We start from the raw sequence: 54,806 nt of genomic DNA, 5'->3' as shown, positions 1-54,806 counted from the left end.
ATTCGTCATCCCGGGCTTGACCCGGGACCCGCCTTCCTTCTTCCCAACCGAGAAAAGACAAGGCAGGCCCCGGGTCAAGCCCGGGGTGACGAGAAGTTGGATGACTGCAACCGGTCGTTAGCGATCGTTCGTCACAGCATCGCGACCAGTCGCTCGACCTCCCCTGCTGCCGTTCGTGCCGCACGGATCAGGTTCGCCTGGAAATCGCCGCCGCTGGCATCATTCGCTTCGTCAGTCACCGCCTTGATCGCCGCCCACGGCTTCCCCAGCCGCGCCGCGGCCTGCGCGACCGCGCCGACCTCCATATCGACGAGCGTCGCCCCGAGCGATTGCAGGTCGGTTGCCGCGTCGGGGCAAGCAACGAAGCTGTCGCCGCTCGCGATGCGCGCATGCGGCAGGCCCAGCCCCGGATCGGGCATCGCGACAAAATGCGCTTCGCCCGGATCGCCCATCGGCCATTCGCCCGCGCGATAGCGGCGGAACAGGCCGGGATGGACCGCGCCATAATCATGCTGCACCGCCTCGGCGAGCCAATAAGCGCCCGGCGCCGCGCCGAGCGCGCCGCAGGTGCCGGTCATCAGCAGGACATCGGCATTCCCGCCAAGCAGGCCCGCCGCGAGCGCGGCGTTGACCTTGCCGAGCCCGGTGGTCGCGATGACGATGTCGTGGCCCGGCGTTTCGAGACGCCGGACCGCGAAGGACCTCGCCTCACAGATGCCGACGCCGGGAAACAGGGCATCCGCCTCTTCGGGCAGCGCGGCGAGAATCAGGATGTGGGCCATGGGGGCCCTCTCTATCGGATTTAGCGACCCAGCCAATCCTCCCTGTCGCGCAGCGATGGGGAGGGGGCGGGGGCCGTCCGCGAAGCGGATGGTGGAGGATCTCATGCTTGCCAAAGTGCCGCCGCCCCGCCATCGCTGCCCCAATGCTCGCCCGGATCTTCCCCGACCGTTTCGTCCCCATCCTGCTCGCAACGATCCTGCTCGCCAGCCTGCTGCCGGTTCGCGGGAACGCCGTTCCCATCGCACAAAGCCTCTCGACCGCCGCAATCGTCCTTCTCTTCTTCCTGAACGGCGTCCGTCTACCGCGCGACGAGGTTCTGCACGGTATCCGCAACTGGAAATTGCAGGGCGGCGCCTTCGTCTTCTGCTTCGGCGTGATGGCGCTCTTTGGCCTCGGTGCACAACTCTCAACCGCACCCTTCCTGCCCGCGACGCTCGCGCTCGGCTTCCTCTTCCTCGGCATTCTCCCTTCGACCGTCCAGTCGGCGACCGCGGCGAGCAGCCTCGCCGGCGGCAATGTGGCGGCAAGCGTCGTCGCAGCGGCGCTGCTCAACCTCAGCGGCGTGGTCGCCTCGCCGCTGCTCTTTGCGGCGCTCGCGGGCAGCGCGGGGGCGATTCATGGCGAGGCGGCGCTGCGCATCGTCGCCATATTGCTGCTGCCCTTCGTCGCCGGCCAGCTGGCGCAGCGCGGGCTGCGGCCGTGGGTGCTCGCGCATCGCGGCCTTGCGACGCTGATGGACCGCACCGCCATCGCGATCGCCGTCTATGTCGCCTTTTCCGCCGCCGTAGTGGCGGGCATCTGGCAATTGCTCGACGCACGCGAGATCGGCATCGTGTTCGCCGCGGTCGCCATCCTTCTCGCGCTGTCTTTCGGTGGCGCATGGAGCCTCGGCCGCCTCCTCGGTCTCGCCCGCCCCGACCGGATCACCCTGCTCTTTTCGGGCGCGCAAAAGAGTATCGCGGTCGGCGCCCCGCTCGCCGCGACGCTTTTCCCGCCCGCCATCGCCGGCATGGTGCTGGTCCCGATCCTCGTCTATCATATGGCGCAACTGATCCTGTCGGCATGGATCGCGCCGGTGTTGAATCGCCCTGCACGGGTGTAGTGCTTGAATAACACAGGTCCGCATGCCATATAGGCAGGCGGCCCGAGATTATAACTTCGGGGCTGGAAGGAAGACGAATGAGCGAACTGACCGCGACGGCGACCGCAACCGACGAGCTGAAGCTGACCCCGCCCGATCCGGTGCCCGCGGTCGCGCCCGAAAAGGCCGCCGGCCTGGTGCCGCTGTCGACCGAGCAGAAATCGAAGCTCGAGGAACGCGTCGACGGTTTCATCGACGACCTGGTCGCACAGGACGTCAATTCGCCTGCCTTCGGCCAAAAGGTCGACCAGATCACCAACATGGGCCGCAAGGAAATGCTGGAGGCGGCGAACCAGTCGAACCGCTTCCTCGACCGCCCGATCAAGGCGATGGACCGCGACACCGACATCGGCCAGAATCTGATCGAGCTGCGCACCACCGTCGAACGGCTCGATCCGTCGGCGAACGGCAAGCTGCTGACCAAGCGCGGCTTTCTCGACAAGATTTTCGGCGGCAAGATCAACAATTATTTCGCCCAATACCGCAGCGCGCAGACGCATATCGGCGGCATCCTGACCGCCTTGTCGAACGGCAAGGACGAGCTGTTGATGGACAATGCCGCGATCGATGTCGAACGGCGCAAGCTGTGGGAGGCGATGGGCAAGCTCGAGCAGATGGTCCACATCGCGGGCACGCTCGACGAAAAGCTCGAAGCCAAAGCCACCGAGCTCGACGGCGTCGATCCCGCCAAGGCGAAGGTGCTGCGCGAAAATGCGCTCTTCTATGCCCGCCAGCGCACGCAGGATCTGCTCACCCAAATGGCGGTGACGGTACAGGGCTATCTCGCGCTCGACCTCGTCAAAAAGAATAATGTCGAGCTGGTGAAGGGCGTCGACCGCGCCTCGACCACGACCGTCGGCGCCTTGAAGACCGCGATCACCGTCGCGCAGGCGATGACGAACCAGAAGCTGGTACTCGAACAGATCACCGCACTGAACACGACGACCGCGAACATCATCGACGGCACGTCGAAGATGCTGAAGGACAACACCGCGCGGATCCACGAACAGGCGGCGTCGAGCACGATCCCGATGGAAACGCTCCAGCGTGCGTTCCAGAATATCTATGACACGATGGATGCGATCGACACCTTCAAGCTCAAGGCGCTCGACAGCATGAAGACCACGGTGACGACGCTGGAGGGCGAGGTCGCCAAGTCGAAGGGCTATATCGCGCGCGCCGAAGGCGCGAGCCAGGCGCAGGCGAGCGTCGGCGGCGCCGACAGCCCGCTCGCGTCGCTCGAAGGTTAAAGGCCGACAATGACGATGAGCGAAGTCGACAAGATCCGGATTTCGGCGGCTTCCGCAATCGAAAGATCGCGCGAACGCCGCCGCCCGATCGGCACCAAGAGCGTCGCGCTGCGCCGCCAGCATCTCTACAAGAAGCTTGGCCGCGTGCTCGTCGCGGGCGGCATCGTGCTGATCGGCGCCGCGGTATTCGGCGCGCTGATCCAGCCGCTCGGTTTTATCGGCCTGCTCGCGCTGTTCATCCTCCTGATCGGGGTCGCGGTGCTGTTCGGCCGGTCACCCTTTCCCGAGCCGCGCCAGGCCGATCTACCCAAGGCCGACCTCAAACAGCTCGCCGGCCGCACCGAAATCTGGCTCGAGGCGCAGCGCCCCGCGCTCCCCGCCCCGGCGCGCCAGCTTGTCGACGGCATCGGCGTCCAGCTCGACCTGCTCGCACCGCAGCTCCAGACACTCGACGCATCGAGCCCGGCGGCGGCGAACATCCGCAAGCTCGTCGGCGAGGATCTGCCCGAACTCGTCGCGGGCTATCAGCGCATTCCCGCGGGACTGCGCACCGAAGCGCATGCCGGGCGCACCCCCGACGAGACGCTGGTCGGCGGATTGAAGATGCTCGAAAGCGAAATCGGCAACGCCGCGCGCAGCCTTGCCGCAGGCGAGCTCGACAAGCTCGCGACGCGCGAACGCTACCTCCAGCTCAAATATCAGGGCATCGACGGCGAGGACGTGCCCGCCAGCTAGAGTCGGGCGCGCTAGGCCTGTCGCCAGCGCTGCGTCCCGAACCAGAGCAGCAGGATGAGCAACAGCGGCGGGGCGAGACCCCAATGCCCCGCTCCCGCGAGCGGCGCCAACAGCGGTGCCGACGACAACAGCCACAGCGCAGCGAGCAGTGCGCCGACTGCCAGCGCCTCGAACATAAAGCTGCGCCAGAAACGCGAACGGGCGCGGGCATAGGCCGCCCGCGCATCGATCGCGCGCCCGACCTGGATCGCAAAGCCGCGGTCGCCCGCGCGCTCGGGCGGCGCCAGCATCGCGGCGAGCATCGCGTCGGTTTCGGATTCGTTCGGGGCCGTCATCCGTCCGCTCCTTCGCCGATCATCTTCTGCGCCTTGGCGCGGCCGCGCAAGACCAGCGATTTGAGCGTGCCGAGCGGCACCCCCATAATCTCCGCGGCCTCGCCGTGCGACCAGCCATGGCCGAAGCAGAGGGTGAGCGCCGCGCGTTCCTGCGGCGACAAGGCACCGAGCAGGCGGCCGGCGTCGATCGCCGCATCGCTCGCCGGGCGCGGGTCGGTGGAGGTGGGGGCGGCGTCACCCGCCGCGAGTCCTTCGCGTCGCCGCGCGGTCCGCCGCTGGTCGAGGAACAGCCGCCAGCCGATCCCCATGATCCACGCGGCATAACTCCCCTGCCCCCGATAATCGCCGGCGCGCTGCCACGCGCGAACAAAGGCTTCCTGCGCCAGATCGTCGGCATCGCATCCGGCGGCGCGGGCGAGGAAAGCGCGCAACCGCCCCTCGTGCCGCAGCACGAGGAGCTGGAAAGCGGCGCGATCTCCCCCGGCAACGCGCTGGCCCAGGGCCCGATCCGTATCGAAGGCGCCTTCATCGTCACGCAGCGGCGCGCTCCTCGGCAGCCGCGGCGCGCGCGAGGCGGCGGCGGACGAGGAGTGCGATACCGACAAAAGCGGGGAAGAGCGCGGCGCCCGCCGAGATCCGGATCAGCTGCTCATGCCCCTGGATCAGCCCGAAACCCGCCATCGCGAGCCCGATCGCGAGCAGCACCAGCGCGTTGCGATCGTCGCCGGGGGCATCGGGGCTTGCTCCGCTCAGATGCTCATAAGGCTTGTTGAGCTTGTCGATCAGCGGGCTGACCGCATCCGACTTCGCCTCGAGCGCGCGGCGGATCGAGCGGTGGAGCATCCAAGCGTGGAGCAACCGCGCGAGCAGGAAGAAGCCGACGATGAACAGCGCCACCATCGTGATATTTTCCATCAGGGAGAAGAAGCTGTCGCTGATCGCGACCAATTCGGTGGTCGGCGGCGGGGCGGGCACATAGGAAGCGACCTCGCGCGGGCTGATATAGGCCGCGACATCCTCTGCGCTGATCGTTTCCCCGGGCGCCACCGGGATCGTCGTTAGCGCGGGTGCCCCCGCGGCCGGGGCGGAAACGGTAGCGGCAGCCGCCGCCGCGGCAATCAGAAAATCCATCGTCTCTCTCCTTCATGCCGCTTTGGCACGGTGAAACCACAGGCGGCGGCTCCCGGCAAGGCGGGGATGATCTGCACCGGGGAGCACATATCAACCGCCGCGCGAAGCCGCCGCCCGGACCGGCGCAGCGGCCGATCATGGACTAGACGGCGCGAAGGCGGTCGATGGATGCAGAAGGCTGCGATTTTTTCGTTTGAGGGATGAACCTGCCGTCTGTGCAGATTTAGAGCCCCTCGCCGCCTGTCCAGTGCGCGTTGACGAGGCGGCGCGCGAGCGCGCTGACCTGGCTCCGAATATCGGGCACCGCGACGACTTCCCACAGGTCGCCGCGCGTCATCGGCCCGATCGCCAATATATGCTCCGACGCCTTGCCCGCGGCATCGATGACATGCCCGTCGCGGTCGATGTCGAGCCCGAGGCGCAGCGCATCGGGCCGGATCCGCCGCGCGCCGAGCAGGCGGCGGACCAGCGGGTCCGACGAGCGCAGCAGGTCGCCCTGCGGCCCGGTGCAATTGATCATCCGCGCCGCACGCGTCGTCACCAGCTCGTCTTCGCCGCGCGGCAGCCACGATACGGCGAGCGCATCGGGCTCGACCGCCACCCCGGCGATCTTGCCGGCGCGGAAGCGGAGCTGCCCCGACGCGACAAGCGCGTCGATGCGGTCGGCGACCTCGGGCGCCAGCCGGTGACGATGCACATCCCAGAAAGGACGAAGGTGGCGCAGGAACCGCGCGCGCTTGCCGGCATCGGCCGCCGCCCACATCATCTGGGTGATCGGGCGGATCGAATCGACGACGAGCCGCCAATCGCGCGCTCGCGATTCGTCGCGCGCCCAGCGCACCAGCTCGGAGAGATCGGGCGCGGGCTTCGCGAGCACCGGCTTCGGGCGCGGCAGGCCATCGACATGGCGATGCGGGCGGAGACCCCGGCGCGACAGCGCCGTGATCGGTCCTTCGTGGCCGTGCGCGACGAGCCGCAGGATCACATCGACCGCGGTCAGCCCGGTGCCGACGACCAGCACCGGCGCCGTCTTGTCGAGCCCATCCTCGAAGGCGCTGGCCCAGGGATCGGCGATATAGCGGTGCGACGGCAGGTGCGCGCGCGCGATCGCGGGCGGGTCGTGCGGCGGCAGATTGCCGATCGCGAGCACCGCGCGATCGGCCTCGATCAGCCCGCCGTTGACGAGACCGAGCGTCACCTGCCCGCCGCGCTCCTCGATGTCGAGCACCTCGTCGTCGACGAGCTTCAGCCGCCGCCCGTATCGCTCCATCGCCTGGCGAAGCGTTTCGCGCAGATACTGGCCATAGGTCGCGCGCGTGACGAACGCGGCCTCGCAACCGAGCCCGCGCGCGGCGAGCCATTCGCAAAAATGATCGGGCCGGTCGGCAAAGGCACTCATATTGCCCGCGCGGACGTTGAGCAGGTGCGAGGTTTCGGTGCTGCTGTACGCGACCCCGGCGCCCATGCGATGCCGGTCGCGCTCGATCAGCAGCACCTCGACATCGACCTGTTCGAGCAGGTTGATCGCGAGCAGCGTCCCCGAGAAACCCGCGCCGACGATCGCGACGCGCGTCGCGGTGCGAAAACGCGGGCGCGGCGAGTGGAGCTGTGCCTCGATCAACGCGTCACCACGTCGCCCGACACCGTGACCCGTTCGAGCACGCGGTGCTCGGGCCAATAATCGCCGACGGCATAATGCTGGGTCGAGCGATTGTCCCAGATGCCGATCGCGTTCGGGGTCCAGCGGAAACGTACCTGATATTCGGGCACCTTGATCCGGTCGAACAGCAGGCGCAGCAGGCTGTCGCTCTCCTCCTCGCTCACACCGATGATGCGGCTGGTGAAGGTGTAATTGACGTAAAGGATCTTCTCGCCCGTTTCAGGATGCGAGCGCACGACGGGATGACGCACCGGCGGGAAATCGCGCGCGAGCTGCGCCCGTTTTTCCTCGCTCACCCGGCCGCCGAAGCTGCGCACGATGTCATGCTCGGCCTCCAGCCCCTCAATCCGGTCCTTCACCGCCTGCGGCAGCCCGGCATAGGCGGCGGCGGTGTCGGCCCACATCGTGTCGCCGCCAAGCGGAGGCAGATGCCGCGCGCGCAGGATCGAGGCGATCGAAGGCCGCTGCCGGAAGGTCACGTCGGTATGCCATTTGTTATAGGCCTGGAAGGGCGCGAGCGTCTCCGCGGTCAGCTGGACGCCTTCGACCCCCTCGATGCGCAGGATTTCGGGATAGCCCTCGATATGCGGGATCACCGGATGGCCTTCAAGATCGCCGAAATATTCGCCAAGCCGGACATGGCTTTCGTGGGAAATATCCTGGTCGCGAAAAAAGACGACCTTGAAGCGCAGCCAGGCGGCGCGGAGCAGGTCGGCTTCTTCGGATGAAAGCGGGCGATTGAGGTCAAGCCCGCCGATCTCGGCACCGATGGCCGGGGTCGCGGGCAAAATCGAAACGCCTAGCGAACGCGCGGCATCGAACAGGTCGGGGGGCTGGGCCAGGCTGGCCATGCGCGGTCTCCTCTTGTCAAACAGACAGGTCGGCTCGGTCGACTCGGTATACGTCCCGAAACGCCAATTTAACTCAACTGATATGATTGACAAGTCAAGGGGCGCTAGACCGGACGAAAGGCGCGACTGGCCGCATCGCGCCGGTTGGGTTGGGTCCAAAGCCCGTCACAGGAACGATTGCCTTCATTCTTCGTTCAAAACGAGATGTTGGCGCGAGCTGGAGACTGGTTTGTCCGGATGAATCAGCGGGGCATCGCGTGAGACGCGGGCTTTGCCGCCCGATTTGGCTTGCGGTGTTGTTGACGGCGTTGCCGCCATCCCCGGTGGCCGCGCAGGCATCGCCGGCTCTGACCCCCGTTCTTCCCGCCACCTCCACGCCGACCAAGCCCCCGTCCGACTATAGCGAAGAGGAGATCAAGGCTCTCGTCGACACCGGGCGGCTTGCGGAGGCGGAAACGGTCCTGCGCGCGCGCCTGGCCGCGCACCGGGCGGCCGATCAAGCGGAGACCGCGCTCGCTGCAAGCGATGCCGAGTTGCTCGCATGGATCCTCGTCACCACGAAGCGCGCGGCAGAAGCCGAGCCCCTGATGCGCGCGGCACTCGGCGTGCGCGAGCGGATCGGCGACGCGGCGCCGACCGGCCGCGCGCTCAACCGGCTGGCATCGGTGATGCTGGAGCTTCGTCGCTATGACGAAGCGGAGGGGCTTGCACGGCGCGCAATCGACCTGCTGTTATCGCCGGGTGCCAAGGACGACAGGCTCGTCGCCGCGTGGGGCAATCTGGGCCGCAGTCTCGACGCACAGGACCGGCTTGGCGAAGCCGTGCGCGCCTTTGAACAAGGAACCAATCTTGGCCGGGCGACATTCGGCGCCGACCATCCCGTCGTGGGGACGCTCGCGACGCTTCTTGCCGAAGAAAAAGCGAAAGCGACCGCCTATGCCGAGCGCTCCGCGAAACAGCGCCAGAAGCTCGCGGCCGTGACCGGGACCAAGGGGCGCGAGACCCCCGACACCGCCCGCGAACTCTATCTTCTCTCGATCTATCTGAAGGCGGAGGGCGCCTTCGAAGAGGCCGAAACGGTCGCCGAACAGGCCTATGACATCCAGGCCGTGGCGCTCGGCCGCGACCATGCCGATACCCGCGCCGCGCTCTATCACCTCACCACCCTGCTGCGCCGCGATGCGGCCGCCCGTGCAGCGAGCGATCCGCAGGTGAGCGTTCCGCCACCCGCCATCGCAGCGCGTCGGCCCGATCCGGCCAAGGCGCCCGACGCCTATACCGAGGGCGAGATCCGGGCGCTGATCGACACGGGGCGGTTCGTCGATCTCGAACCCGTTGCCCGCGCACGCGTCGCGCGGCATGCCCGCCTGGGCGCGGCCGGCACCGCCGCCGCCGCGACCGACATGGAATTGCTCGCCAACATCCTCTACCTGACCGGCGCGACCACCGAAGCCGAAGCATCGATGCGCGATGCCATCGGCGTCCGCGAACGGATCGGCGATCGCAAGGCGCTCGCCACGGCGACACGGCGGCTTGCGCTCGTCCTGTCGCAGCGGGGCGACTATCGGACGGCGGAGCCGCTCGCGCGGCGCGCGATCGACCTGACGGCCGCGCTCGATGGCGAAACGCGGGCGCTGTCGGCTGCGTGGGGCACGCTCGGCGAGATATTGGCAGGCCAGCGCCGCCGCCCCGAAGCCTCGGCGGCGCTGCTGAAAGCGATCGAATTCGGAAAGGCCGCGCTCGGGGACGAAGACTCGTTCGTCATCGAGGAAGTTAACAGCTACGCCCTCAATCTCGAGGAAATGGGCAAGCTTGCCGAGGCCGAGGCGATCTATCGCCGCAACCTCGATGTGCTGACCCGGTCCAAGGGGCGCGGAAGCCTCGACGTCGCACGATCGCTGTCGCTGCTGTCGACCAATCTCGACCGCCAGAAACGCGATCTCGAAGCCGAAATGCGACTCCGCCAGGCCATCGCGATCCGCGAAAAGATCCTGGGTCCGAACAACCCCGACACGCTTCGTTCGTTCGGCAACCTCGTCGGCCTGCTGACCCGAGCGGGAAAATCGGACGATGCGGCGGCGCTGCAGGCGCGCGTGATCCGTCTGCGGGCGACCTTGCCCGATCGCAGCGTCGAGGAAAGCGTCGCCGACCTCGGCAGGATGGGCGCGATATTGATCGGGCAGGGAAAGCGCGAAGAGGCGATCGATTATCAGCGGCGCGCACTCGCCCTCGCGAAAGAAGGGCTCGATCCCGGCCATGCCTATGTCGCGGTCGCATCGGTGGCGCTGGCCAGGTCGCTGGCGCGGCACGACCCCGCATCGTCCGAATATGTGTCGCTGATGCGCAGCGCCGTCGACCGGGCGCGCAGCGAGCGGGCCCGCGTGCTGTCGGCTTCGGGGGTTTCCGGGTCGTCGCCCGGCGAGCGCGCCGTCGCGGCCGCCCTCAGCAATGACGACTGGTCCGACACCGCCGGGTCCGGCGTCTTCGCGCTCGCGCTCACCCTCTACGCCAACCATGCAACGCAGGTCCGCAGCGAAGAAGCAAAGCTCAGGGCCGAGTCCTTCATGATCGCGCAGGATGCGGTCTCGAGCGCCTCGACCCGTGCGCTGGCCGGGATCGCGGCGCGCGAGGCGCTGGGGGATACCCCGCTCGCGCGGCTGGTTCGCCGCCAGCAGGATCTCGCCAAGACGATACGCGACAAAGATCGCGCCCTGGCCGCGGCGATCGCCGGGACATCGCAAAGCGGACCGAGGTTGAAGCAGGAAATCGCGGAATTGGGGCGGGATCTCGCCGATGTCGGGCTGGAATTGCGCCGGGCCTATCCGGGCTATGCGCGATTGGTGGCGCCGCGTTCGCTAACCGAAAAGGAAGTGCGTGGCCGCCTGCGCCCCGGCGAGGCGCTGTTGCTCGTCGCCGAGGGCGAGCTTTACGACTTCACCTATGTCGTCACGAAGGAGGACGCCGGCTGGCACGCGGTCCCCAGATTGCAGTCCTTTCTGAAGGGCACGATCGAAGCCTTCCGCTGCGAAGTCGATCCGGCAACCTGCAGCGGCATCTGGACCGCCTCGCCGCTGTTCGAGCGCCGCTACGCGTGGGATCTCTATCGCTTCCTGGTCCAGCCGCACGAGGACCTGCTGAAGGACGTGAAGACGCTCTATGTCGCCACGTCGGGCCCGCTGTCCGACCTTCCCTTCACGGCCTTCATCACCGAAGAGCCGCAAGGCCCCGACACCGAAACCGCGCTGGCGGCGACGTCCTGGCTCAGCGACCGCTTCGCGATCGTCAACCTGCCGTCGGTCGCAACGCTGCGCGCGATCGATACAAAGCGACCCAAAAGACATGCGACGCCCTTCATCGGCTATGGCGCACCCCGCCTTGCATCCGCCGGAAAAGCCAGGGCGGTCACCGCCGGCCTTGCCCCGCGGGTGACCGGCGCCGAGCAGGAGTTCGCCGATCCCGAACGGCTGCGGGCGCTTCCGTCGCTTCCCGGCACCGCGGTCGAACTTAACGCGATGGCGCGGCTGTTAAAAGCCGATACAGGGGCCATCCGCCTGGGACCCGATGCGACGGAAGCCGCAGTCCGCGCCGATCCCCGTCTAAAGGACGCGCGCATCATCGCCTTTGCGACGCACGGGATTCTCCCCGGGGAAATCGAGGGGTTTGCCGAACCCGGGCTGATCTTCACGCCGCCCGTCAGCCCGAGCATGGCCGATGACGGGATTCTCGCCGCGTCCGAAGCGGCGGCGCTCGACCTGTCGGCATCGTGGCTGATCCTGTCCGCGTGCAACACGGCGACGGCCGAAGGGGCCGGCGGCGGCGATGCGCTCTCCGCGCTCGCGCAGGCTTTTCTCTACGCCGGCGCCGACGCCTTGTTTGCGACCCGTTGGCGGGTCGGCGACCGCGTAACGGCCGCACTCACCGTCGAGACGCTCGCCAATGCCGAACGCGATCCGAGGGCGGGGCGCGCGGCGGCGTTTCAATCGGCGATGCGGGCGATCCGCACGGGCAAACGCGATGACGGCACGGCGGTCGAGGGCTGGAACAGCGATTGGGCGCATCCCGCCGCCTGGGCCCCCTTTGCGCTGATCGCCAACGGCAACTGATAGGGGGCCTACCGAGCAATTGCGAGCGCGCGCGGTGCGCGTATCGCCTTCCCTCGCTCCATCCACGAGCAAGGGCGCGAACAACAATCTATCGGAAAATATGGATGCCCCGCGAGGATTCGAACCTCGATAGGCGGTATCAGAAACCGCAGTCTTACCATTAGACGACGGGGCACCAGAGGCGCGCGCAATATGATTGCACGGGCGCGCTGTCAAGGCCGCCGTGCCTACCCGCACAAGGCTGCTTGCCCTGCCGCATTTCGCCGCTAGCATCGCCGCATAACAAGATAGGGGGCCGCGCGCCCGCGCGGACACCCAAAGGAGTGGGTTGATGCGTCATGTCGCGATCGTCGGATCGGGTCCCGCGGGCTATTATACCGCCGAAACATTGCAAAAAGCCGGCGATATTGCGATCGACGTCATCGACCGCCTGCCCGTCCCCTATGGCCTGATCCGCACCGGCGTCGCCCCCGATCACCAGTCGATCAAGGCGGTGTCGCGCCGCTATGAGGGCGTCGCGCTGACCGAGAATGTCCGCTTCGTCGGGCATGTTTCGGTGGGCAGCGACGTCACCATCGACGAGCTGGTCACCCTCTACGACGCCGTCGTGCTGGCGACCGGCGCGCCGAACGACCGGCCGCTCGACATCCCCGGCGCCGACCTGCCCGGCGTGATCGGCAGCGCGGCCTTCGTCGGCTGGTACAACGGCCATCCCGATTTCGCTGGGCTCAATCCGCTGCTCGATGCCCCCGGCGTCGCGGTGATCGGCAACGGCAATGTCGCGCTCGACGTCGCGCGCATCCTCGCCAAGACGCCCGCCGAGTTTGGCGGCAGCGACATCGTCGCGCACGCGCGCGACGCGCTGGGGGCGAGCGCGGTGCGCCATATCCATATCCTCGGCCGCCGCGGCCCGCACCAGATTGCGATGACGCCGAAGGAGCTCGGCGAGCTCGGCCATCTCGAGCGCGCGAGCCCGCGCGTCGATCCCGCCGACCTACCCCCCGAGGGCGATGACGCGCTGCTCGAACCCGGGATGCGCAAATCGGTGACGCATTTGCGCGGCTTCGCCGCCAACCCCGTCGCCAAGCCGGTAACGATCGATTTCGATTTCTTCGCAATGCCCGTCGCGATCGAAGGGACCAACGAAAATGGGGGCCGCGTCGAGCGCATCATTGTCGAGCGCACCACGCTCGACGCCGACCTGCGCAGCCACGGCACCGGTGAAACCTATGCGATCGACGCCGGCCTCGTGATCAGCTGCATCGGCTATCAGACGCCGCCGATCCCCGGCGTGCCGTACGAACATGGCCGCGGCCGCTTCGCCAACGACGACGGGCGGATCCTGCCCGGCCTCTATTGCGTCGGCTGGGCGCGGCGCGGGCCGTCGGGGACGATCGGCACCAACAAGCCCGACGGCGCGCGCGTGGGGGAAATGGTCCTCGAGGACATCGGTCGTGGCGCGGGCAAGGCGGGGCGTCCCGGGCTCGACACTTTGCTCGCAAGCCGCGGCGTCGCCCCCGTCACCTTCCGCGACTGGCGCCGAATCGAGGAGGCCGAGGTCAGGGCCGCGCTCGACGGCAACCCGCGCGAGAAATTCGTGACGATCGAGGCGATGCTCGAAGCGCTTGGGCGGTGAGCCCATCGAAAGCGCGCACGGTGCTGCGCTGGCTGCTCGCGCTGGCATATGGCTATGCGGGCTGGGCGCATCTGGCGCGGCCCTCGCCCTTCCTCGCAATCATCCCGCCGGGGGCGCCGAACCCCGGACTGGTCGTCGCCGCGACCGGCCTGGCCGAGATTGCGGGCGCGATCGGGCTGATGATCCCGGCGACACGCAAGGCCGCGGGCTGGGGGCTCGCACTTTATGCGCTCTGCGTCTGGCCAGCGAACTTCCACCACGCGCTCGCCAATGTCGTGATCGGCGGCGAGACGCTGAGCTGGTGGTATCACGGCCCGCGCCTCGCCGCGCAGCCGCTGATCATCTGGTGGGCGCTGTGGGCGAGCGGCGCGGTGGAGTGGCCGTTTCGGCAGAAAGCTTAAGCCTGTGCTCCCGCGAAGGCGGGAGCCCAGAGCGTCGAAAACAGGCGTTGCGTATATCGCTCTGGATCCCCGCCTTCGCGGGGATACAAGGACATGGCAAGGCTCCTACTTCGCCACCGGCGTTTCGACCGGCGGCTGCCCCTTCTGGCTCGCGGCATAGGCCTCGACCGCCTTCAGCACGCGCAGCATATTGCCGCTCGAAATCTTCTCGAGATCGGCCTGGCTGTATCCGCGCTTGGCAAGCTCGACGAACAGCGCGGGATAGCCCGACACATCCTCCATGCCGACCGGCGCCGAATCCATCCCGTCATAATCGCCGCCCAGCCCGATATGATCGACCCCGATCGTCTTTTTCAGATGGTCGATATGGTCGGCGACCTTCCCGACGCTGGTCGTGGGAGCCGGGTTGGCGGCGTCCCAGCTCTTCAGCGCCGCCGCCTCGGCCGCCGGATCGCCCGGATAGAGCGATTTCAGCCGCGCCGCCTCGGCGGTGCGCGCGAGCCCTTGCGCGCGGACATTGGCGTCGAGGAAGGTCGGCAGCAGCACGATCATCACGATCCCGCCATTCGCCTTCACCGCGGGCAGCACGCTGTCGGGGACGTTGCGCGGATGCGGGTTCACCGCGCGCACCCCCGAATGGCTGAACATCACCGGCGCCTTCGCCGTTTCGAGCGCATCCTTCATCGTCGCTTCGCTGACGTGGCTCAGGTCGACGATCATCCCGATGCGGTTCATCTCGCGCACCACCTGCCGCCCGAAATCGGTGAGCCCGTCGTGCGCCGGTGCGTCGGTCGCGGAATCGGCCCAGCTCAAATTCTTCGAGTGCGTCAGCGTCATGTAGCGTGCGCCAAGGTCGTACATCTGGCGCAGAACGCCAAGCGACGAGCCGATCGACTGGCCGCCCTCCATGCCGAGCATCCCGGCGATCTTGCCCGCCTTCATCGCCTTTTCGAGCTCGGCCGACGTGGACGCAAGCGCAAGGTCGTTGGGATAACGCGCGACCAGCCGCTTCATCACGTCGATCTGCTCGAGCGTTTGCTGCACCGACTGCTGTTCGTTCGGGTTGGAGGGCACATAGACCGACCAGAATTGCGCGCCGACATGGCCCTTGCGCAGCCGGACGAGGTCGGTGTGCATCGCGATCTCGGGCGGGGTCGCGTCGGGTTTCGCGGTGTGGGTCGTATCCTCGAAATCGAAATTGTTGATCATATTGTCGGCGCGCCCGCGCAGCGCCCACGGCACGTCATTATGCCCGTCGAACACCGGCGCCTTTTTGAGCGCAGCCTCGGCGGTCGCCTCGGGCGATTTTTGCGCGGCGGCGGGGGTGGACAGGAGGGCGAATGCGGCGAGGCCGGCGAGCAGGTGCGACTTGTTCATGGCGCGCGACCTTAAGTGCTTGGACGCACGGCGCAAGCCTGCCGAATCCGCGACCGACAGGTCGCGCCATTTATTTTTCACACAAAGGCACAAAGATGGCAGTTCGCTCGCGCAAAGAAGGCGCCCTCTTGTGTCTTTGTGTGAGATTGTCTTGCAGCTTCGCTGCGGCAGAAACGCTGCTTGACGTTTACGTCAACCCCGCGCAGCATCCCGCCATGACAGCTTTCGACGACTGGCGCGCGCGCTCGCCCTATTATGACGAAACCCATGAGGCGCTGGCGCAAAGCGTCCGCCGTTTCGTCGCGCGCGAAATCGCGCCGCACATCGACCGCTGGGAAGCCGAGGGCGAATTGCCGCGCGACCTGCACAAGAAAGCAGCCGACGCCGGCATCCTCGGCCTCCGCTACCCCGAGCAATATGGCGGCCATAGCGAAGGTTTCGACAATTTCCACGGCCTCGTGCTGACCGAGGAACTCGCGGCGGTCGGCGCAGGCGGCCTTGGCGCGTCGCTGATGACCCACGGCATCAGCCTGCCGCCGATTCTCGCATTGGGGTCCGAAGAGTTGAAGCAGCGCATCGCGCCGCCGGTGCTCGCGGGCGACAGGATCATCGCGCTTGGGATCACCGAGGCGGGGGGCGGCAGCGACGTCGCCAACCTCAAGACGACGGCGGTGCGGGACAGCGATCACTACATCGTCAACGGCGGCAAGATGTTCATCACCAGCGGCATGCGCGCCGACTGGCTGACCTGCGCGGTGCGCACCGGCGGGCCGGGTGCTGCGGGCATCTCGCTGCTGCTGATCGAGATGGACGCGCCGGGGGTCGAGCGCACGCGGCTCGACAAGATGGGTTGGCGCTGCAGCGACACCGCCGCGATCCATTTCTCCGACGTCCGCGTCCCGACCGAAAACCTGATCGGGCAGGAAAACGCCGGCTTCATCGGCATCATGCGCAATTTCAACAGCGAACGGCTCGGCATGGCGATGGGCTGCTGCGCCTACGCCCGCGTCGCGATGGCCGAGGCCGCCGAATGGGCGCAGAACCGCGAGACCTTCGGCAAGCCGCTCGTCGGCCATCAGTCGATCCGTATCAAGCTCGCCGACATGGAACGCCAGATCGAGGCGACGCAGGCGTGGGTCGACCTTTGCGCGTGGCAGGTCAAGAACGGCAAGGACCGCCCCGCCGACTTCGCGATGCTGAAAGTGCAGGCGACGCGCATGCTGGAGGCGGTGGCGCGCGAGGCGGCGCAGGTGCTGGGTGGCGCGTCCTATATCACCGGCAGCAAGGTCGAGCGCATCTACCGCGAGGTGCGCGTCAATGCCATTGGGGGAGGCAGCGAGGAAATCATGCTCGATCTGGCGGGGCGGCAATTGTTCGGGGGGAAGCGCTAGGCCGCGAGGCGGCGCGCATAGCGGTCGAGCCGCGCGAGTTGCATCATCAGCCCACCCACCAATATCGCTTCGACCAACGCCGTGCCCGCGATCAACGCGAATGCGCCATCGCCGCTCCCGCCATCGAAAGCGCGCAGCAGGCTGGCGCCCACCGAGAGCGCGAAGCACCCGGCGGCCAGATGCAGCGCTTTGCGCACCAAAGCGATGCGTTGACGCAACGAAAACAACCAAGCCGCACCAATGCACAGCAGCGCGGCGACCAACCCGCCGCGATCGAGCCAGGTAAGCGCATCGCTTCCGCCGGGAATATCGAGCGCCACCGTCCGCAGCCGCATCAGCAGCAAGGTCGCACCGCCAAGCAGCGCGGCGGCGACACAAGACCGGCGCAACCGGTCGGGCAAGGCCGCCTCGGCATAGGCGCGCGCAATTTCGGCCGGGTGCCCGAAGCGCCGCACCGCGTCGGCCTCACCCACATGCTCGGCGGTATCGAAAAGATGCGATTCGATTTCGTCGTGAACACGCCGCGACAGCCGGGCATCGAAGGCGAGGACCCGGTCGAGCTCGTCGAGATAGGCGGCGATCAGGCCGGTCATGCGCGCGCGTCCAGCAGCATGTCGATGCCGCCTGCAAAGCTGCGCCACCCCGCGCGGCGTTCGGTGAGCGACTGGCGCCCCGTGTCGGTCAGCGCATAGACCCGGCGTTTGCGCCCACTCTCGGGCTGCACCCAGCGGCTCGCGAGCAGGCCCGCGAGTTCGAGCCGGTGAAGCGCCGGATAGATTGTCCCTTCGGGCAGGTCGAAATGCCCGCCGCTGCGTGTCCGGATCGCCTCGATGATCGCATAGCCGTGCAGCGCCGCATCGCCGATGGTCGCGAGCAGCACCGCGTCGAGATGCCCTTTGAGCATTTCCGAAGACATGCCCATCAATTTAGCTTTGCAATGCTAGGTATGCAAGCTATACCTAGCAACACTAGGCTTGAATGGAGCGCGCGATGACAAAGGCAAAATGGACCGAAGGCTGGGGCCTCTTCTGGCTGCTGACGCTGGCGCTCGCCGCGATGACGCTCGGATTGCTGTTCGCCGCCGGCTGGGGCACCGACGGCTACCGCTTGGTGATCCGCGCGACGGCGCGCACCTCGCTGATCCTCTTCCTCGCGGCCTTTGCCGCATCGGCGGCGGCGCGGCTCTGGCCGGGCACCGTCACGCACTGGCTGCGCCGCAACCGGCGCCAGCTGGGTCTGGGTTTCGCCATGTCGCACTTCATCCATGCGCTGGCGATCATCGCGCTGTGGCAGACCGACCCGGGCACCTTCTGGACGCTGACGAACCGCGGCGCGATCGTCACCGGCGGCACCGCCTATCTGTTCATCGCGTTGCTCGCGGCGACCTCGTTCGACCGCGCTGTGAAAGCCATCGGGCCGAAAGCATGGGGATGGCTGCACTGGCTCGGTGTGTGGTTCATCGCCGTCAGCTTCATCTTCACCAACGGCAAGCGCATCCCCGTCAGCGGCTGGTACGCGCTCCCGGTCGCACTGGTCCTCGCCGCGATCATATTGCGGATCGCGGCGAATCGCCCGCGTATATCGATCGCGGCCTGAACCTCGGTCCTATTCGGCGGGCGGAGGCTCGTCTGCGGCGCCCGCTTCGGCGGGTTTGCCTTTTTGCCGGTCGGCCAATGCACGCGATTCGGCTTTCAGCGGACGCGATACCGGGCAGACTTCCTGCACATAGCCGTTGAGCACATTGGTCAGCGCGTCGGGCAGCAGGCGATAGAAGACGAACTGACCGCGCTTTTCGCTTTCGATCAGCCCGGCGTTTTCGAGCACCGACAGATGCTGCGACACCGCGGGCTTGCTCATTTCGAAGCGCGCGGCGATGTCGCCCGCGCTCAGTTCGGCGTGCGCCAGATAAGCGAGAATCTTGCGCCGCGGCGTTGACGCCAATGCCTGAAAAACCCGTTCCATGAGTCCCGAAATGGGCATCCTCGGCGGCCTTGACAAGTGATAATTTATTTAAGTAATTACTTATATTCTTTTGAACGAGGAGTTGGGCCATGCGCAGCGATCACGATCCCCATGCCGTCAATTTCCTGATCGACGAGATCGGCCCCGATCCGCGCAGCGGCCGCGTCCGCGTCGACGCGCCCAGCATCGTCTGGAACGGCGGCATGATGGCGGTGACACTGATTGCCGGCCCCTTCTTCATCACACCGTCGGCGATCGCGCTCTTCTTCGTCACGACGGGCGCCGCGCTGCTGCTCGGGCATAGCGTCGGCTATCACCGGATGATGATCCACGGCAGCTTTGCGGCACCGCGCTGGCTGACCCGCACGCTCGTCTGGTTCGGCGCCTTTGTCGGCATGGCGGGACCCTATGGCATCGTCCGCGCGCACGACACGCGCGACTGGGCGCAGCGGCAGGCCGACTGCCACCCATTCCTTGCGCACAAGACCCACATCGTTCGCGACGCCTGGTGGCAGATCTATTGCCGCCTCGATCTCGACCGGCCGCCGCGCTTCGATTTCGCCGAACTCGACCGCGACCCCTTCTATCGCTGGCTCGAGACGACGTGGCGCTGGCAGCAACTGCCCGTCGCGCTGCTTTTCTTCGCCATTGGCGGCTGGAGCTGGGTCATCTGGGGCGTCGCCGCGCGCGTTGCGGTCGCCAACCACGGCCACTGGCTCGTCGGCCACCTCGCGCACAATCGCGGGCCGCAGCATTGGACCGTCGACGCGCACGGTGTGCAAGCGTTCGACGTGCCCTGGGCCGCGATCCCGACGATGGGCGAGGCGTGGCACAACAATCATCACGCCTATCCCGGTTCGGCGCGCATCGGCCTCCATCCGGGGCAGAGCGATTGGGGCTATGCCGTCATCCGCCTGTGCGAGCGGCTTGGGTTGATGTGGGACGTGCGGACGCCCGACACGCTGGGCAAGCGCCCCGGTCTCTCCGAGGTCTCTCGACACGGGACGGGCTTGGCGGCACAGTCGCCACATGGACACCGCAATTCACAGCTGGCCCGCTGAGGCCGAAACCCTCTTGGACGACCTCGTCGACCTCCGCCGCGCGATCCACCGCGAGCCCGAACTGGGCCTCCAGAACCCGAAGACGCTCGCGAAGATCAAGGAGGCGCTCACCGGCCTGCCGCTCGAATTTCGCGAGGGGCCCTCGACCACCGGCCTGATCGCGATCCTGCGCGGTCCCGCCAACGGGCGCACCGTTCTGCTGCGCGGCGACATGGATGCGCTGCCGCTGCTCGAGGACACGGGCCTCGATTTCTCGTCAGAGACCACCGGCGCGATGCACGCGTGCGGGCACGACACGCATGTCGCGATGCTCGTCGGCGCGGCGAAGCTGCTGTGCGCGGCGCGCGACCGCCTGCCCGGCACCGTGATGTTCATGTTCCAGCCGGGCGAGGAAGGCCATCATGGCGCGCGCTTCATGCTGAACGATGGCATCATCGATCCGCTGCCCGACGCCGCCTTCGCGCTCCACATCATGCCCAACGCGCCGCATGGCATCTTCGCGGGGCGTGCGGGGCCGTTGCTCGCTTCGTCCGACGTGCTGTCGATCACCGTGAAGGGCGCGGGCGGCCACGCCTCGATGCCCCACGATGCCGTCGACCCGATCCCGGTTGCTTGTTCTATCGTAACCGCGATCCAGACGATGGTGACGCGCCGCATCTCGGTCTTCGACCCCGCCGTCGTCACGATCGCCAAGATCGCGGCGGGAACGACGAACAATATCATCCCCGAGACCGCCGAGATGCTCGGCACGATCCGCACCCTTTCCCCGGAAAGGCGCGCGATGGTCGCGCGCGAGCTGAAGCGCCTCGCCCCCGCGATCGCCGAGGCGCATGGCTGCACCGCCGAGGTGCAGATCGAGGAGGGTTTCCCCGTCACCATCTGCGACAGCCGCGCGGTCGCGTTCGGGCAGTCGGTTGTCGAAGAGACGTTCGGCGAGCAGGCCTGGCTGACGATGGACAATCCGGTGATGGGCGCCGAGGATTTCTCCTACGTGCTCGAAAAGGTCCCCGGCGCAATGTTCTGGCTCGGCGCGAGCGCCGAAGGCAGCGACTGGCGCGCCTGCTGCGGGCTGCACTCGAACCGCATGGTCCTCGACGAAAAGGTGATGGCACGCGGTGCCGCGCTGCATGCCGCGCTCGCCGAGCGGTTCCTGAACGAGGGGTTCGCGTAAACGATTCTCACGCAAAGGTTTCTTTGTGTCTTCGCGCCTTTGCGTGAAACTCAAATAGGACGACGCTTGCGGTCAAACGTAACGCTTCCTAGATTTGCCCGGGGGTGCCTCCATCCAAAAGGACCACATATGATCAATATCATCGGCGCCATCCTTTCGGGCCTGATCATCGGGGCGCTCGCGCGCTTCTTCTACCCCGGCGCGGTGCAGATGGGGTGGGTCGCGACCATCCTGCTCGGCATCGGCGGGTCACTGCTCGCCGGGCTCGTCACTTCACGCGGGCGGGCGGATTTTCACCGCGCGGGCTGCCTCGCCTCGGTGATCGGCGCAGTCGTGCTGATCCTCGTCGGGAGGCTGCTCAGCGTCGGCGGGTAGGCAGAAGGTAATCCCCGGCTGTCAAAGGCGGGGCCGACGACCAAAGTGGGGAACAATAGCCATGGCGAATGCCATCGGACATCTCGCGGCATGGGCCAGCCGCACCTATCCGTTCGAGAAGGGCCAGTGGCGTCTCGGCAGCCTCGCCTACCGCCTGCTGCCCGAAGCCGCGGTGCGGTCGCAGATCCGCACCGCCCAAACGCGTCACGGCTTTGCGATGCGGCTCGACCTCGGCCAGTTCGTCAACCGCACCATCTATTGCACCGGCGGCTGGGAGCCGCTCGAGACGATGGTCATATCGGCGGCGCTGAAACCCGGCGACAGCTTCGTCGATGTCGGCGCGAATATCGGCTTTTTCTCTCGCTGCTCGCCCACCGGCTCGTCGGACCCGAAGGCCGCATCCACGCCATCGAGGCCACCCCCTCGACCGCCGACCTGCTTGACGACAATATCGCGCGCAACGATGCGGGCGCGATCCGCGTCCACCGCTGCGCGGCCAGCGACCGCGAAGGCATGGCGAACATGGTGGTGCACGATGCCGGCAATATCGGCAGCAACCATTTGTCCTTTGACCGCGAAGGCGCGGGCGCAGGAATCCCGCTGCGCCGCCTCGACAGCCTGCTCGCCGGCGAGGCGATCCGCCTGATCAAACTCGACATCGAGGGCGCCGAGGCGATGGCGCTGCGCGGTGCGGGCGCGCTGCTCGACGGCGACACGACGCCCGCACTCTTGTTCGAATTCTCGCCGAACATGCTGCGCGGAATGGGCGACGACCCCGCGGCGTTGCTCGCCCACCTGGAGGGCAAGGGCTACACGATCTACGAAATCCACCCTAACCGGCTGACCCCTCGGGACGATAGCATATTGGCACGGACGCAGACCTATCTGCTCGCACTCAAACCCGGCGACCCGCTCCACGCCGCGCTCGGCGGCTGATTGCGCATCATTCGATCATCGCCTCGACCGTCTCGTGCGGGTACAGGAGGAATTCGCGATACAGTTTGTAGTGCGCGGTGTCTTCGAGCCGCACCGGCTCGATGCCGAAGGGGCTGATTTGCCACAGATCGGCGTCGGGCAGCGCCATCAGGATCGGCGAATGCGTCGCCATGATCACCTGACTGTTGTTCGCCCGCTGAATCCGCCGAAGCAGCTTGAGGAAATCGAACTGGCGCGACGGCGAGAGCGCCGATTCGGGTTCGTCGAAAATATAGATGCCCTGCCGATCGGCGCGCTCCTCGAAAAACCCCAGAAAGCCTTCGCCGTGCGACCAGGACAGGTAATCGGGTGGAGAAAAACCCGCGTCGTAGGCGGCCTGATCGACGTAGCGGGCGAGCGAGAAGAAGGTTTCGGCGCGAAAAAAGAATCCGTTGCCGATCTTGGGCAGCCAGGCCGCGCGAAGCGCATCCGCCAGCACGCCGCCGTCGGTTCCCGAGATCGTCGAGCGATCGACGGCTCTATGGCCATAACCGCCCCCGCCCTCGCTGAAACCGGCCAACACCGCGATGGCTTCGAGCAGGGTCGATTTGCCCGATCCATTTTCACCCACCAGGATCGTGACGGGTTTCTCGAACCGGATCTCGAACGCCGGGTCGCCGAACAACGGGATATTGAAGGGGTATAGGTCGCGATCGACGACTGGCTTGTCGGCATCCCCCGCCGATTCCGGCATCCACACCCGCCGCAGATAGGGCGGCGGAAGCTTTATCCGCGACCCGCCCCTAGCCATCGGTCACGGCACCAGCACCGTGTCGACCGCCTGCGGCAACAGGTCGGGATAGTCGAGCGTATAATGCAGCCCGCGGCTTTCCTTGCGGTGGAGCGCGCTGCGCACGATCAGCTCGGCGCATTGCAGCAGGTTGCGCAGCTCGATCAGGTCGGTCGTGACGCGGAAATGGCCGTAATAATCCTCGACCTCGTGCGTCATCATGTCGATGCGATGCCGCGCGCGCTCGAGCCTTTTGGTCGTGCGCACGATGCCGACATAATTCCACATGAAGCGGCGGATCTCGGTCCAGTTCTGCTTGATCACGACCTCTTCGTCGGAGTCCGTCACGCGGCTCGCGTCCCACGGGCGGATCGCGGGCGGCGCGTCGAGCTGGTCCCAGCTCTGGATGATATGCTTCGCCGCCGCCTCGCCGAAGACGAAGCATTCGAGCAGCGAGTTCGACGCCAACCGATTGGCGCCATGGAGCCCGCTCTCGGTGCACTCGCCCGCGGCATAGAGGCCGGGCAGGTCGGTGCGCCCGTCGAGGTCGATCAGGATGCCGCCGCAGGTATAATGCTGCGCCGGCACCACCGGGATCGGCTGCTTCGTCATATCGATGCCGAGCGTCAGCAGCTTTTCATAGATGTTCGGGAAATGCCCCGCGACGAAATCGGGGTCCTGGTGACTGATGTCGAGGTGGACATAGTCGAGCCCCGACCGCTTGATCTGGTCGTCGTTCGCGCGCGCAACGACATCGCGCGGCGCGAGTTCGGCGCGCGCGTCATAATCGGGCATATAGCGGTGCCCGGTGACGGGGTGCTTCAACAGACCGCCCTCGCCGCGCACCGCCTCGGTGATCAGGAAATTCTTGACGTCGAGATTATAGAGGCAGGTCGGGTGGAACTGCATCATCTCCATATTCGAGACGCGCGCGCCCGCGCGCCATGCCATCGCAATGCCGTCGCCGGTCGCGCCGCGCGGTGCAGTCGAGAATTGATAGACGCGCCCCGCGCCCCCGCTCGCGAGGATCGTCGCGCGGCCGACATGCGCGTGAACCTTGCCGCTCTTTTCGTCGAGCGCATAGACGCCCCACACGCGCCCCGATCCCGAATAGCGCGCCTCGTGGCGGCCGGTGATCAGGTCGATGCACGCCTGCCCCGGCAGCAAAGTAATGTTCGGATGCGCCTCGGCCGTCTTGAGGAGCGCCGCCTGCACCGCCCAGCCGGTCGCGTCATCGACATGGACGATGCGGCGGTGCGAATGCCCGCCCTCGCGCGTCAGGTGCAGCGCCTCGGCATCCTTGTTGAACGGCACGCCCATTTCGACGAGGCGCTCGATCGCGTTCGGGGCGTTCTCGACGACGAACTCGACCGTCTCGCGGCGGTTGAGCCCCGCGCCCGCGACCATCGTATCCTCGATATGATTTTCGAACGTGTCGCCCGCATCGAGCACCGCCGCGATCCCGCCCTGCGCCCACGCGGTCGACCCGCCGTTGAGGTCGCCCTTCGCGAGCACGAGCACGCGGCAATGGCCGGCGAGCGCGATCGCCGCGGTCAGTCCGGCGGCACCGGAACCGACGATGATGATATCGTATTCACTCATTGCGCCTCTGTTGCATAGCCTGAAGGCGCATGACAGGGGGGATTCGACGTCGACGGCAAAGGGAAATCTTCGCGATGCGCAAAGCGGAATTTGGCCGGCGCGCGATGCTGGCCGGAATGGCGGCGCTTCCGCTTACCGGCTGCGCAGACCGTCTCGCGACTAGGGCTTCCGGCCGGGCGAGCAGCCTTGGCCTCGCGACGTTCAACATCTGGCACGACGCCGGCGGACATTGGCCGGTGCGGTTTCGGCTGCTGGCCGCCGCGCTGCGCGCCGTCGATGCCGATGTCGTCGCGCTGCAGGAAGTGCTCGAAGATGCACGCAAGGGCCTGCCCAACCAGGCCGACACGATCGCGCGCGAACTTGGTTACGCGCAAGTCCACTTCGTCGCGGTCGAGCCCGAAGGGGCGCCCCGGCGGTACGGCAACGCCATCCTCACCCGCCTGCCGGTAATCGAGGTCGCGCGCCGCAAGCTCGAACCGCTGTCGGACTATCGCACCGCGATCCGCGTGCGCGTGCGGACCGGCGCCGGGCCGATCGACATCGTCGCCACACATCTTGCGTGGCAGACCGAGGCGAGCGCGGTCCGCGCGGAGCAGCTGGCCGACCTGCTCGCCTGGCTGCCCGATGACGGGGTGCCGCTCGTCGTGATGGGCGATTTCAACGCGCCGCAGGGCGATCCGGGGCTGCAAGCAATGGGACCGCCGCGGTTCGAATCGGCGCTCCCGCGCGGCGCGGCCGAAACCACGCTCAACCCCGCGCGCGGCCACAAGCCCCGCGTGATCGACCATATCTTCGTCGAGCGGGCAGTCTTTGCCGTCCGCGATGCCCATGTCATCGGAGACAAGCCGGTGGATGGCGAATATCCGTCCGATCATTTCGGCGTCGCCGCGCGCCTGACACGGCGCTGACGCTCAGGCGGCGCGGCGCGTCAAATTCAGGAACACATCTTCCAGGTCGGCCTCGCGCGTCGAAACATCGACGATGCCAAGCCCCATCGCGTTGACCGCGGCGAGCACCTCGCCCGCGTTCATGCGGTCCTTGTTGTAGCTGATCGCGAGGCCGCGCTCGCCCTCGCGTTCGATCTTGTCGAAGGCGGGATGCGTCGGCAGGTCGGTGACATCGGCGTCGAGCGTCACGACGACGATCTTCTCGCGCGCCATGTCGACCAGCTCGCGCGTCGGCTTGTTCGCGATCAGCTTGCCGTGGTTGATGATCGCGATCCGGTCGCACAGTTCCTCGGCCTCTTCGAGATAATGCGTCGTGAGCACCACGGTGACGCCGCGGTCGTTCAAGGACTGGACATAGGACCAGAGCTGCTGGCGCAGTTCGATGTCGACCCCCGCGGTCGGCTCGTCGAGGACGATGATCGGCGGCGAATGGACCATGGCTTTTGCCACCAGCAGGCGCCGCTTCATCCCCCCGGACAGCGTGCGCGCATAAGCGTCGCGTTTGTCCGAGAGATGCACCGCGGCGAGCAACTCGTCCGAAATGCGCTTGCCCTTGGCCACGCCATAAAGCCCCGCCTGATTCTCAAGCGTCTCATAGGGCGTAAAAAACGGATCGAAGACGATTTCCTGCGGCACGATGCCGATCGAATATTTGGCGTTGCGGGGATCGGCGTCGATGTCGAAGCCCCAGATGCTCGCCGACCCGCTCGTCTTGTTGACCAGCCCCGCGAGGATATTGATCAGCGTCGATTTGCCCGCGCCGTTCGGCCCTAGCAGCCCGAAAATCTGGCCGCGCGGCACGTCGAAACTGACATTGTCGAGCGCCTGCTTGCCGCCGGCATAGATTTTGGAGACGGCGTCGATGCGGATGGCGGCTTCACTCATGGCCGCTTCCATAGCCGCGCACCTGCGCGCGCGAAAGACTTCATCGTCAGCCTGTTTTTGCTGAGCAGTGCATTAACGCTAAATTCGAAAATCCCCGCTAGGTCGGGCTGCGTGAGGACCAGACACACCATTCGCCCGCGGCCCGTGCTGCGTGGCCTAGCCGCCTTTGCGCTCGTCATCGCACCCGCCGCCGCTTCGCCGGCGCTGGCGCAGGCGGGCGCGCAGAGCGAGGCCGAAGCCATCGTGCTGCGCCCGCTTTCCTTCTTCAAGGTCAACGACCTCGACTTCGGCGACATCATCGCGTCGGGCACCGCGGGCACGGTCACGCTCGAACCCGACGGGTCGCGCAGCCGCACCGGCGGTGTCACGCTGGCGGGGGGCGGCGGCGAGCCCGCGCGTTTCGCTGGACTCGGCAGCCTCAATCGCCAGGTCAATATCTCGCTCGGATCGAACAGTATCTGGATCACCGGACCGGGCACGCGGATGCGCGTGCGCAATTTCGAGATCGGCAGCACGCCGACCGCGATCCTGTCGACCTCGCCGACGCGTTTCCGTATCACCTCGCCGCTCGGCAATTATAATTTCCCGGTCGGCGCGACGCTGGAGGTCGGCGCCAACCAGGCGCCGGGCGATTACAGCGGCACCTTCACCATCACATTAAACTATCTCTGACTTCGGCTGTGGGGGAGACGGCGCCGGGGGACCACCTGTATCCGCAAGGATGCTTGCCGGCGCCGTCATGGCCCCATGCTCTCCAGCTTCCGTTCGCCTCGAGGAGGGACTGAGCCCCGGCGAAGGCCCGTCTCGAAGGGCCCTTCGAGACATCGCTTCGACAAGCTCAGCGATTCCTCAGGGCAAACGGTGTGAGAGCTGGGAAGATCTCAACACCCGATTGCGGGCTACCGCCACGCTTGCTATGGGCGCGGTCGATGACCCAGCCCGCTCCCGAAACCATCCGCACGCCCAAGACCCGTATCGCCTGCGACGGCACCGGCGACGGCCTCGCCGACGCGGCGCTCGGCCACCCGCGCGTGTGGCTCGAAATCGATACCGACGAAGGCTTCGCCGATTGCGGCTATTGCGACCGGCGCTTCATCCTCATCGGCGGGATCGCCGATAAAAGTTAGGCAACGGCGGGATCGCCAACAAAGGTTGAGCCCCGCTGCGTCACCGATCCGCCTGACCGGCCGCCAGACGTAAACAGCCTCTTTACCAAGCCCGTGCATCATCGATGAATGTCCGTCCGGCATAACTGTGCCAGACAGGAGCAGAATCTGTGGGGATTCGAGGGACCAGAAACGGTCGGGGCGCTGTTCGCACCCTGACCATCGCTGCTGCGGCGGCGAGCGTGGCGCTATGCGTCCCGGTTTATGCCGCCGACACCAATGTCACCGCCAACGCCGCGATCGTTCGCCCGAGCTCGCTCATCAAGACCGATGACCTTGATTTCGGTACCCTCATCAGCGGGCCGACCGGCGGCACCATGACGATCAATCCCGTCACCAATGCGCGCACCACCAGCGGCGGCGCGACCCCCGTCGGCAATGATGGCCAACGCGCCGTCTTTCAGGGCACCGGCGGCATCCTGCTCATCACCGTGTCGGGGAGCACCTCGGTCACGCTGGCGCGTGTCGGCGGCGGCGCGCCGACAATGACCGCGACCCTCGTGCGCGCCGCCAGCACGGGTGGCGGCGGCATCGCCCTGCTCGGCTCGACCCTGCTGCCCAGCGGCGTCCAGACCTATTATATCGGCGGGACGCTGACCGTGCCTGCGAACCAGCCCGAGGGCGACTACAACGGCACCTTCACCCTCACCGTCAACTATCTCTGATGCGGGCGTTTGCGCGTAGCGACGCGCGTGCCTATATCGGCGCCATGACAAGCCCCACCGATCCCCGCCGCTTCCTCTATCGCGCCGACGCGCTCGATCCCGATCTGGCGCAGGCGCTCGCGCGCGAAGCGCTCGCCAAGGCCGACGACGGCGAGCTCTATCTGCAATATCGCGCGACCGAGAGCTTCGGCTTCGACGACGGGCGGCTCAAGACCGCCGACTATTCGACCGACGCGGGCTTTGGCCTGCGCGCCGTGTCGGGCGAGATGACGGGCTTTGCCCACGCGAGCGACATCAGCGCCGGTGCAATCCGCCGCGCCGCCGAAACGCTCGCTTTGCTCGATCCCGCGAGCCAACCCCACGCCGCACCGCCGCCGCGCACCAACCGCCACCTCTATGACGAGGCAAACCCGCTCGACCTCATCCCCTTCGCGAAGAAGGTCGCGCTCTGCCAAGAAATCGACGCCGCGGCGCGCGCGCGCGATCCGCGCATCGTCCAGGTGTCGGTCGCGCTCGCGGGCAGCTGGTCGGTGGTCGAGATCGTCCGCGCCGACGGCTTCCTCGCGACCGACATCCGCCCGCTCGTCCGCCTCAACGTCTCGATCGTGGTCGAGGAAAATGGCCGCCGCGAAACCGGCACTTTCGGCCTCGGCGGTCGCTACATGTACGATCATCTGTTCGAGCCCGAACAGTGGAACCGCGCGATCGACGAGGCGCTGGCGCAGGCGCTCGTCAATTTGCGCGCGGTCGATGCCCCCGCGGGCGAATTCACCGTGCTGCTCGGCCCCGGCTGGCCCGGCGTGCTGCTCCACGAAGCCGTCGGCCACGGGCTCGAGGGCGATTTCAACCGCAAGGGCACCAGCGCCTTTTCGGGCCGCATCGGCGAACGCGTCGCCGCGCCCGGCGTCACCGTGGTCGACGACGGCGCGATGGACAGCCCGGTCGGCGGCGGCCGTCGCGGCTCGCTTTCGATCGACGACGAAGGCACGCCCACGGGCGAGACGGTGCTGATCGAGGACGGCATCCTCAAGGGCTATATGCAGGACCGCCTCAACGCCCGCCTCATGGGGGTCGAACCCACGGGCAACGGCCGCCGCGAGAGTTTCGCGCACGCACCGATGCCGCGGATGACCAACACCTTCATGAAGGGTGGCAACGACAACCCCGCCGAACTGCTCAGTCGCGTCAAGAATGGCATTTTCGCCAAAAGCTTCGGTGGCGGACAGGTCGACATCGTATCGGGCAAGTTCGTCTTCAGCTGCACCGAGGCGTACAAGATCGAGAATGGCAAGCTTGGCGATTCGATCAAGGGCGCGACCTTGATCGGCGACGGGCCGAGCGTGCTGACCAAGGTCACCGGCATCGGCAACGACATGGCGATCGACGAAGGCATCGGCATCTGCGGCAAGGGCGGCCAGAGCGTCCCTGCGGGCGTCGGCCAGCCGACGTTGCTGGTCAGCGGGCTGACGGTCGGCGGCACGGCGTAGTTAGTCCTCCCTTTCGTCATGCCGGACTTGATCCGGCACCCATGGCTCGACCCGTCCGCATGGAACCCGGATCAAGTCCGGGGTGACGAATATGGTTTTAGCCCTGTGACCACGTTCACTTGGCGTTCGCCCCTCCCGCGCATATAGCTCACCCAAACAGAAAAGAATCGGGTCGCATCATCCGTGGGGGCATCCCTCACAACAGGGAGGGATTTATGCGTTCGAATCTGCGATTCGTTTCCATCACCGCCGTTGCCGCGATGCTCGCCGCCGTTCCCGGATCGGCGCAAAAATCGACCGGCCCCAAGGAACGTTATGAAATGGACGTCGCGACGATGTCGGGCTTCGCCGCGATGGCAGGCGGCGGGCGCGGCGGCCTCGGCGGCGCGATGGGGATGATGTTCGGCGGCGATCCGTCGAGCAAGGTCGCCTACACGCTCAACCTCCGCCTCGGCTCCGACCAGAACCCGACCGCGCCGCCGCCGAAGGGCGATCATTTCTTCCAGCCGCAGGCCAAGCTCGGCAAATCGGTGCCGCTGATCAGCCCCGAGCGAAAGACCGGCGACTATCCCGCCCAATTCGAGCGACCGAAGGGCCGCCTGCTGCTTTACTGGGGCTGCGGCGCCAAGCCTGGCCCCGGACAGCCGGTCGTGATCGATTTCGCCAAGGTCGCCGCGGGCCAGGTCCCGCCGGGCCTGTTTTCGAGCGCGGTGCCGGTGATCCGCGAAGTCAGCCAGATGAACAGCCGCTCCTATGCCGACTGGCCGAACAGCAAGGGCGGCAAGCAGCCCGGATCGGGGTCGTCGCTGATCGGGGCGCATCGCGTCGCGAGCAACTATGGCCCCGACATCAACTTCACCCTCGCGCAGGATTATATGCCGGGCCTGTCGGCGTCGACCGCGATCCAGACCGACGGGTCGGTGATGGTCCGCTGGAACCCGATCCAGCCCGCGACGGGCTATGTCGCGTGGACGATCGGCGGCATGGACCGGCAGGACAAGGGCGGCGACATGATCTGGTGGACGAGCAGCGCGTCGAAGGAATTCGGTGGCGGGCTGTGGGACTGGCTGCCCCCCGCGACCGTCGCGAAGCTGGTGACGCAAAAGATCGTGATGCCGCCTGCCCAAACGAGCTGCCAGATCCCCGCCGCGGTCAAGCAGGCATCGGGCGAGATGATGATCGGCAATTTGAACGCCTTCGGTCCCGAGGCGAATTTCTCTTATCCGCCCAAGCCCGCGGGCAATGCGGTGTGGAACATCGACTGGACCGCCAAGGCACGCTTCCGTTCGCACACGATGCTGCTGATCGGTGCCGATTTCGGCGGCATGGGCGGATCAACTACGGGCGGCAGCACCCCCGTCGAGCAGCCCAAGAAGAAGAAATGCAAAGGCCCGCTCGGCATCCCGCTGCCCGACGGAGCGTGCTGACGGCAAGGCGAACGACCATGAGTCAGCCCTTGTTCACACGGGCTGGGGCATGATCCGCGCCGGGTAGGGTTATGATGAAGACAGGAGTCGAACCATGCGCCCATTGATTGCAACACTCGTTGCCGCGGCGGCGATCGCGGTCATTCCCGGGGTATCGACCGCAAAGGAGCGGCTCGCCCCCGAAGACCAGCTCGCCAAGCTGCTCGAAGGCCGCGTCGCCGGTGAGCCGCAAAACTGCATCCCGCTGTCGAGCGTCAACGGCTCGCAGATCATCGAAAAGACCGCGATCGTCTATCGCGTCGGCAGCACGATGTGGGTCAACCGTCCGAAAGGCGGCGCCGAATCGCTCGACGACGACGATATTCTCGTGACCAAGACGACGGGCAGCCAGCTGTGCAGCATCGACCCCGTCGAACTGCGCGACCGCACCAGCCGGATGTACAGCGGCTTTGTGTCGCTCGGCGAATTCGTCCCCTATCGGCGCGCCAAGAAGGCCGAGTGATCGGGGCTCTCGCGCCCCAGCCCAACCGGTCTTAATCCGTCATCCCGGCGAAGGCCGGGATCTCAACGTGGCGAGCGATCGTTATGTCGAGATCCCGGCCTTCAGCCTTTGGCTGAAGTTTATCCTGAGCGCCTGCCAAGGCAGTCGAAGGGCCGGGATGACGACTGAATGGGAAGGATTATTTTGCTCGACCAAAAAACCAATCCGCCCCCCGCCGACTGGGCGGCGCAATTGCTCGCCTTCTGGTTCGACGCGCACGGCATGGACGACTGGTACGGCGGCGGGCCCGAATTCGACGAGGCGGTTCGCAGCCTTGCCGGCGACTGGCACGCGATGCTGCGGTCGCAGCCCGCGGAAACCTTCCTGACCGACCCCGACACCGCACTCGCCGCGGCGATCCTGTTCGACCAGGTGCCGCGCAATATCTTCCGGGGCTCCGCCGACGCCTTTGCGACCGATAGCCTCGCGCGCGCGATCGCCCAGAGCATCGTCGAACGCGGCTGGGACAAGGATTTTCCCGACGACCGCCGCCAGTTCGCGTGCCTGCCCTTCCAGCACAGCGAGGATATTGCCGACCAGCGCGAATCGCTGCGCCTGTTCGGCCAGTTCAGCGACCCGATGTTCCACGATTATGCGAGGGCGCATTTCGACATCGTCGACCGCTTCGGGCGCTTCCCGCACCGCAACGCGGTGCTCGGCCGCGCCACCCGCCCCGACGAAGAAGCGGCGGTGGAGGAAGGCAAGAATTGGTGATAGGGCTGGCCCACTATCCGGACGGAGCCCGATCATGGCCGAATTCACCGACACGCTGACCGACAAGCATATCGCCTTCATCGAAAAACAGCCGGTCTATTTCACCGCGACCGCTGCCGCTGACGCGCGCATCAACCTGTCGCCCAAGGGCTATGCCGACAGCTTCCGGATCCTCTCCGAAAGCCGGGTCGCCTATCTCGACCTCGGCGGATCGGGAAACGAGACCCACGCGCATCTCGCCGCCGACGGGCGCATCACCATCATGTTCTGCGCCTTCGACCGCAGCGCGCTGATCCTGCGCATCTACGGCCGCGGCCGCCCCCTGCTGCCACAGGACGCCGAGTGGGACGAGACTGCCGCGCATTTCACGCTACTTCCCGGCACGCGCCAGATCTTCGTCATCGACGTCGACAGCGTGCAGACAAGCTGCGGCTGGGGGGTGCCGATGATGGAATTGCAACACGAACGCGACACGCTGCAGAAATATCACCGCCAGGCCGACCGCGACCTGTGGGTCGAAAAATTCAAGGAGCGTGACCGAAGCATCGATGGCCTGCCGACGCGCCCGACCGACCGCTTCATCGCCGGCGATGCCTGATGCCATTGGTCGAATTGGTGCGCCTTCCCAATGGCGCCGAGGCCGAACTGCTCCGCGGGCGGCTCGAGAGCGCCGGGGTCCACGCGGTCTGTTTCGACGCGGGCATGAATATTGCCGAAAGCGTCGGGTTGCTGATCCCGGTGCGCATCATGGTGCTCGACGAGGACCTGGACGAGGCGAGCGCGTTGCTGGCCGAATTCGGAACCAGTTAGGCGCAACTCCACCCCTCTTCCGTTCGTCCTGAGCTTGTCGAAGGACCGTTTTTCCTTTTCAAGGATAGGGAGAAGGACGGTGCTTCGACAAGCTCAGCACGAACGGCAGTTAGGTCAGTTACAAACACTCCCATGATCAAGGTCGCCAGTTACAATATGCGCAAGGGCATCGGGCTCGACCGGCGCCGCGACCCCGGGCGGGTGTTGTCGGTGCTCGGCGAGCTCGACGCCGACATCGTTGCGCTGCAGGAGGCCGATCGCCGTTTCGGCACCCGCGCCAGCGCGATCCCGCCGCATATGTTCGACGAGCATAGCGATTATGTCCCCGTCGGGCTCGACAACCGCCCGCACAGCATCGGCTGGCACGGCAATGCGCTGCTCGTCCGGAAGGGCGCCGAGGTCGAGGAAAGCCATGCGCTGCACCTTCCGACACTCGAACCGCGCGGCGCCGTCGCGGCGACGATCCGGATCGGCGACACAAGATTGCGCGTGGTCGGCATGCACCTCGATATTTCGGGCCTGCGCCGCCGCCAGCAGGCGCGCGCGATCCTGAAGCATGTCGCCGAGGGCGAGGATTTGCCGACAATCCTGATGGGCGACTGCAACGAATGGCGCGCGTCCGGCGGCTGCCTCGCCGATTTCGGCGAGCGCCACCACATGGTCGACACCGGCCACAGCTTTCACAGCCGCCGCCCGGTGGCCAAGCTGGACCGCATCTTTGCGACCCCCGACCTTCAGACGGTCGACGCGGGCGTGCACCAGAGCGCGCTAGCGGCGCGGGCTTCGGATCATTTGCCGATCTGGGCGCGGTTCAGGGCGGCTGACTAGAAACCTGAAATCCCTCCCGCAGGCGGGAGGGGAACAATACTGCCCAAAATTTAGGCAAACCCCTGCCTCGCCTGCCCATCGAACGAACGATTGCGTCGTGATGGCCGCCCCATAATGTCACAAAATGTTAACTTTCGCTTCGCCCGCGCAATCTGGCACGGCTGTTGCAGTGCAACATGGTGCCATTAGCAAAAGGGGGCGTCATGAAGCTGATCTTGGCCATCATCAAACCATTCAAGCTCGACGAGGTGCGCGAAGCGCTCACCGGTCTGGGCATCGCCGGCATGACCGTGACCGAGGTCAAGGGTTTCGGCCGGCAAAAGGGGCAGACCGAAATTTACCGCGGCGCCGAATATGCGACCAACATGGTGCCGAAGGTGAAGATCGAGCTCGTCTGCGACGACGCGCTTGCACCGCGCGTCGTCGAAACGCTGCAGCAAAGCGCCGGCACCGGTTCGATCGGCGACGGCAAGATTTTCGTCCTCGACGTGGGTCAGGCGGTGCGCATCCGCACCGGCGAGACCGGCGAGGCGGCACTGTAATGACGAAGGGGGATACTATGACGTTCGCAAACAAGTTTGCGGCGGGCGCCGGGGCTGTCGGCCTCACGCTGTTCGCCGCGCTGCCCGCCTGGGCACAGGAAGCGGCGACCGCGGTCGCGGCGCCGGCCGCACCCGCCGCCGAGGCCGCGGCTCCCGCCGCTTTCACGCCAACGGCCGAGATGGTCAACAAAGGCGACGTGGCATGGATGCTCGTCGCCTCGGCTTTGGTCCTGATGATGTCGGTGCCCGCGCTGGCGCTTTTTTATGGCGGCCTTGTCCGCGCCAAGAATATGCTGTCGGTGCTGATGCAGGTGCTGACGATCGTCTGCGTCGCGGCGCTGGTCTGGTTCAGCTGGGGCTATTCGATGGCCTTCACCTCCACCGGTACGCCCTTCCCCTCGCTGTTCGGCGGCCTCGACAAGGCATTCCTCGCAGGCGTCGACGTGAACACCTTTGCCGCCACCTTCTCGAACGGGGTCTATCTGCCCGAATATGTCTTTGTGATCTTCCAGATGACCTTCGCCTGCATCACGCCGGCGCTGATCGTCGGGGCGTTTGCGGAGCGCGTGAAGTTCACACCGCTGATCATCTTCACGGTGCTGTGGCTGACCTTCGCTTATTTCCCGATCGCGCACATGGTGTGGTACTGGGCCGGGCCGGACTTCCTTCACGCCGCGCCGACCGACTACGGCTATCTGTGGGGCAAGGGCGCGCTCGACTTTGCCGGCGGCACCGTCGTCCATATCAATGCTGGCATCGCCGGTCTGGTCGGCTGCCTCGTGATCGGTCCGCGCCTCGGATACAATTCGGAACCGATGCCCCCGCACAATCTGGTCATGACGATGATCGGCGCCTCCTTGTTGTGGATCGGCTGGTTCGGCTTCAACGCCGGCTCGGGTCTCGAAGCCAACGCCTTTGGCGCGCTTGCCTTCATCAACACGCTGGTCGCGACGGCAGCCGCGGGTGCGACCTGGGCGATCATCGAACAGATCGTGCACAAGAAGCCGTCGTTGCTGGGCGGAGTTTCCGGCGTCGTCGCCGGTCTGGTCGCCATCACCCCGGCGGCGGGCTTCGCCCATCCCGGCACCGCGATCCTCCTCGGCGCCGTCGCCTCGCTGGTCTGCTTCTTCTTCGTCACCACGGTGAAGAAGAAACTGAAATATGACGACTCGCTCGACGTGTTCGGCATCCACGCGATCGGCGGCATCGTCGGCGCGATCGGCACCGGTTTCGTCGCCAACCCGGCCTGGGGCGGCCAGGGCTGGATCGATTACACCGGGCCCGTTGCCAAGGCTGGCGAGTTCGACCTGGCGGGCCAGCTGACGGCCCAGATCTGGGCGGTCGGCACCACCGTGCTGTGGACCGGCTTTGTCAGCGCGGTGTTGTTCCTCGGCCTCAAATACACCATCGGCCTGCGCCCGTCGAAGGACGTCGAGCAGGAAGGGCTCGACCTCGCCGAACATGGGGAGCGCGCCTACAACTATTAATCACGAGACAGGATACCCGCCGCCGCACGTCTCTCTCCTTTCAAACGGCGGCGGCGGGATCCTACCCAGGTTCCTCCTGCGAACCACTGGCCGGGGCTTGTCCCCGGCCATTTTTTTTGATTGTGGCCGGAACGGCCACGGGCCCGGGACTTGTCCCCGGCCATTTTTTTGCCCGGCATTTTTGCCCGCCGTTTTGGACTGTGGCCGCAACGCAACATGTCGCGGCCATTTTCTCGCGCAACAATCATGCGCCATTGCGAAATTGTGACAAAAGGCGCACCCCTCGCTTCGCGACGCAGCAACATAGCCGCGCGCTTTTACAGAGAGGAAATCACCATGCATGCTCGCTCTATGCTGCTGGCCGGGCTTTCGACGCTCGCGCTGGTCCCTATTGGCGCGCCCGCCTTCGCCCAGAACCCCGGTACCGCCGAAGACGACAGCAACATCATCATCGTCACCGCGACCAAGCGCGACGCCAATCTTCAGGACATCCCCTTTTCGATCAACGCCCAGACGGCCGAGGACATCCAGAAATCGGGCGCGGTGACACTCGAGGACCTGTCGCGCAACGTCGCGGGCCTCTCGGTCCAGAACCTCGGGCCCGGCCAAAGCCAGGTCTCGGTGCGCGGCGTCTCCGCGGGTCAGGTCGTGCGCGACCAGCCGGGGGTCAAGGAACAGGTCGGCGTCTATCTCGACGAAAGCGTGATCTCGCTCTCGCTCTTCACCCCCGACATCGACCTGTATGATCTGAACCGCGTCGAAACGCTGCGCGGGCCGCAGGGCACGCTGTTCGGCTCGGGTTCGGTCGGCGGCACGATCCGCTACATCACCAACCAGCCGAAGCTCGGCGTGATGGAAGGCAGCGTCGAGGCCAACCTCAACCTCGTCGATGGCGACGACATCGGCGGTCATCTGAAGGGCGCGATCAACGTGCCCATGGGCGATAAGGCGGCGATCCGCGCGGTCGGATATTACACCCGCTACGGCGGCTTCATCAACGCGATCGGCCCGGCGGGCAAGGAGGACGTCAACAGCGGCGAACGCTACGGCGGGCGCATCGCGCTGACCTTCGAGCCGACCGACAATCTCTCGATCACCCCGCGCGTCGTCTATCAAAAGGTCAAGGCCAACGGCTTCAACCGGCAGGACGTCTATAATCTCTACGCCAATCAGTTCACCACGACGCGGCCGCAGGTGACATTCGACGAGCGCGAGCAATATCTGCTGCTGCGCGAATCGTTCGAGGACGAGACGATGATCGCCGACCTCAAGATCGACGTCAAACTCGATGGGGTCAAGGTGACCGCGGTGACCAGCTATACCAACCGCGACATCCTGGTCAGCCGCGACGCAAGTGCGCTTACCGGTTCGGTGTCGGTCGACCTCGGCTTCCCCGCCGCGGGTGTGCTGTTACCGTCGAGCCTCGTCGACACGACCGATCTCAAGAGCTTCACCCAGGAAGTCCGGCTCGCGTCGGACTATGACAGCCCCTTCCAGTGGGTGTTCGGCGGCTTTTATTCCAGCACCGACCGCTTCTATCGCCAGCGGCTGCCGACCCCGGGCTATGACGCCTTCACCGACGCGACGCTCGGCGCGGGGACGTCGGCGGCGGTCGCCAATGGTTTCCCGGCCAACTCGCCCTATAATGCCGACCTGCCCTACGACATCAAGCAGCTCGCGATCTTCGGCGAAGGCACTTATTCGATCACCGATGCGTTCGACGTCACGCTCGGCGGCCGTTATTACGACTTCCTCGAGACACGCCGCTTCATCACCGGCGGACTGTTCGCCAACGGCGACCGCCGCCGCGACAAGACGCGATCGAACGGCATCAGCCCGCGCCTGCTGCTCAGCTATGACGTCGCCGACAATGTGTCGATCAACGCGCAGGCGTCGAAGGGCTTCCGCCTCGGCGGGGTCAATGATCCGCTGAACCTGCCACTCTGCTCGCCCGGCGACGCCGCGCTGTTCGGTGGTTTTCAGGATTATGACGACGAGACGCTGTGGAATTACGAGCTCGGCGTGAAGTCGCAGGGCCGCGGCTTCACCTTCAACGCCGCGGGTTTCTACAACGACATCAAGAACCTGCAGGTCACGCTCGACGCCGGAACCTGTTCGTCGCGTATCGTCTTCAACGTGCCCAAGGCGCATTCGATGGGGATCGAATTCGAACTCGGGCTGTCGCCGGTCGACGGGCTCGATCTCAACCTCTCGGGCAGCATCATCGAGGCCGAATTCGACACGACGCTACCCGGCGCGCTCACCGCCGCGACGGGGATTCGCGACGGCAACCGCCTGCCGTCGGTGCCGAAGTTCCAGCTGTCGGCTTCGGGCAGCTATGAATTCCCGGTGTCGGATACCGCGTCGGCCTATCTTTCCGCCTCGGTCCAGCATGTCGGCACGCGCTATACCCAGCCGGCGGATCAGGAAAACAACCCGCGCACCTTCGTCCACGGGCTGCCGTTCGGCGGCGCCCCGGCGAATGCGGCGACGACGATCGACCTGCAGCTTCCCGATTACCAGCTGGTCAATCTCAGCGCCGGGGTCGACTTCGACAATGGCTTGTCGCTGATCGCCTATGTCAACAATGTCTTCGACGAAAATGCCCTGCTCTCGTTCGATCGCGAACGCGGCGGACGGGCGCGCCTCGGTTACACGGTCGGCCAGCCGCGGACCTTTGGCATCACCGCGCGCAAGACATTCTGATCCGGAAAGAGGGGCCGGTTCGGGTGAACAACCGGCCCTTTTTGCTGCATGCTGCGCTGCACAATATCTAGGCAGCACTGCCGCGAATTTAGGCCTTCCCAACATGACATTAATATGGCATTCATTGCGTCAACAGTTTCAGGAGGGGAGAGCCTGAAAGGCTGGGCCGGGACGCAAGTCCCGGCCCTCTTTTTTTGTGCGCAGCATAAGAATTGCCAAAAAACCTTGGTTTTCAGCCATTGTTGCGGCGATAGCGCAGCACGGCAAAGGCCCGCCAGCTGCCGTCATCCTGCAACACCGAATCGCTGACGACGAGCAAATCCTTCGTCTCCAGCCGATAGGTCGACCGGCCGATTTCGACATCGGCGCTGCCCCAATTTGTCGACCACAAAACACCCTCGATGCGGCCCGAAACGGCCCGCGTCCGGCCCGTGCTGTCGGTCCAGTTTCCGCGGATGCGACCCTTGGCGTCGACCCGGTAATTCGCCTCGGCCGAATAGGCGACCGGCGGCTTTCCTTCGATCGCCCCCGCTATCGTCAGGCGATAGACGAGCCGTGTCGCCGGCGCGTCGGGCGCGGGCCCGATTTCGAGCGTCGCGGTCGCGGGCTTGCCGAACGTCTGCCCCTCGCCGCTCCACATCCCGTGCCACGCGGCGAGCGAAGGCGCCCCCAATCCAGGTACGGATGCCGGCGCCGGTGCCAGCAACGCCGCCACCGCCCACCAGATGGGCGTCATGCCGCCATCTCGGACTGCGAGAACATGAAGGCGTTGCCGTCGGGATCGTAGAAGGTAAGCAATTTCACCAACCCCGGAATATGCTGGATCTCGCCATCCTGCCGCACGCCTTCGGCATCGAGATGCGCTTTGGCGGCATCGATGTCGGCGACCTCGAACACATTCGTCGCACCCCCGCCCTGCACCACGCTCTCGACCTGGCTTAGCCCGATATTGACCCCCGTCATCGGGGTCGCGAGCTCGCACCAGCCAAGCTCGTCGGCGCGGTAGAGCAGCTTGCAGTGCATCACGCGCTCGTACCACGCGATCGACGCAGTCATGTCCTTGACCCCCATCGAACAGGTGAGTTCGGATCCGATTTCGAGTGCCATGCCCTTCCTCCGTCTGCCAACGCGCTTGCGTCTATAGTCCGGTTTGTATAGTTAGTTGCAAATGCCGTCAAGCCAACCCGATCCAATGCTCGTCCAGCTCGGCAGCCACCGCTGGCTGGTGCCGCTGCTCGCCGACCTTGCGGCGCACAAGGGCGCGCGCTTCGTCGAGCTGCTCCACCGGCTGGAGCTGCCGCGCGACAGCTGCAAGCGCACGCTCGACGCCGCGGCAGCGATCGGCTGGGTGCAGCGCAACCCCGGCCACGGCCACCCGCTGCGCCCCGAATATATCCTGACCGAAGCGGGCAAGGTCGCGGCAGCGCGCGCCGCGACGATCGCCGAGGCGCAGCAGGAAATCGGCCTGCCGCCCGGCGCCGCGACGCGCTGGGGACTGCCGCTGGTGGTGGGGATCGGCATGGGCCACGACCGCTTCAACGCGCTGTCGCGCCTGCTCGCGCCAGCAACGCCGCGCGCGTTGTCGCAGGGGCTCACCGCGCTCGGAAATCACGGACTGGTGGTGCGCGAGGTGCTCGATGCGAGGCCGCCGTCGAGCCGTTACGATCTGACGGGGAGCGGGAGGTTGCTGGCGGAGGCCTGTTTTTAACCTTCGTCATCCCGCGAAAGCCGGGATGACGAAAAAATCAGACGAACGCCGCCTTCACGAAATCGGCCGCGCGCTCGCCAATCATGATACTCGGCGCATTGGTATTCCCCGAAACCAGCCGCGGCATGATGCTCGCGTCGGCGACCCACAGCCCCTCGACACCGTTCAGCTTCAGCCCCGGATCGACCACCGCGTCGGCATCGCTCCCCATCCGGCACGTGCCGACCGGGTGATAGACGGTGTCGGCGCGGCTGCGGATCAGCGCGTCGAGCGCCGCATCGTCGCCCAGGTCCACCGGATGCCGGTCGGCACCCGCATAGTCCGAGAGCGGCGGCGCGGCGGCGATGCGGTGCATCATCCGGACGCCGGCCCGCAAGGTCGCCATATCGCGCGCGTCGGTCAAAAAGCCCGGATCGATCGCCGGCGCCGATGCGGCATCGCCCGACGCGAGCCGCACCATACCCCGGCTTTCGGGACGCAGCACGCACGCGTGGCACGAAAAGCCATGCCCCTTCACCTTGGTCCGCCCATGATCCTCGAGCATCGCGGGCACGAAATGATATTGGACATCGGGCGCGGGCAGATCGGGGCGCGATTTCCAGAAGCCGCCCGCCTCGGCAAAGCAGGTCGTCATGATCCCGCTACGCCAGGTGCGATGCTCGAAGATCGCCTTCACCATCCGCCACGTCCCGCCGGGGCTGTCGCCGAAGGGGTCGGTCGAGCGCGTCTCCCAGCTCGACACATAATCGATATGGTCCTGCAGATTGGCGCCGACGCCCGCGCGGTCGAGCGTGACGTCGATACCCATGTCCTTCAGATGCGCGCCCGGGCCGATCCCCGACAGCATCAAAATCTGGGGCGAGCCGAACGCGCCCGCCGACAGGACCACCCCGCCCCGCGCGCGCAGCGTCTCGCGCTTCGACCCGCGGCGGATCACGACCCCTGCGGCGCGCCCGTCCTCGACCAATATCTTCTCGACGAGCGCCCCGGTGCGCACCGCGAAATTGCCATGGCCGCGTAGCGGCTCGACATAGGCGCGCGCCGCCGACCAGCGTTCGCCGCCCTTCTGCGTGACCTGATAGAGGCCGAAGCCTTCGTTGTCGGGGCCATTGAAGTCGGCGGTACGCGGCAATTGCAGCGATGCCGCGCTCTCGACGAAGCGCCGGCTCGTCACATTGGGCCAGCGCTGGTCCATGACGTTGAGCGGCCCGTCGGCGCCGTGGAAATCGTCGGCACCGCGCTCATTGCCCTCGCTGCGCTTGAAGAAAGGCAGCACGTCGGCATAGCTCCAGCCGGTCGCACCGAGCGTGGCCCATTGGTCGTAATCGAACTTGTGGCCGCGGATATAGACCATCGCGTTGATCGCGCTCGACCCGCCCAGCCCGCGCCCGCGCGGCTGATACCCGATCCGCCCGTTCAGCCCCGCCTGTGGCAGCGTCTCATATCGATAGTTCGACGATTTGGGGATGAAGGGCATGAAACCGGGCGTCTTGACCCGGACAATATCGTTGGTCCCGCCCGCCTCGACCAGACACACCGTCCGCTTGCCATCCTCGGCGAGCCGCCCCGCCGCCGCGCTCCCCGCGCTGCCGCCGCCGATGACGATGATGTCGAACTGATCCATGTACCGCTCCCCTCGCCACCCGACAGGTGGTCATTGGGGTGCTTACATGAATGTCATTAGGCGACGAGGCAAGGCCAATACACGTCGCCCCCGCGAAGGTGGGGGCCGCAGTCGGCCTTACGCGGGGGCGACGAATATTTACTCCGCCGCTTCCTCGACCGGCCGCCCCGCCGCCCAGCGTTCCTTGATCATCGCGCTCGTCGCGCGGCTGCCGTCGTGGCTCCAGCCCGGCTCGCGCCACATATAATCGAGCTTGTGCCGCCACGGCGCGCGCCAGACATCCTTCGCGATCCCGACCCATTCGTGGACCGCGGCCCAGAGAATATTGAAGCTGCCGAGCTGCTTGACGATGCCGTAACGCACCGGCTCGTCGTCGCGTTCGGGAACGAAGCTGCCGAACATCCTGTCCCAGATGATGAAGACCCCGGCATAGTTCGCATCGAGATAGCGCGGGTTCACGCCATGATGGACACGGTGGTGCGACGGCGTGTTCATCACCGCCTCGAACCATTTCGGCAGCCGCTTGATCGCCTCGGTATGAATCCAGAATTGGTAGATCAGGTTCAGCCCTGCGCAGAAGAACACCATCGCGGGCGGAAAACCGATCAGGAACAAGGGCAGGCGGAAGATAAAGCCAAGGCTGAAAAAACCCGTCCACGTCTGCCGTAGTGCGGTCGATAGATTATAGTGCTGCGAGCTGTGGTGGATGACATGGCTCGCCCAGAACCAGCGCACGCGGTGCGCGCTGCGGTGGAAGGCATAATAGGCCAGGTCGTCGAGGAAGAAGCAGAGGATCCACGCCCACCACCAGCTGCCAAACGCGATCCCGATGTCGAACAGGCGGAACTGGTACACCCAGACCGACGCCGCGATGACAACCGCGCCGACGAGCGCGCCGGCGACCTGGCTGCCGGTGCCGAGCATCAGCGAGGTCAACGTATCGCGCGTCTCGTACCGGCTTTTGTCGGCGCGAAGCGCGACGATCATCTCGGCAATCAGGAGCAGGATGAAGGCGGGAACGGCGTAGGTTACCGGGTCGGGCAATTTATCCATGCCTGAATTCCCGCATCCGGCTTGCCCACATCCCCGCGTCCCTCCCCAGGTGCAACGTCACTGCGCCAAATGTCCTTTCCGGCATCGTCAGCGTCAGGAAATCCTTGTCGAGCCGCCCGACGACGTGCCCGTCGACCGGCCGCGCCGCGAAATGATTGCCATGCGCGCGCACCAGTATCATCCGCCCCTCGCGGTTGCGCACGATCGCAGCAAAGCCCGCGCGGTCGCGCGCCACTTCGGTTCCGCGAAACCCCGCCTCGGCCTCTTCGGCGAGCCGGATTGCGTGGTCGGCATCCTCGATCCGCGGATCGGAACCCAGCCCCATCTTCCCGACCAGCCAGGCGACGAAAAACACCGCGAGCAGCGATGCGCCGAGCTGGATCAGTTCCGCCTGCGTCATTGCTCCCCCGCGAGCGCGTCGAGCATCGGGCGCAGGCCGCCGAGATCATAGCCCGCATTCGCGGCCGCCTCGCAAATCGCATCGACATCGTCGCCGGCGCGTGCGCGCGCCAGCGCCCACAGATGCGTCGAGCGCGTGCCCGACCGGCAATAGGCGAGCACCGGTCCGGTCGCGGCGCCGAGCACCGCGTCGAGCGCGTCGAGCTGCGGATGGCTGAACCCGGCATGCCCCACCGGGATCGCTGCATAGGCGAGGCCCTCGGCCGCCGCGGCGTTCGCGATTTCGTCGCCCTGCGGCGCCTCGGGCTCCTCGCCGTCGGGGCGGTTGTTGACGATCATCGCAAAACCCGCGGCCTTCGCCTCGGCGACATCCTCGAGGGTGATTTGTGGGGCGACGCTATAGTCGGCGGACAGGGTTCGAAAATCGCTCATGGCCGCGATGTATAGGACAGCGGCTTTTGCTGACAAGCGTGAAGGTGCGTTGCCGTTTCCCTTGCCCCGCGCTTCGCTTATGGTCGAGAAGCATGAACGATCATTTCCAATGGGCCTTCGGCTATTGCGCGGCGCGCGGATATGCCCGCCCCGTCGCCGCCGCCGTTCCCCCGGCGCTGTGGTTCGATGTCGGCAAGCCCGACCAGACCGGCCGCTTCATCCTGGGGGACGCATCGGGCGAAGCCGCGGCAGCCGCATTCGCCGCAGTCGATGCGCCGCACGTCTATGTCGACATCGCAGCGCCGCGCGACGCGATTCTCCCATATATTCCATCACACTGGCGGCCGCGCGACGCCATGTGGCTGATGGCGGCCGGGACCGACATGCCCGCTGCGCGGCCCACGCCCGATTTCGCGATCGAGATCGATGAAAGCGCCGACCGTTTCGAAGCGGTCGCGCGACATGCCGACGGGGAGCTCGCCGCGCGCGGAGTCCTCGGTATTCACGGCACCGTCGCCGTCTATGATCAGATCGTCACCGAACCGCAGTTTGGCCGCCGCGGGCTCGGCTCGGCAGTCATGGCCGAACTCGGCCGCCTGGCCGTTCGCCGCGGCGTCACCGACCGCCTGCTGGTCGCCACCGCCGACGGCAAGGCTCTCTACGAACGGCTCGGCTGGACGCTACGCAGCGACATTGTCTCGGTCATTTCGCCGCCGGAATGACCGCCCCGGACCGGCCGGCTCAAAACTGCCGGATCACGTTCAGAAACGCATCGCCCCACGCCTCGAGCTTCTTCGCGCCAACCCCCGGAATCGCACCCATGTCGCGCAGGCTCGCTGGCTTTTCGCTCGCCATCGCGCGCAGCACCGCGTCGTGGAACACCACATAGGGCGGCACCCCCGCTTCGGCCGCGAGTTCGCGCCGCGTCGCGCGCAAGGCCTCGAACAGCGGATCGCCGACCGGGTTCGCCGCCGCGCTCCCGCCGCGCGCCGCGCGTTGCGTCCGCTTGACCGGCGGCTCGGCCATCAGCACCGGTGCCTCGCCCTTCATCATCGCGCGCGCCGCGGGGCCGAGCATCAGCCCGCCATGCTCGGTGGTGCCCAGCGCCTCGCGCGCCATCAGGCTACGCACCAGCGGCTTGATCAGCCGCGCCTCCTCGCCCGCGACGATCCCGAACACCGATAGCTTGTCGTGGCCGCGCCCCACGATCCGCTCATCGCTGCGCCCGGTCAGCACCGCCTCGATATGCCCCGCGCCAAAGCTTTGCCCGGTGCGATACACCGCGCTCAGCAGCTTTTGCGCGAGAACGGTCGCGTCGACCTGTGCCGCGGGTTCGAGGCAATTGTCGCAATTGCCGCAGCGCACGGGCGGGCTCTCGCCGAAATGGCGCAACAGCAGCGCGCGGCGGCACTCGACCGTCTCGACCAGCGCCGCGAGCGCGTTGAGCCGCACCCGCTCGCCCGCGACACGCGCTTCGGGCAGCTCTGAAAGCCGCATCCGCGCGCGCGCAAAATCGTCGGCGCCCCACAGCATCATCGCCTCGGCAGGATCGCCGTCGCGCCCCGCACGCCCCGTTTCCTGATAATAGCTCTCGATCGATTTCGGCAGCCCGGCGTGCGCGACAAAGCGCACGTCGGGTTTGTCGATCCCCATGCCAAAAGCGACCGTCGCGGTAACGATGCCATCCTCCGACGCGACGAAATCATGCTGGACGCGCGCGCGCACTTCGGGGGCGAGCCCGGCATGATAGGCCGCGACGCTCCGCCCCGTCGCCGCCGCGAGCTGCTGCGCCAGACGCTCGGTACCATTGCGCGTCGGCGCATAGACGATCCCCGGCCCCGGATTGGCAGCGATAAAATCGACGAGCTGGCGCGCCGGCGTCACGCGCGGCCGTACCGCGTAGCGGATGTTCGGCCGGTCGAACCCCGCGAGGATCAGCCCGTCGGCGGGAATGCCGAGCTGGACCAGGATGTCCTCGCGCGTGTGCTTGTCCGCGGTCGCGGTCAGCGCCAGCCGCGGCACCGCCGGAAAGGCATCGAGCAGCGGTCGCAGCAACCGGTAATCGGGGCGGAAATCATGCCCCCATTCCGAAACGCAATGCGCCTCGTCGATCGCGAACAGCGCCGGCATCCGCGCCTCGAGCAAGGTGCGAAACCCCTCGCCCGTCGCGCGCTCGGGCGCCACGTACAAGAGGTCGAGATTGCCGTCGCGATACGCCTGCCGCGTATCGGCCCAGTCGGCATCGACGCTCGTCAGCGACGCGGCGCGAATCCCCGCCGCGCGCGCACCGCGCAGCTGGTCGTGCATCAGCGCGATCAGCGGCGACACCACGACGACACAGCCATCGAGCGCGACCGCGGGCAACTGATAGGTGAGCGACTTGCCCGCCCCCGTCGGCATCACCGCGAGCGTGCGCTCGCGCGCCATCACCCGGTCGACGACCTCGGCCTGACGGCCCCGGAAGGCGTCGAAACCGAAGGTGGATTTGAGCAAAGGGAGAAGAGCGTCGGCGGTCATTGAGACGGGCGATAGGAAGTTTGGGCGAGCGGGGGAAGCCCTACACTTCTCCAAAATCGTCATTCCCGCGCAAGCGGGAACCCAGCCGCAACGTCGCGGGCTGGGTTCCCGCCTTCGCGGGAATGACGAGATGTTTGAGCCAGCTCAGCTGCGCGTGATCGACGCCCCGCCATCGAGCAGCGACGCCGTGCCGGTGACGAAGCTCGCATCGTCCGAGGCGAGGTAAAGCACCGAGCGCGCGATCTCGATCGGCTGCGCGACGCGTTTCAGCGCATGGAGGTTGGTGACGAAATCCTTCTTGTCGGCGCTGTCGTTCACATCATGATACATGTCGGTCTCGACCGCGCCGGGAAGCACCGCGTTGACGCGCACCTGCTGCGGCCCGAACTCGGCGGCGAGCGCCTGCGTCAGCCCGATCAGCCCCGACTTGCTCGCCGAATAGGCCGCGCTGCCCGGGAAGGCGAAGCTGTAGCCGACGAAGGTCGAGGTGAAGATCACCGATCCGCCGCCATGCTTCACCATCTCGGCGATCTGGTGCTTCGCGCCGAGGAACGAGCCGGTGAGGTTGACCGCGAGCGCGTCGCTGAACCCCGCCGCCGACACCTCGGTGCTCGGCCCCGCTTCGCCGAACACCCCGGCATTGTTGAACGCGATGTCGAGCCGGCCGTAATTTTCCACCGCGGCGCGGACGAGCGCTTCGTGGAAGGCTTCGTCGCGCACGTCGCCGGCGACCGCGACGGCCTTGCCGCCCGCGGCGGCGATTTCGGCGACCAGCGCGTCGAGTTCGGCCTGGCGGCGTGCCCCGACGACGACCGAAGCGCCCTCGGCGGCAAAGAGTTTCGCGGTTTCGCGGCCGATGCCCGAGCTGGCGCCGGCGACGATCGCAACCTTGTTCAGCAAACGAGCCATGATCTTTCTCCTGTTCGGCGGCGGGCCCGATGCCCGTGTCGATGGAGTGAAGATGGACTTACGGCCTCGTTCGGAATAGACGGCAACTCTTGGTTCTATAATTCGGATATACCGAACAATGTGTCGCACTACGCTTCCACTGCAAAAGGTGCTCCCCGCCGAAAGCCGGGGCCCAGATTGGCGAGCGCTACGGGGCATGGACCGTGCCGGGAGTCACGTGCCTCCCGACACCTTTCGCCGGGGAACGCTTGGAGGTCGGCCTTGGTGGCTTGATAGCCGACAATGATCCGCATCGAAGGCATCGCCGCGTTTGTCGCGACGGTCGAGAACGGCTCGATCAGCGGCGCCGCGCGCCAGCTCCGCCTCTCCAAATCGGTGGTCAGCGAACGCCTCGCCGAGCTCGAACGCTCATTGGGCGGCGCGCTGCTCCACCGCACCACGCGCAAGCTCAGCCTGACCGAGGACGGCACCGCCTTCCTGCCGCGCGCGCAGCGGATCACCCGCGACATATCCGAAGCCGCCGCCGACATGGCCGAGCGCCGCGGCACGCTGTCGGGCCCGCTCCGCATCGCCGCGCCGGTGACCTTCGCGCGCCTGCACCTCGGCCCCGCGCTCTATCCCTTCCTCAAGGAGCATCCCGAGATCCAGCTCACGCTCGACCTCGACGACCGCCGCATCGACGTCGCATCGAGCGGCCATGATGCGATCATCCGCCACGGCACGATCGACGACACGCGCCTCGTCGCGTGGAAACTCGCCAAGAGCCACCGCCTGCTCACCGCGTCGGCCACCTATCTCGCCGAGCACGGTACCCCGCAAACGATCGAAGACCTCCGCCACCACCGCGGCATCTTCTACACCAACCGCGGCGCCGCCGACTGGCGCTTCCGCACGGTGGGCGGCCCTGTATCGGTGCAAGCGCACGCGATGTTCGGCGTCAACAACGGCGACATGATGCGCGACGCCGCGATCTCCGGGCTCGGGCTTGCGATGCTCCCGGCGTTCATCGCGGGACCGGCGGTGAAGGCAGGCGAGCTGCAGGTGGTCGCGCTCGACGTCGAACCCGACGAGGAATTTCTCTACATGGCGCATGCGCGGGGGCGGAACCCGTCGGCGAAATTGCGGGCGCTCAGGGAGCATCTGCAAAGTTGCTTCGGCAATCCGCCTTATTGGGATGTGGCAGGGTAACGACGCGGGCGGCATGGCCGCTATATTATGCGGAGATCAGTTAGCCGCAGAGGGATCGATCCAACTTGCCATTTCGTTCACTACGCCATGGAACTCCGGATATTCAGTCGCCCAGCCCGGAACCGAAAGAAGAGGCAGCACGACCTCAGGGGTGGCCTTTGACGATTCAATGCCCAAACAGTGCTCCAAATTTACCGGCCACTGAACCTGTACGTCAGATTCCCCACGGATAGTCTCAATTTTATCCCTATGCTTCGACGTGGCTGGGTTGATGTTTCCGTCCGGCAGCAAATCTTGATCGGTCAGCGCACACCATCTTATTCCCAGATTCTTTGCCATAAGCGCAAACGCCGGGATACCGCTGGCTCCGCTACAATGAGTGATGCTGATTGACCGCGCGTCACAATCTACATCCAGATTTTCCATGCCCATTCGGACAGCAAATGCGTCCTCTGTACCTTCGCAAAATATGACTCCGGCACTAAACAAGAAATCATGCGCGCCCCTGTCGTCAAGTTTCGATTGAAGTTTCGCTCCGGCTTCTATTTTGTCGGTGAAAACAGTTCCATACGCCACCGATCCCGTGGCCATGACAAGGCGGGTGATTGACTGCTGACCTTCAAAAGACACTAATTCAGGAGAATGGGTCGTATAAACGACGACCCATTCTCTCTCGGAAAGGCTAGCTAGCACTTTGCGCAATTTTCTCCGTAAATGTGGATGCAAATGCGTTTCTGGCTCTTCCAAAAGCAATACGATTCGATCTTTTGTGAGGCTTGGATATTTTGTTAGCGCTTCCAATGCCGCGAGCCGAATGACGGACTGCCATCCGTCGCCCATATTTTTCAGCGGAGTTGCAGCACTGTCGGGATCCGTGGCTAGCGAAATCATTAGCTGTTGCGAAACCCATTCTTCAAAAACCTGAGAATCGGGCCGTAGTTCAATCTTCGTTTGCTTTCCGACATACTTACCAATGACGCCTTCAAGATGAGGCCTCATATCCTGCTGCCAGAATGGAAACTGCTGCAAGGCGTCTTGAAAGAAACCGTATGCCAAGTGCATCGCATGGGGCATTTGTCGCGCCGGTTTACCTTCGCCCAATTGCACTTCCCAGCTATCAGTCAAAAATCTTTCTGCAAGAAGCTGAGAGAGCTTCGCAATCGGGCCGGTTTTCCAAAGATAAAGTGATGCCTCGATGTTCTGAGGCTTGAACAGCCACACGCCTGGAACGTACTCCCGGATGTCATCCAGCCGAGCATAAACTTGCTTAAAACCAATATCATGATCCGCAAATTTCACTTTGTCGGATGCACTCAGCGTCGTGCGCGGGGCTATTGTGATAGGTTTGCCGGCCTCGTCTAGGAGCGTTCGCGTATGTTTGAACTTACCATCCTTCGTGGTGGTTCCTTTTACCTGAATGCCATGGACCAAGTTTGCCGCGCCTACGCCTCTTACCGCTGGGTAACCGAGCGCGTCGTCAGAATCGAAAAGAACCTTTACCAAGAAACTTGACGCGCGAACGCCATTGGCATCGCAGAAATAATCATTCTCTGTTGGCACCCATTGATGGAAGCCACCTCCATTCAGAGCCAACGCGATCGCATTGAGGATCGTAGACTTACCGGCGTTATTGGCGCCTATTAAAACCGTCGTGAATCCATCTCGCAACTCTAGGGAGAGGTCTTTTATGCCGCGAAAATTCTCAATACTAACCTTCGAAAGACGGTAGTTAACAGGCATCAGAATCACCTAAGCCGTTCTATTGCGCGCTACAACAATAGTACTCTGACGCACATTTCCGTTCCTCGCAACTCTCGCCCCCTATTCGGTCAAACCGTGCCCTCCTCCTTCTCCGCCTGCTGCCTAGCCCACATGTCGGCATACAGCCCGCGCATCCGCAGCAGCTGGTCGTGCGTCCCCGTCTCGGCGACGCGTCCCTTGTCGAGCACGACGATCCGGTCCGCCCCGGTCACCGTCGACAGGCGGTGCGCGATCACCAGCGTCGTTCTCCGCTCGGCAATCCGTTCGAGCGTGTCCTGGATCGCCGCCTCGGTGCGGCTGTCGAGCGCGCTCGTCGCTTCGTCGAGGATCAGCACCGGCGGGTTCTTGAGCAATGTCCGCGCGATCGCGACGCGCTGTTTTTCGCCGCCCGACAGCTTCAGCCCGCGCTCGCCGACCTCGGTGTCATAGCCCTGCGGCAGGATCGCGATGAAGCCGTCGATCGCGGCGCCCTCGGCCGCCTCGGCGACCCCTTCGGCGGTCGCATCCTCGCGGCCATAGGCGATGTTGTATCCGATGCTGTCGTTGAACAGCACCGTGTCCTGCGGGACGATGCCGATCTCGGCGCGCAGGCTTTTCTGCGTGACCTTGGCAATATCCTGATCGTCGATCGTGATCCGCCCGCCCTGCGGATCGTAGAAGCGGAAGAGCAGCCGCGCGATCGTCGACTTGCCCGCGCCCGACGGCCCGACGATCGCCAGCGTCTCGCCCGCGCCGACCGCGAAGCTCACCCCGTTCAGGATCGTGCGATCGGGTTCGTAACCGAAGACGACATTCTCGAACGCCACCGCGCCGCCGTTGACCACCAGCGGCCACGCGTCGGGCGCATCGCTGATCTCGGGCGGGGTGTCGATCAGGCGGAACATCGCCTCCATGTCGATCAGCCCCTGGCGGATCACGCGATAGACCATGCCGAGCATGTCGAGCGGGCGGAACAGCTGCGCGAGCAAGGTGTTCACCAGCACCACGTCGCCGACCTTATATTCGCCCTGCGACCAGCCCCACACGGTGTACGCCATCGCCCCCGCAAGTGCGGCATTGGTGACGAGGCTCTGCCCGATGTTCAGCCACGCGAGGCTGTTCTCGCTCTTCACCGCGGCGCGCGCATATTGGTCGGCGACGTCGCGGTAGCGGGCTTCCTCGCGCGCCTCGGCGCCGAAATATTTGACCGTCTCGTAATTGAGCAGGCTGTCGACGCTGCGCCCGATCGTCAGCGTGTCGAGATCGTTCATCCGCGTGCGCAGCGCGTTGCGCCAGTCGGTCACCTTGCGCGTGAAGATGATATAGATGACGACCATCAGCGCGGTCGCGCTGGCGAGGCCGAAGCTGAACTTGGTCCAGAAGATGATCAGCACCGCAAGCAGTTCGACGATCGTCGGCGCGATGTTGAACAGCAGGAAATAGAGCATCGTGTCGATGCTCTTGGTGCCGCGCTCGATCACCTTGGTGACCTCGCCCGTCCGCCGCGCGAGGTGGAAGCGCAGGCTCAGCGCATGGAGATGGCTGAAGGTCGTGATCGCGAGCTCGCGCGTCGCATCCTGCCCGACGCGTTCGAACACGACGTTGCGCAAGTTATCGAAGAGCACCCCGGCGAAGCGCGCGCCGGCGTAAGCGAGGACGAGGCCGATCGCGAGCGCGACGCCCGCTTCCATCCCCGGCGCCATCTTGTCGATCGCGGCGCCATAGAGGAAACCCATCGACAGCTGCACGCCCTTCGACGCGAGCACGATCAGGCCCGCAAGAACGATGCGGACCTTGTGCTCGGTGTGCCCCGCCGGCCACAGATAGGGCAGGAAGCGCCTTAGCGTCGCGAGGACGGGCGGTTCGCGCGAGGCGTCGGCGGAGGTGGAGGTATCGGGCGGCATGCGCGCCCCATGTAGGGGCGCGAGCGCCGATCGCCAAGCTTCGGCTCCCACGCGGTGAAGGTCAGGATTCTCTCAACGCGACTCGCGATACCCCGCGTGGCGCATGATGCGGTCGATCAACCGGCGCTCTTCGCTGCTGGGCCCCGCGACGACGGGCGGCTCGGGCGGCGCTACGCGGCGGCCGAACAGCGGGCGACGGGGCGGAACAAGGGGGGAGAAGCGCATGGGGGCTCGCTTTCATTGCGCAGCGTCGCCCCCCGGCACCGCAAGTGGATCTGGTCCCAGCGCCCTTGGTGAAGGTGCATGGTTGCAGGTCGGTAAAGCGGCGTGGTTACTGCTTTCTTTCCGGTACGGTGAAGGTGCCGGTGACGCGCCCGCCGGTGACGCCCTGGATCGGATTGCCGTCGGCGCCGCGCGCGGCGCCGCGCCCGTCGACCGTCGCGCGGCCGCTGTTGAGGTCGATCACCATGCGGCCGCCGCGCAGCTGGTTGCCGCGCTGGCGCAGTTCGACATTGCCGACCATCGTGATCAGCCGCCGGTCGAGGTCATAGATCGCGACATTGCCCGACGCGCGCTCGTCGCCCTTGGTCACCACGACCCCGCCGGTCGCGTCGAGCCGGTGGACTTCGGTGCCGCCCTGGCGGCTGTAGGCGACGGTCATCCGCGCGGCGGTCAGCGTCATTCCCGCCTGCGTCACGCGGACGCTTCCTGCCAGCACGACGCGGTCGGCGCGATCCTGCACCTCGATGCTGCCCGCGTCGAAATCGACGGGGGCGGCACTATTGTGGTTGGCGAGCGCCTGTGCCTGCGCGGCATCGCCGCCGGTGCCGGCCGACAGCAGCGCGAGGCTGGTCAGCGCAAAGCCCGCGCCCGCAAGCATCAAGCTCTTCATGGGCGAAAGCCGGTTCATTTGAGCACTCCCTGATTGATCCGCAGCCGCGCATTGCCCTGCAAGCGCACGATCCGTTTGTCGAGGTCGGCGGTCAGCTGGTTGGCCGAAAAATGGCCGATGTTCAACGTGCCATTGACACCATTCTGCCCGATGAGGCTGCGGGTCTTCAAATCGACCGCGACATTGCTGGCATCGATGCGGTATCCGCCCGCGCTCTTGACCTGCAACAGCCCCGGCACCGCCACCTTTTCGGTATCCATATTATAAGCACTGTCCTTGGCGACGATCGTCGCCGGACCGTCGGCCAGGCGGATCGCCCCCGACAGGTCGGTCATCCGCACGATCGGCTCGGCCGAGCTTTTCTGCACCGCGCTCCCCGCGAGCAGCGCAAAGGGCTGGCCCTTCGCGTCCTGGCCGCGATATTCGGCGCGCGTCACCTTCATCCGTTCCTTGGCCATCTCGACCTTGTCCTTCGACAGCAGGAAGCTGATCTCGGCGCGCTGGGTGAAGGGCGAAAAGACAAGCACCGCCGCGACGACGCCGATGACGAGCGGCAGGCCGTAGCGCAGGATGCGCACGACGCGGTCGTGGCTCGACCCGCTCGCCGCCCACATGCGGCGCATCGTGCGGTCAAGATCGGCGCGTTCGGACATCCATCAGGACCTTTGGCGAATCGCTGACATCAGGTGTGCGCGAAAATATCGACCTCGGGCCAACCGGCGAGGTCGAGCGCTGCGCGCGTCGGCAGGAAATCGAAGCAGGCCTGCGCGAGCTCGGTGCGTCCTTCGCGCGCCAGCCGCATGTCGAGGATCTCTTTCATCGCGTGCAGGAAGCGCACGTCGCTCGCGGCATAGTCGCGCTGCGCGTCGGAAAGCTCGGCGGCGCCCCAGTCGCTCGACTGCTGCTGCTTCGATACTTCCTGGCCCAGAAGCTCGCGCACCAGCTCCTTTAACCCGTGGCGGTCGGTATAGGTGCGGATCAGCTTCGATGCGATCTTGGTGCAATAGACGGGCGCGGTGACGACGCCGAGCGCCTGTTGTAGCGCGGCGATGTCGAAACGCGCGAAATGAAAGAGTTTGAGCCGGGCGGGGTCGGTCAATATCGCCTTCAGCACCGGCGCGTCATAGGCGCTGCCGGGCGCGAAGCGGACGAGATGCTCGTCGCCCGACCCGTCGCTGATCTGGACGAGGCACAATCGGTCGCGCAGCGGGTTCAAACCCATGGTTTCGGTATCGATGGCGACGGGTCCCGGACCCAGCACGCCCTCGGGCAAATCTTCTTCGTGGAAATGGACGCTCATCCGCCCGCCTTAGGCGAAGCGGCCGTGCCGCTCAATGACTGGTTTTCATGCCCGCCGCCGGGCCGCCGCACGCCCGCGGCAAAGCGCGCATTATCGGGCGTCGCGGCGTTGAATTTTCCGTTCGCAGAGTGCGGTGATTTAAGCTATATATTGCGCCGTTAGAGGCACGGGGCGAGTCTGTGCCCATGGTGAACTGCGTCCCCGTCCGGCGCAAGGCGCCGATTGAATGGGGTATGGACGAACCGAAAGCGACTATTAGACAATG

Annotated in this window: 56 protein-coding genes and 1 tRNA gene; 29 read left to right on the top strand and 28 right to left on the bottom strand. The window is 65.9% G+C overall.

The annotated features are described in order from the left end of the window. Positions 1-131 precede the first annotated feature (131 nt). Positions 132-782, bottom strand: a complete 651-nt coding sequence (locus tag V6M50_RS08515; RefSeq protein WP_332818128.1) for a 5'-methylthioadenosine/S-adenosylhomocysteine nucleosidase family protein — start codon at positions 780-782, stop codon at positions 132-134. A 143-nt stretch (positions 783-925) separates the two neighbouring features. Here V6M50_RS08515 and V6M50_RS08510 point away from each other — a divergent pair, with 143 nt between their 5' ends. From V6M50_RS08510 to V6M50_RS08500, 3 genes are all read left to right on the top strand, one after another. Next, positions 926-1,885, top strand: a complete 960-nt coding sequence (locus V6M50_RS08510) for a bile acid:sodium symporter family protein (RefSeq protein ID WP_332818127.1) — start codon at positions 926-928, stop codon at positions 1,883-1,885. Positions 1,886-1,962: 77 nt separating this feature from the next. Then, the gene (locus V6M50_RS08505) at positions 1,963-3,174 is read left to right on the top strand and encodes a toxic anion resistance protein (protein WP_332818126.1); all 1,212 of its coding nucleotides are present in this window, start codon (positions 1,963-1,965) and stop codon (positions 3,172-3,174) included. Positions 3,175-3,183: 9 nt separating this feature from the next. Further along, positions 3,184-3,909 (top strand): hypothetical protein, encoded by a 726-nt coding sequence (locus V6M50_RS08500; protein WP_332818125.1) that lies wholly within the window; start codon positions 3,184-3,186, stop codon positions 3,907-3,909. Positions 3,910-3,920: 11 nt separating this feature from the next. Here the strand turns inward: V6M50_RS08500 and V6M50_RS08495 are convergent, their stop codons facing one another. From V6M50_RS08495 to V6M50_RS08475, 5 genes are all read right to left on the bottom strand, one after another. Then, entirely contained in the window at positions 3,921-4,244 is a 324-nt protein-coding gene (locus V6M50_RS08495; protein ID WP_332818124.1) for a hypothetical protein, read from the bottom strand. Continuing rightward, positions 4,241-4,849 (bottom strand): RNA polymerase sigma factor, encoded by a 609-nt coding sequence (locus V6M50_RS08490; RefSeq protein WP_332818123.1) that lies wholly within the window; start codon positions 4,847-4,849, stop codon positions 4,241-4,243. The genes V6M50_RS08495 and V6M50_RS08490 overlap by 4 nt, the downstream gene beginning before the upstream one ends. Next, the gene (locus V6M50_RS08485; RefSeq protein ID WP_332818122.1) at positions 4,776-5,375 is read right to left on the bottom strand and encodes a hypothetical protein; all 600 of its coding nucleotides are present in this window, start codon (positions 5,373-5,375) and stop codon (positions 4,776-4,778) included. Before V6M50_RS08485 ends, V6M50_RS08490 begins: the two co-directional genes overlap by 74 nt. Positions 5,376-5,598: 223 nt before the next feature. Next, entirely contained in the window at positions 5,599-6,996 is a 1,398-nt protein-coding gene (locus V6M50_RS08480) for an FAD/NAD(P)-binding protein (RefSeq protein ID WP_332818121.1), read from the bottom strand. After that, entirely contained in the window at positions 6,993-7,886 is an 894-nt protein-coding gene (locus V6M50_RS08475) for a TauD/TfdA dioxygenase family protein (RefSeq protein WP_332818120.1), read from the bottom strand. The genes V6M50_RS08480 and V6M50_RS08475 overlap by 4 nt, the downstream gene beginning before the upstream one ends. 323 nt (positions 7,887-8,209) lie before the next feature. On the opposite strand from V6M50_RS08475, the gene V6M50_RS08470 reads away from it, so the two are divergent. Then, positions 8,210-11,989: a CHAT domain-containing protein gene (locus tag V6M50_RS08470; RefSeq protein ID WP_332818119.1), complete on the top strand. Its 3,780-nt coding sequence runs from the start codon at positions 8,210-8,212 to the stop codon at positions 11,987-11,989. 101 nt (positions 11,990-12,090) lie between these two features. Here the strand turns inward: V6M50_RS08470 and V6M50_RS08465 are convergent. Then, positions 12,091-12,164, bottom strand: a tRNA-Gln gene (locus V6M50_RS08465). A 156-nt stretch (positions 12,165-12,320) separates the two neighbouring features. Between V6M50_RS08465 and V6M50_RS08460 the strand changes: the two genes are divergently transcribed. Beyond that, positions 12,321-13,625, top strand: coding sequence for an FAD-dependent oxidoreductase (locus tag V6M50_RS08460; RefSeq protein WP_332818118.1), 1,305 nt, complete (start codon positions 12,321-12,323; stop codon positions 13,623-13,625). Continuing rightward, complete coding sequence (locus V6M50_RS08455; protein ID WP_332818117.1) at positions 13,622-14,026, top strand: DoxX family protein; 405 nt, start codon at positions 13,622-13,624, stop codon at positions 14,024-14,026. Before V6M50_RS08460 ends, V6M50_RS08455 begins: the two co-directional genes overlap by 4 nt. A gap of 105 nt (positions 14,027-14,131) precedes the next feature. Here V6M50_RS08455 and V6M50_RS08450 read toward each other — a convergent pair whose 3' ends face one another. Further along, on the bottom strand, positions 14,132-15,403 hold the full coding sequence (locus tag V6M50_RS08450) for a dipeptidase (RefSeq protein ID WP_332818116.1): 1,272 nt from the start codon (positions 15,401-15,403) through the stop codon (positions 14,132-14,134). Between the two features lie 215 nt (positions 15,404-15,618). Here V6M50_RS08450 and V6M50_RS08445 point away from each other — a divergent pair, with 215 nt between their 5' ends. Further along, entirely contained in the window at positions 15,619-16,794 is a 1,176-nt protein-coding gene (locus tag V6M50_RS08445) for an acyl-CoA dehydrogenase family protein (RefSeq protein WP_332818115.1), read from the top strand. On the opposite strand, the gene V6M50_RS08440 is transcribed toward V6M50_RS08445, so the two are convergent. Together V6M50_RS08440 and V6M50_RS08435 are read right to left on the bottom strand one after the other, a co-directional pair. After that, positions 16,791-17,387, bottom strand: a complete 597-nt coding sequence (locus tag V6M50_RS08440; RefSeq protein WP_332818114.1) for an HAAS signaling domain-containing protein — start codon at positions 17,385-17,387, stop codon at positions 16,791-16,793. The two genes, V6M50_RS08445 and V6M50_RS08440, sit on opposite strands and share 4 nt — an antisense overlap. Continuing rightward, entirely contained in the window at positions 17,384-17,716 is a 333-nt protein-coding gene (locus tag V6M50_RS08435; RefSeq protein WP_332818113.1) for a PadR family transcriptional regulator, read from the bottom strand. Before V6M50_RS08435 ends, V6M50_RS08440 begins: the two co-directional genes overlap by 4 nt. Before the next feature lie 68 nt (positions 17,717-17,784). Between V6M50_RS08435 and V6M50_RS08430 the strand changes: the two genes are divergently transcribed. Then, positions 17,785-18,390, top strand: coding sequence for a hypothetical protein (locus tag V6M50_RS08430; RefSeq protein WP_332818112.1), 606 nt, complete (start codon positions 17,785-17,787; stop codon positions 18,388-18,390). 9 nt (positions 18,391-18,399) lie between these two features. On the opposite strand, the gene V6M50_RS08425 is transcribed toward V6M50_RS08430, so the two are convergent. Further along, entirely contained in the window at positions 18,400-18,756 is a 357-nt protein-coding gene (locus V6M50_RS08425; protein WP_332818111.1) for a metalloregulator ArsR/SmtB family transcription factor, read from the bottom strand. Positions 18,757-18,845: 89 nt separating this feature from the next. On the opposite strand from V6M50_RS08425, the gene V6M50_RS08420 reads away from it, so the two are divergent. The 4 genes from V6M50_RS08420 (at position 18,846) to V6M50_RS08405 (ending at position 22,299) form a co-directional block, all read left to right on the top strand. Further along, positions 18,846-19,817: an acyl-CoA desaturase gene (locus tag V6M50_RS08420; protein ID WP_332818110.1), complete on the top strand. Its 972-nt coding sequence runs from the start codon at positions 18,846-18,848 to the stop codon at positions 19,815-19,817. Then, the gene (locus tag V6M50_RS08415; protein WP_332678770.1) at positions 19,786-20,988 is read left to right on the top strand and encodes a M20 metallopeptidase family protein; all 1,203 of its coding nucleotides are present in this window, start codon (positions 19,786-19,788) and stop codon (positions 20,986-20,988) included. Before V6M50_RS08420 ends, V6M50_RS08415 begins: the two co-directional genes overlap by 32 nt. Before the next feature lie 129 nt (positions 20,989-21,117). Further along, positions 21,118-21,363 carry a GlsB/YeaQ/YmgE family stress response membrane protein gene (locus V6M50_RS08410; protein WP_332678768.1) on the top strand — a complete coding sequence of 82 codons (246 nt, stop codon included), beginning with the start codon at positions 21,118-21,120 and terminating at the stop codon, positions 21,361-21,363. 90 nt (positions 21,364-21,453) lie between these two features. Continuing rightward, entirely contained in the window at positions 21,454-22,299 is an 846-nt protein-coding gene (locus tag V6M50_RS08405; RefSeq protein WP_332818109.1) for an FkbM family methyltransferase, read from the top strand. Between the two features lie 7 nt (positions 22,300-22,306). On the opposite strand, the gene V6M50_RS08400 is transcribed toward V6M50_RS08405, so the two are convergent. Both V6M50_RS08400 and nadB read right to left on the bottom strand, forming a co-directional pair. Further along, positions 22,307-23,032, bottom strand: coding sequence for an AAA family ATPase (locus V6M50_RS08400; RefSeq protein ID WP_332818108.1), 726 nt, complete (start codon positions 23,030-23,032; stop codon positions 22,307-22,309). 60 nt (positions 23,033-23,092) lie between these two features. Beyond that, the gene (gene nadB / locus V6M50_RS08395; protein ID WP_332818107.1) at positions 23,093-24,670 is read right to left on the bottom strand and encodes an L-aspartate oxidase; all 1,578 of its coding nucleotides are present in this window, start codon (positions 24,668-24,670) and stop codon (positions 23,093-23,095) included. A gap of 74 nt (positions 24,671-24,744) precedes the next feature. Between nadB and V6M50_RS08390 the strand changes: the two genes are divergently transcribed. Next, the gene (locus V6M50_RS08390; protein ID WP_332818106.1) at positions 24,745-25,578 is read left to right on the top strand and encodes an endonuclease/exonuclease/phosphatase family protein; all 834 of its coding nucleotides are present in this window, start codon (positions 24,745-24,747) and stop codon (positions 25,576-25,578) included. A 3-nt stretch (positions 25,579-25,581) separates the two neighbouring features. Here the strand turns inward: V6M50_RS08390 and V6M50_RS08385 are convergent, their stop codons facing one another. Continuing rightward, positions 25,582-26,502: an ABC transporter ATP-binding protein gene (locus V6M50_RS08385; RefSeq protein ID WP_332818105.1), complete on the bottom strand. Its 921-nt coding sequence runs from the start codon at positions 26,500-26,502 to the stop codon at positions 25,582-25,584. A gap of 111 nt (positions 26,503-26,613) precedes the next feature. On the opposite strand from V6M50_RS08385, the gene V6M50_RS08380 reads away from it, so the two are divergent. The 13 genes from V6M50_RS08380 to V6M50_RS08320 all read left to right on the top strand — a co-directional run bounded on the left by V6M50_RS08380 (position 26,614) and on the right by V6M50_RS08320 (position 38,875). After that, positions 26,614-27,174, top strand: coding sequence for a DUF4402 domain-containing protein (locus tag V6M50_RS08380; protein ID WP_332818104.1), 561 nt, complete (start codon positions 26,614-26,616; stop codon positions 27,172-27,174). 257 nt (positions 27,175-27,431) lie between these two features. Next, on the top strand, positions 27,432-27,629 hold the full coding sequence (locus V6M50_RS08375; protein WP_332818103.1) for a zinc-finger domain-containing protein: 198 nt from the start codon (positions 27,432-27,434) through the stop codon (positions 27,627-27,629). A 221-nt stretch (positions 27,630-27,850) separates the two neighbouring features. Beyond that, positions 27,851-28,333: a DUF4402 domain-containing protein gene (locus V6M50_RS08370; protein ID WP_332818102.1), complete on the top strand. Its 483-nt coding sequence runs from the start codon at positions 27,851-27,853 to the stop codon at positions 28,331-28,333. 44 nt (positions 28,334-28,377) lie between these two features. Further along, on the top strand, positions 28,378-29,820 hold the full coding sequence (gene tldD, locus V6M50_RS08365) for a metalloprotease TldD (RefSeq protein WP_332818101.1): 1,443 nt from the start codon (positions 28,378-28,380) through the stop codon (positions 29,818-29,820). A gap of 215 nt (positions 29,821-30,035) precedes the next feature. Then, on the top strand, positions 30,036-31,247 hold the full coding sequence (locus tag V6M50_RS08360; RefSeq protein WP_332818100.1) for a hypothetical protein: 1,212 nt from the start codon (positions 30,036-30,038) through the stop codon (positions 31,245-31,247). Positions 31,248-31,341: 94 nt separating this feature from the next. Beyond that, positions 31,342-31,749 (top strand): hypothetical protein, encoded by a 408-nt coding sequence (locus V6M50_RS08355; RefSeq protein WP_332818099.1) that lies wholly within the window; start codon positions 31,342-31,344, stop codon positions 31,747-31,749. 183 nt (positions 31,750-31,932) lie between these two features. Beyond that, entirely contained in the window at positions 31,933-32,502 is a 570-nt protein-coding gene (locus V6M50_RS08350) for a DUF924 family protein (RefSeq protein WP_332818098.1), read from the top strand. Between the two features lie 34 nt (positions 32,503-32,536). After that, positions 32,537-33,100 (top strand): pyridoxamine 5'-phosphate oxidase family protein, encoded by a 564-nt coding sequence (locus V6M50_RS08345; RefSeq protein ID WP_332818097.1) that lies wholly within the window; start codon positions 32,537-32,539, stop codon positions 33,098-33,100. After that, positions 33,100-33,312: a putative signal transducing protein gene (locus tag V6M50_RS08340; protein WP_332818096.1), complete on the top strand. Its 213-nt coding sequence runs from the start codon at positions 33,100-33,102 to the stop codon at positions 33,310-33,312. Before V6M50_RS08345 ends, V6M50_RS08340 begins: the two co-directional genes overlap by 1 nt. Before the next feature lie 132 nt (positions 33,313-33,444). Continuing rightward, entirely contained in the window at positions 33,445-34,140 is a 696-nt protein-coding gene (locus tag V6M50_RS08335) for an endonuclease/exonuclease/phosphatase family protein (RefSeq protein ID WP_332818095.1), read from the top strand. A gap of 203 nt (positions 34,141-34,343) precedes the next feature. After that, positions 34,344-34,682 (top strand): P-II family nitrogen regulator, encoded by a 339-nt coding sequence (locus tag V6M50_RS08330; protein ID WP_003043080.1) that lies wholly within the window; start codon positions 34,344-34,346, stop codon positions 34,680-34,682. A 17-nt stretch (positions 34,683-34,699) separates the two neighbouring features. Further along, complete coding sequence (locus V6M50_RS08325; RefSeq protein WP_332818094.1) at positions 34,700-36,169, top strand: ammonium transporter; 1,470 nt, start codon at positions 34,700-34,702, stop codon at positions 36,167-36,169. 336 nt (positions 36,170-36,505) lie between these two features. Beyond that, positions 36,506-38,875, top strand: coding sequence for a TonB-dependent receptor (locus V6M50_RS08320; protein WP_332818093.1), 2,370 nt, complete (start codon positions 36,506-36,508; stop codon positions 38,873-38,875). Positions 38,876-39,107: 232 nt separating this feature from the next. Here V6M50_RS08320 and V6M50_RS08315 read toward each other — a convergent pair whose 3' ends face one another. After that, positions 39,108-39,611, bottom strand: a complete 504-nt coding sequence (locus tag V6M50_RS08315) for a hypothetical protein (RefSeq protein WP_332818092.1) — start codon at positions 39,609-39,611, stop codon at positions 39,108-39,110. Next, on the bottom strand, positions 39,608-39,982 hold the full coding sequence (locus V6M50_RS08310) for a VOC family protein (protein WP_332818091.1): 375 nt from the start codon (positions 39,980-39,982) through the stop codon (positions 39,608-39,610). The genes V6M50_RS08315 and V6M50_RS08310 overlap by 4 nt, the downstream gene beginning before the upstream one ends. A gap of 61 nt (positions 39,983-40,043) precedes the next feature. Here V6M50_RS08310 and V6M50_RS08305 point away from each other — a divergent pair, with 61 nt between their 5' ends. After that, positions 40,044-40,583, top strand: a complete 540-nt coding sequence (locus V6M50_RS08305; protein WP_332818090.1) for a winged helix-turn-helix transcriptional regulator — start codon at positions 40,044-40,046, stop codon at positions 40,581-40,583. A 37-nt stretch (positions 40,584-40,620) separates the two neighbouring features. Here the strand turns inward: V6M50_RS08305 and V6M50_RS08300 are convergent, their stop codons facing one another. The 4 genes from V6M50_RS08300 to V6M50_RS08285 form a co-directional block, all read right to left on the bottom strand. Continuing rightward, positions 40,621-42,207, bottom strand: coding sequence for a GMC family oxidoreductase (locus tag V6M50_RS08300; RefSeq protein WP_332818089.1), 1,587 nt, complete (start codon positions 42,205-42,207; stop codon positions 40,621-40,623). Between the two features lie 138 nt (positions 42,208-42,345). Next, complete coding sequence (locus V6M50_RS08295; RefSeq protein WP_332818088.1) at positions 42,346-43,260, bottom strand: sterol desaturase family protein; 915 nt, start codon at positions 43,258-43,260, stop codon at positions 42,346-42,348. Beyond that, positions 43,253-43,660: a hypothetical protein gene (locus tag V6M50_RS08290; RefSeq protein ID WP_332818087.1), complete on the bottom strand. Its 408-nt coding sequence runs from the start codon at positions 43,658-43,660 to the stop codon at positions 43,253-43,255. Before V6M50_RS08290 ends, V6M50_RS08295 begins: the two co-directional genes overlap by 8 nt. Next, positions 43,657-44,091, bottom strand: a complete 435-nt coding sequence (locus V6M50_RS08285) for a TIGR01244 family sulfur transferase (protein ID WP_332818086.1) — start codon at positions 44,089-44,091, stop codon at positions 43,657-43,659. The genes V6M50_RS08290 and V6M50_RS08285 overlap by 4 nt, the downstream gene beginning before the upstream one ends. A 92-nt stretch (positions 44,092-44,183) precedes the next feature. Between V6M50_RS08285 and V6M50_RS08280 the strand changes: the two genes are divergently transcribed. Continuing rightward, positions 44,184-44,813, top strand: a complete 630-nt coding sequence (locus tag V6M50_RS08280) for a GNAT family N-acetyltransferase (protein ID WP_332818085.1) — start codon at positions 44,184-44,186, stop codon at positions 44,811-44,813. Between the two features lie 19 nt (positions 44,814-44,832). Here V6M50_RS08280 and recQ read toward each other — a convergent pair whose 3' ends face one another. Together recQ and V6M50_RS08270 are read right to left on the bottom strand one after the other, a co-directional pair. Then, positions 44,833-46,608, bottom strand: a complete 1,776-nt coding sequence (recQ, locus tag V6M50_RS08275) for a DNA helicase RecQ (protein ID WP_332818084.1) — start codon at positions 46,606-46,608, stop codon at positions 44,833-44,835. A 144-nt stretch (positions 46,609-46,752) separates the two neighbouring features. Continuing rightward, complete coding sequence (locus V6M50_RS08270; protein WP_332818083.1) at positions 46,753-47,517, bottom strand: SDR family oxidoreductase; 765 nt, start codon at positions 47,515-47,517, stop codon at positions 46,753-46,755. A gap of 282 nt (positions 47,518-47,799) precedes the next feature. Here V6M50_RS08270 and V6M50_RS08265 point away from each other — a divergent pair, with 282 nt between their 5' ends. Then, entirely contained in the window at positions 47,800-48,705 is a 906-nt protein-coding gene (locus tag V6M50_RS08265) for a LysR family transcriptional regulator (protein WP_332818082.1), read from the top strand. Between the two features lie 36 nt (positions 48,706-48,741). On the opposite strand, the gene V6M50_RS08260 is transcribed toward V6M50_RS08265, so the two are convergent. The 6 genes from V6M50_RS08260 to V6M50_RS08235 all read right to left on the bottom strand — a co-directional run bounded on the left by V6M50_RS08260 (position 48,742) and on the right by V6M50_RS08235 (position 54,541). Beyond that, entirely contained in the window at positions 48,742-50,445 is a 1,704-nt protein-coding gene (locus V6M50_RS08260; RefSeq protein ID WP_332818081.1) for an ATP-dependent nuclease, read from the bottom strand. A gap of 89 nt (positions 50,446-50,534) precedes the next feature. Further along, on the bottom strand, positions 50,535-52,349 hold the full coding sequence (locus V6M50_RS08255) for an ABCB family ABC transporter ATP-binding protein/permease (RefSeq protein ID WP_332818080.1): 1,815 nt from the start codon (positions 52,347-52,349) through the stop codon (positions 50,535-50,537). A gap of 72 nt (positions 52,350-52,421) precedes the next feature. Continuing rightward, on the bottom strand, positions 52,422-52,574 hold the full coding sequence (locus V6M50_RS08250) for a hypothetical protein (RefSeq protein ID WP_332818079.1): 153 nt from the start codon (positions 52,572-52,574) through the stop codon (positions 52,422-52,424). Between the two features lie 106 nt (positions 52,575-52,680). Further along, positions 52,681-53,241 (bottom strand): LptA/OstA family protein, encoded by a 561-nt coding sequence (locus V6M50_RS08245; protein WP_332818078.1) that lies wholly within the window; start codon positions 53,239-53,241, stop codon positions 52,681-52,683. 14 nt (positions 53,242-53,255) lie between these two features. Further along, positions 53,256-53,894, bottom strand: coding sequence for an LPS export ABC transporter periplasmic protein LptC (locus tag V6M50_RS08240; protein WP_332818077.1), 639 nt, complete (start codon positions 53,892-53,894; stop codon positions 53,256-53,258). 29 nt (positions 53,895-53,923) lie between these two features. Beyond that, complete coding sequence (locus V6M50_RS08235) at positions 53,924-54,541, bottom strand: ribonuclease D (protein WP_332818076.1); 618 nt, start codon at positions 54,539-54,541, stop codon at positions 53,924-53,926. Between the last annotated feature and the right edge of the window lie 265 nt (positions 54,542-54,806).

It is taken from the genome of Sphingopyxis sp. (genome assembly GCF_036675685.1).
Taxonomy (GTDB): Bacteria; Pseudomonadota; Alphaproteobacteria; order Sphingomonadales; family Sphingomonadaceae; genus Sphingopyxis.
The sequence above is the reverse complement of the archived record's forward strand: the minus strand, read 5'-3'. Positions and strand labels throughout refer to the sequence as shown.

Coding starts and splice junctions, on each gene's coding strand:
- V6M50_RS08410 (WP_332678768.1), top strand. CDS start 21,118: ATGATCAATATCATCGGCGCCATCCTTTCGGGCCTGATCATCGGGGCG.
- V6M50_RS08285 (WP_332818086.1), bottom strand. CDS start 44,091: ATGAGCGATTTTCGAACCCTGTCCGCCGACTATAGCGTCGCCCCACAA.
- V6M50_RS08385 (WP_332818105.1), bottom strand. CDS start 26,502: ATGAGTGAAGCCGCCATCCGCATCGACGCCGTCTCCAAAATCTATGCC.
- V6M50_RS08320 (WP_332818093.1), top strand. CDS start 36,506: ATGCATGCTCGCTCTATGCTGCTGGCCGGGCTTTCGACGCTCGCGCTG.
- V6M50_RS08360 (WP_332818100.1), top strand. CDS start 30,036: ATGCGTTCGAATCTGCGATTCGTTTCCATCACCGCCGTTGCCGCGATG.
- V6M50_RS08250 (WP_332818079.1), bottom strand. CDS start 52,574: ATGCGCTTCTCCCCCCTTGTTCCGCCCCGTCGCCCGCTGTTCGGCCGC.
- V6M50_RS08280 (WP_332818085.1), top strand. CDS start 44,184: ATGAACGATCATTTCCAATGGGCCTTCGGCTATTGCGCGGCGCGCGGA.
- V6M50_RS08340 (WP_332818096.1), top strand. CDS start 33,100: ATGCCATTGGTCGAATTGGTGCGCCTTCCCAATGGCGCCGAGGCCGAA.
- V6M50_RS08505 (WP_332818126.1), top strand. CDS start 1,963: ATGAGCGAACTGACCGCGACGGCGACCGCAACCGACGAGCTGAAGCTG.
- V6M50_RS08240 (WP_332818077.1), bottom strand. CDS start 53,894: ATGTCCGAACGCGCCGATCTTGACCGCACGATGCGCCGCATGTGGGCG.
- nadB (WP_332818107.1), bottom strand. CDS start 24,670: ATGAGTGAATACGATATCATCATCGTCGGTTCCGGTGCCGCCGGACTG.
- V6M50_RS08425 (WP_332818111.1), bottom strand. CDS start 18,756: ATGGAACGGGTTTTTCAGGCATTGGCGTCAACGCCGCGGCGCAAGATT.
- V6M50_RS08495 (WP_332818124.1), bottom strand. CDS start 4,244: ATGACGGCCCCGAACGAATCCGAAACCGACGCGATGCTCGCCGCGATG.
- V6M50_RS08330 (WP_003043080.1), top strand. CDS start 34,344: ATGAAGCTGATCTTGGCCATCATCAAACCATTCAAGCTCGACGAGGTG.
- V6M50_RS08450 (WP_332818116.1), bottom strand. CDS start 15,403: ATGAACAAGTCGCACCTGCTCGCCGGCCTCGCCGCATTCGCCCTCCTG.
- V6M50_RS08500 (WP_332818125.1), top strand. CDS start 3,184: ATGACGATGAGCGAAGTCGACAAGATCCGGATTTCGGCGGCTTCCGCA.
- V6M50_RS08430 (WP_332818112.1), top strand. CDS start 17,785: ATGACAAAGGCAAAATGGACCGAAGGCTGGGGCCTCTTCTGGCTGCTG.
- V6M50_RS08375 (WP_332818103.1), top strand. CDS start 27,432: ATGACCCAGCCCGCTCCCGAAACCATCCGCACGCCCAAGACCCGTATC.
- V6M50_RS08390 (WP_332818106.1), top strand. CDS start 24,745: ATGCGCAAAGCGGAATTTGGCCGGCGCGCGATGCTGGCCGGAATGGCG.
- V6M50_RS08345 (WP_332818097.1), top strand. CDS start 32,537: ATGGCCGAATTCACCGACACGCTGACCGACAAGCATATCGCCTTCATC.
- V6M50_RS08245 (WP_332818078.1), bottom strand. CDS start 53,241: ATGAAGAGCTTGATGCTTGCGGGCGCGGGCTTTGCGCTGACCAGCCTC.
- V6M50_RS08400 (WP_332818108.1), bottom strand. CDS start 23,032: ATGCCGGAATCGGCGGGGGATGCCGACAAGCCAGTCGTCGATCGCGAC.
- V6M50_RS08310 (WP_332818091.1), bottom strand. CDS start 39,982: ATGGCACTCGAAATCGGATCCGAACTCACCTGTTCGATGGGGGTCAAG.
- V6M50_RS08485 (WP_332818122.1), bottom strand. CDS start 5,375: ATGGATTTTCTGATTGCCGCGGCGGCGGCTGCCGCTACCGTTTCCGCC.
- V6M50_RS08305 (WP_332818090.1), top strand. CDS start 40,044: ATGCCGTCAAGCCAACCCGATCCAATGCTCGTCCAGCTCGGCAGCCAC.
- recQ (WP_332818084.1), bottom strand. CDS start 46,608: ATGACCGCCGACGCTCTTCTCCCTTTGCTCAAATCCACCTTCGGTTTC.
- V6M50_RS08270 (WP_332818083.1), bottom strand. CDS start 47,517: ATGGCTCGTTTGCTGAACAAGGTTGCGATCGTCGCCGGCGCCAGCTCG.
- V6M50_RS08515 (WP_332818128.1), bottom strand. CDS start 782: ATGGCCCACATCCTGATTCTCGCCGCGCTGCCCGAAGAGGCGGATGCC.
- V6M50_RS08415 (WP_332678770.1), top strand. CDS start 19,786: ATGGACACCGCAATTCACAGCTGGCCCGCTGAGGCCGAAACCCTCTTG.
- V6M50_RS08510 (WP_332818127.1), top strand. CDS start 926: ATGCTCGCCCGGATCTTCCCCGACCGTTTCGTCCCCATCCTGCTCGCA.
- V6M50_RS08265 (WP_332818082.1), top strand. CDS start 47,800: ATGATCCGCATCGAAGGCATCGCCGCGTTTGTCGCGACGGTCGAGAAC.
- V6M50_RS08235 (WP_332818076.1), bottom strand. CDS start 54,541: ATGAGCGTCCATTTCCACGAAGAAGATTTGCCCGAGGGCGTGCTGGGT.
- V6M50_RS08445 (WP_332818115.1), top strand. CDS start 15,619: ATGACAGCTTTCGACGACTGGCGCGCGCGCTCGCCCTATTATGACGAA.
- V6M50_RS08420 (WP_332818110.1), top strand. CDS start 18,846: ATGCGCAGCGATCACGATCCCCATGCCGTCAATTTCCTGATCGACGAG.
- V6M50_RS08355 (WP_332818099.1), top strand. CDS start 31,342: ATGCGCCCATTGATTGCAACACTCGTTGCCGCGGCGGCGATCGCGGTC.
- V6M50_RS08290 (WP_332818087.1), bottom strand. CDS start 43,660: ATGACGCAGGCGGAACTGATCCAGCTCGGCGCATCGCTGCTCGCGGTG.
- V6M50_RS08295 (WP_332818088.1), bottom strand. CDS start 43,260: ATGGATAAATTGCCCGACCCGGTAACCTACGCCGTTCCCGCCTTCATC.
- V6M50_RS08260 (WP_332818081.1), bottom strand. CDS start 50,445: ATGCCTGTTAACTACCGTCTTTCGAAGGTTAGTATTGAGAATTTTCGC.
- V6M50_RS08325 (WP_332818094.1), top strand. CDS start 34,700: ATGACGTTCGCAAACAAGTTTGCGGCGGGCGCCGGGGCTGTCGGCCTC.
- V6M50_RS08440 (WP_332818114.1), bottom strand. CDS start 17,387: ATGACCGGCCTGATCGCCGCCTATCTCGACGAGCTCGACCGGGTCCTC.
- V6M50_RS08255 (WP_332818080.1), bottom strand. CDS start 52,349: ATGCCGCCCGATACCTCCACCTCCGCCGACGCCTCGCGCGAACCGCCC.
- V6M50_RS08335 (WP_332818095.1), top strand. CDS start 33,445: ATGATCAAGGTCGCCAGTTACAATATGCGCAAGGGCATCGGGCTCGAC.
- V6M50_RS08435 (WP_332818113.1), bottom strand. CDS start 17,716: ATGGGCATGTCTTCGGAAATGCTCAAAGGGCATCTCGACGCGGTGCTG.
- V6M50_RS08300 (WP_332818089.1), bottom strand. CDS start 42,207: ATGGATCAGTTCGACATCATCGTCATCGGCGGCGGCAGCGCGGGGAGC.
- V6M50_RS08315 (WP_332818092.1), bottom strand. CDS start 39,611: ATGACGCCCATCTGGTGGGCGGTGGCGGCGTTGCTGGCACCGGCGCCG.
- V6M50_RS08405 (WP_332818109.1), top strand. CDS start 21,454: ATGGGCCAGCCGCACCTATCCGTTCGAGAAGGGCCAGTGGCGTCTCGG.
- tldD (WP_332818101.1), top strand. CDS start 28,378: ATGACAAGCCCCACCGATCCCCGCCGCTTCCTCTATCGCGCCGACGCG.
- V6M50_RS08475 (WP_332818120.1), bottom strand. CDS start 7,886: ATGGCCAGCCTGGCCCAGCCCCCCGACCTGTTCGATGCCGCGCGTTCG.
- V6M50_RS08460 (WP_332818118.1), top strand. CDS start 12,321: ATGCGTCATGTCGCGATCGTCGGATCGGGTCCCGCGGGCTATTATACC.